Source organism: Oceanobacillus sp. GQ8, from assembly GCF_059758495.1.
The window spans coordinates 576,716-634,386 of record NZ_JCAXEV010000001.1 but is presented as its reverse complement, the minus strand read 5'-3'; the positions used below and the strand labels follow the sequence as shown (position 1 = coordinate 634,386).

The following is a 57,671-nucleotide window of genomic DNA, read 5'->3' as shown; positions in this document are numbered from 1 at the left end:
AAAATCGCTGTCCGTGTTGATCCTTCTGAGAACAACTTTGATGACGATGAAGACAATTGGGATTTTGAATTAACTGATGATGAACTGGAAGAAGTTGAACCAGATTTCCTTCATCATAAAGACTAATAAAAATTACGAGGGATAGTCTCTCTCGTAATTTTTTGTTTTTTAAGCTGTTTGTAATTAAGTTCTCTAGTTAGCCAAATATAATGTTTTATCCCGGTGCAACCTTCCGTAAGACTCCCACTTCAAAACATGAGGTGAAACAGTGATGTTTAAGTGGGAGTAAACGGACGCTAACACCCCGATTCGTTCAACTAACAATCAGTGGGGGAAGAACGAAAACCCCCACTGATTGAAGTTTCACTTTATATAGTTAGAAGCTTCTTGGAAATTCGTATGAGTAAGGGGATGTATGCTATACTATAGCTAGTATAAGATAGGTTTTGGAGGATGAAACATGGCAAAATATACACCCATGATGGAGCAATACTTACAAATAAAAGCAGCTTATAAAGATGCCTTTTTATTTTTTAGATTAGGTGATTTTTATGAGATGTTTTTTAATGATGCAATAGAAGCTGCAAGAGAGTTAGAGATAACCTTGACCAAAAGGGATCCTGGACAGAAAGAGCCCATCCCAATGTGTGGTATCCCATACCATGCAGCAGCTAATTATATAAAAATTCTTGTGGAAAAAGGTTATAAAGTTGCCATCTGTGAACAGGTGGAAGATCCGAAGACGGCTAAAGGTGTTGTGAAAAGGGAGGTTGTTCAACTTATAACTCCTGGCACAGTTATGGAGAGCACAATGCTTACCGAGGGAGAAAATAATTATATTGCGAGTCTTTCTCACTTTGTAGATGGCTCTTTTGTGATAGCTTACAATGACTTATCTACAGGAGAGAATCGACTTGCCCTTATCGAGGAAGGGTTTGAAGCGGTCATCCATGAATTTTACAACCAGCCGATCAGGGAAGTTGTAATTCCATCTACATTACCCGAAGGTCTACAAAGTCAATTGCGAACACGCCTGCAGGTCACATTATCCTATCAGGACGAAGTTAAATTTAGTGCGGAATATCGTGACCTTAGTGAGAATCTCAATGATGAACGGTTAATGACTGCGTTCAGCAGATTACTCAATTATGTTCAAGACACGCAAAAACGATCCCTCGATCATTTAAAACAAGCAGAGATTATTAATCGAAAAAATTATCTCTCATTGGATATGTATTCGAAACGAAATTTAGAATTAACCGAAACGATAATGAAAAAGGGAAAACAAGGAAGCTTGCTCTGGGTTTTAGATAAAACCGTAACGGCAATGGGATCCCGCATGTTGAAGAAATGGCTTGAACGCCCATTACTACACAAGGAGAAAATCGAGGAAAGGCTTGATGCAGTATCCGCATTTTATGAGCATTTTCTAGAAAGAGATACATTAAGGGAAACATTGAAATCTGTCTATGACCTTGAAAGACTAGCTGGTAGAATCGCTTTTGGTAATGTTAATGCCCGAGATTTACAACAGTTAAAGCTGTCTCTAGAAAAGATTCCAGGTATAAGAGAAACCTTAAATCAAATAGATCAAAAGGAGGTTGTAAACCTTGCAAACGATCTTCATTATCCTGAACATTTAGTAGCGTTATTGAATGAAAGCTTGGTAGACGAGCCACCCGTTTCAATAAAAGAAGGATCTATCATTAAAGATGGATACAATGAGCAGCTTGATACGTATCGTTATGCTTCAAGAAATGGAAAACAGTGGATTGCTGAGCTGGAACAGAGAGAGAAGCAAGAGACGAATATTAAATCACTTAAAATCGGCTATAATCGTGTCTTTGGTTATTATATTGAGGTGACACGGGCGAATCTTCATCTCCTACCGGAAAATAAATATGAACGGAAACAGACTCTAACCAATGCAGAGAGATTTATTACACCTGAATTAAAAGAAAAAGAACAACTTATATTAGAAGCAGAAGAGAAAAGCGTTGAACTTGAATATCAGCTCTTTTTAGAAATTCGGGAAAAAATCAAGGAACATATTCCAGAGATACAGTATTTGGCTGACATAGTCAGCAGGATAGATGTTCTTCAAACCTTTGCTACGGTTAGTGAAGTGAATAATTTTAAACGGCCAAGTTTTAGCACAGAGAAGCTTGCTATCAAAAATGGCCGTCATCCTGTCATTGAGCAGGTCATGCGTGACGGGAATTTCGTACCGAATGATGTGGAATTGGATGCTGAGAAAAATGTGCTCCTTATTACTGGTCCAAACATGTCAGGTAAAAGTACGTATATGCGGCAACTCGCCTTGACGGTTATCATGGGGCAAATTGGTTGCTTTGTTCCTTGTGATGAAGCTGAATTATTATTGTTTGACCAGATATTTACTAGAATTGGCGCTGCCGATGACCTAGTATCAGGACAAAGTACGTTTATGGTAGAGATGCTTGAAGCCAACCATGCCATCTCGCATGCAACAGATAAAAGTTTGATTTTACTAGATGAAATAGGTCGGGGAACGAGTACATACGATGGAATGGCGCTTGCCCAGGCGATTGTCGAGTATATCCATGATAATATTCATGCTAAAACATTATTCTCGACCCATTACCATGAGCTCACTTCTTTAGAAAACTCACTGGATCGCTTGAAGAACATTCATGTACGTGCAGAGGAGTATGAAGGAAATGTTGTCTTTCTCCACCAAATTAAAGAAGGTGCAGCAGACGAAAGCTATGGAATTCATGTAGCAAAGCTTGCTAACCTTCCAGGAACATTAATTGAACGTGCAAATCTTATATTGCAACAGCTAGAAGGGGAGCAAAAGGAAACGAAAGCGAATGAAGATATACCAGCGTCTGATCAGCTGTCCTTTTTCGTAGAAGAAAAGCGTGAAACTTCGAACTCTCGTAGTGAAAATAACCAGATAGATGCGAAGCTGTTAAAAAAATTACAAGAGCTAGACTTATTTGACATGACACCAATGGATGCCATGAATACCTTGTATCAATTACAGAAAGAAGCAAAAAGCACGAAGTAGAAAGGAATGTTAGTATGAGCATTGTGCAAATGCCCGATGTGTTAGCGAATAAGATTGCTGCTGGTGAAGTAGTAGAACGTCCTGCTTCGGTCGTAAAAGAGCTGGTGGAGAACAGCATCGATGCAAATAGCACATGGATAAAAATAGATATATTGGAGGCAGGGCTTCAGCAAATTAAAATTACCGATAATGGGGATGGAATGGCAGAGGATGATTGTGAGCGGGCCTTCCTCCGCCATGCAACAAGTAAGATAAAAGATGAGAACGATCTTTTTCATGTAAGGACATTAGGGTTTCGCGGCGAGGCGCTAGCCAGTATTGCCTCTGTTAGCAGACTTACCATTCAAACATCACAGGGTGAGGAGGCGGGCACGCTTCTCCAACTAGAAGGTGGTAAGGTTACACGTAAAGCGAAAAGTGATGCACGCAAAGGCTCGGAGATTCTTGTTGAAGATCTATTCTTTAATACACCTGCTAGATTAAAATATATGAAAACAATTCATACAGAACTTGGACATATAACAGACCTACTAAACCGATTATCGCTTTCCCATCCTGAGATTCGCTTTGAAGCAACTCATAATGGCAAAGGCCTGTTTAAATCTCCGGGCACAGGTGATCATTTACAGGTCATTTCAAATGTTTATGGTATGGGGATTGCCAAGCAAATGCTTTGGATAGAGCGGGAGACACTGGATTTTTCAATTAAAGGCTATATTGCCAAGCCCGAAGTCACTAGGGCTTCAAGAAGTTATATATCTACTATGATCAATGGTCGCTATATTAGAAGTATTCCACTGTCTCAATCAATTCTAAGAGCCTATCATACATTATTGCCAATTGGTAAATATCCTATCGTTGTACTGGATATTAAGATGGATCCAATCCTTGTCGATGTGAACGTTCATCCCACGAAGCTTGAAGTGCGTTTTAGTAAAGAAAAAGAATTGTTCCAGCTTATAGAAGAGACTATACGGGAAAGATTTAGACAACTAACTTTGATTCCTGAATTACAATCAAAGCCTATTGCAAGAGAAAAAACAGTTCAAAATACGATGGATTTTGAACAGAAAAAAGCAGAATCGGTATCAGACCAAACTTGGAACAACGTGGATACAGTTCGAGAAAACATTATTGATCAAGAGAAAGCAGTGGTTAAAACAGAACCTCTGACTAACGAGCCTTTCGAAGAAGCTGAAGAGCAAAAGAATCGAAACGTGTATACAGAGGAATTGCCAGAGAAAAAACTGTCCGAAGCCGAAATGGCCAGCATGGAACCTAAACAACAAGCACAACGAGTGCCGATGATGTATCCAATTGGACAACTCCACGGCACCTACATTATGGCACAAAATGAAAACGGGCTTTATATGGTGGACCAACATGCTGCCCAAGAGCGTATTAAATATGAGTTTTTTAAAGCAAAACTTGGTAGTACGAACAACGAGGCGCAAGAGCTCTTGTTGCCGTTAACCTTTGATTTTTCTAAACAGGAAGCGATATTTATTGAGCAATATAAAGCAGATTTAGAAAAAGTTGGCCTGTTTTTTGAGTCCTTTGGACAGCATACTTATGTGATTCGCTCACACCCTAATTGGTTTCCGAAAGGTTTTGAAGAAGAGGTTATCAGGGAAATGATGGAGCAAATAATGGCGGATGAACGTATCGATATCGAGTCGATTAGAGAAGAGGCCGCTATTATGATGTCTTGTAAGCGATCGATTAAAGCAAACCATTATTTAAATCAGGAAGATATGTTTCGCCTGCTTGAAGACTTAAGACAAACCACGGATCCATTTACCTGCCCTCATGGACGGCCAATTATTGTGCATTTTTCTTCTTATGAGCTTGAAAAAATGTTTAAAAGAGTTATGTAAAAATGAATAAACCGAATGTGCCTCGCCGATGATAGAAAAAAACGATCATCGAGGTGTATTTAATGGAAAATCAAAGACTTATTAATTTTCTCAATCAATTATTGTCAAATCATTTTGTCCTATATGTCAAATTACACCGATATCATTGGTATGTGCAAGGAAGACATTTCTTTACATTGCACGAGAAATTTGAAGAAATGTATACAGATGTTGCGGAAGATTCGGATGAAATTGCCGAGAGAATTTTAATGATAGAGGGAAAACCGCTCGCAACTATGAGTATGTATATTAAAGAAGCGACATTGGTGGAAGCCAGTGCAGATGACAAAGAAAGTGAATTAATAAGTCAGTTGTATGATGATCTTACACAACTTATTAAGGAGATACGCTCAAGTGGCCTTAAACTTGCAAAAGAATTGGATGATGGCCCCACAGAGGATTTACTTTTAACGATCCAAGCAAAGGCGGAGAAAAGATGCTGGATGCTTAGAGCGTACATGGCGTATGATTAAACATTTAGGATTTAGGGGATAATAATGGAACAAACCGTAATCGCAATAATAGGTCCAACAGCAGTTGGCAAAACGAAACTTAGCATTGAGGTAGCAAAACAATTTGACGGAGAAATTATTAGCGGAGATTCGATGCAAGTATACAAGGGAATGGATATTGGAACTGCCAAGGTGTCAAAAGAAGAAATGGAAGGTATTCCCCATCACATGATAGACATTAAGGAGCCGTGGGAATCTTTTTCTGTTGCTGAATTTCAAGCTAGTGTTAAAAAGCACATAGAGGAAATTAGTTCAAGACATAAATTACCGATTCTCGTAGGAGGAAGCGGTCTGTATGTACAGGCTGCTTTATATGATTACAATTTTGCCAATGGAAAGCGAGACATTACCATCTCAAAGAAGCTGGAAAAACAAATGGAAGAAGATGGAGCGAATGTCCTTTACAATAGGTTGAAAGAATTGGACCCAGTACAAGCTGCAAAGACGCATCCAAACAACGCTAGGCGCGTTATTCGAGCACTTGAAATCTATGAAACAACGGGAATGACTATGTCAGAGTGGCAAAAAACACAGCAGCTAACTTCTCCATATCAGCTACATTTAATTGGGCTGGAGATGGATAGAGAGCTCTTATACGACCGAATTAATCATCGGGTAGATCTCATGGTGCAACAGGGATTAGTAAAAGAGGTTCAAACTTTGTATCAAAGGGGATATACAGATAAGCCTTCAATGAAGGGGATTGGTTACAAAGAGTTTATTCCCTATTTTGAAAATCACCAGTCTCTTGGGGGGGCAATCGAAACGCTAAAGCAGAATTCTCGCAGGTTTGCAAAACGACAGTATACATGGTTTAGAAATAAGATGGATGTCAATTGGTATTCGATTAAACCCGAAGAGGCTAGGGAAAAATCTAGACTTATTTTACGCGATATTGCAGGATTTCTTCAAGAAAAGTAGAAATGAATATATAGATAGAAAAGAGGAGGAAGGAAAATGGCGCAAACAGTAAATATTCAGGACCAATACTTAAACCAATTGAGAAAGAACCATATTGCGGTGACTGTGTTTCTGACAAACGGTTTTCAATTACGTGGAGTAGTGAAAGCATTCGACAATTTCACCGTTCTTTTAGAAACCGACGGAAAACAGCAGCTGATATTTAAGCATGCAATTTCCACATTCGCTCCTGTCAAAAATGTAACGTTGGAAAAAGAATAAGTAAAATTTACGGGCGCTAATGGCGCCCGTTTTTCATGTTCACTTATCTTAAGTTATGATTTACTGGGCTAATGTCACAACTTTTATGCCTCCGCGTATAATGATACGACGGAGGGGTGAAGGCATGGAAACACAGTTAATGCGTAGTAAAAGCAACCAAATCAACATTATTCTTCAGGATAGAAAAGAGGAAATCAAGGCAATTCCAAATAAACAAAATAGAATGGCTGAGAGTAATTCTTTTAAACACATTGACAGTGAGTTTTCCTCATTTGTGGGGTTGCATGAACTAAAGCAGAAAATAAAAGAAGTCTATGCTACGGTAGTAATCAATGAAAAACGAAAGCAAGCAGGTTTATCGTGTTCTAAACAAGTACTTCATATGCTTTTTAAAGGTAATCCAGGAACAGGAAAAACAACCGTTGCTCGGAAGCTCGCCAAAATTTATTTTGATATGGGTCAATTATCAAAAGGGCATTTTATTGAAGCGGAAAGAGCCGATTTGGTTGGGGAATACATCGGGCAGACTGCTCAAAAAACGAGAGCGCTTATCCAAAAAGCAATGGGAGGGATCCTATTTATTGATGAAGCCTATTCGTTAGCGCGCGGTGGTGAAAAGGATTTTGGGAAAGAAGCAATCGATACGTTAGTTAAGCATATGGAGGACTATCAAAACGACTTTGTTCTTATTCTTGCGGGCTATCCTTCTGAGATGGAACGATTCCTATCTTTAAATCCAGGGCTTAAATCACGCTTTCCATTCATTCTGGATTTTCAAAACTATGAAGTCTCCCAATTGATGGAAATTGCGACTCAAATGGCAGCTGAACGTGAATATAGATTTACAAAGGAAGCAAGATATGAACTGAGGGAACGCCTTACAAGGAAGATGCAAGAGGAGGAGCGGAACTTCTCCAATGCACGTTATGTAAGAAATGTGATAGAGCATGCTATCCGTATGCATGCTGTAAGACTTCTAACAGAAGAACATTTTACAACGCACGATTTAATTCATCTAACGCGAGAAGATCTTTCAAGCAATAACTAGCTAGTCTCAATTTTGTACTCGATTGCCAATTTTGATAAGATAAAACTAGCGAGAACACTGAAAACAATACACTCATCGAAAGAAAGGATGCAGTTATGTCCGAAAAAATTCTTATAATTGCCGTAAATAAAAAGCAGCAAAATGAAGCAAAATTCCAGTCCTCTTTAGATGAGCTTATTTCCTTAAGTGAAACAGCGGGTGGGAAAGTAGAGTCTATAATGACTCAAAATAGAGATCGAATCGACCCTGCTCACTATATTGGTACAGGAAAAGTACAAGAAATTAAGGAAGCCATCACAGAATTTGGTATAGATTTAGTTATTTCCAATGATGAATTGTCAGCTGGCCAATTGCGGAACCTAGGGGCAGAATTTGGTGTGCGGATAATTGACAGAAGTCAGCTAATTCTTGATATTTTTGCCCAGCGGGCGAGGACCAAGGAAGGTAAGCTTCAAGTTGAATTAGCGCAACATGAATACACTTTGCCGAGACTTCGAGGTCAGGGGATTGAAATGTCCCGTCTGGGAGCGGGTATTGGTACAAGAGGGCCAGGTGAAACCAAACTTGAATCCGATCAACGTCACATAAGAAGAAGAATCTATGATATTAAAAGAAGGCTAGAAACGATTGTTCGTCAACGGGAGCAATACAGAAAACGGAGAAAATCAAATGAAGCTTTTCAAATTGCCATTGTCGGATATACTAACGCAGGGAAATCAACGTTGTTCAATCGTTTGACAAATAGTACATCGCTTGAGGAGAATCAATTGTTTGCTACATTGGATCCGTTGACAAGGCAAATTCAATTACCTTCTGGTTTTCAAGCGCTTATTACCGATACAGTAGGCTTTATGCAAGACTTACCAACAGCCTTGATTGCCGCCTTTCGTTCCACCTTAGAAGAAGTGAAAGAGGCGGACTTTTTATTACATGTCGTGGATGTTTCCCATCCTGATCAGGAACAGCAGCAAGATACGGTTATAAAGCTTTTAGATGAATTGGATGCTGGCTCCATTCCCATGCTTACTATCTACAATAAAGAAGACCGTCTGAATGGGGAAGAAGTTATCCCCATGCAGCATCCTTACTTCTTCATGAGTGCTTATCAACAAAAAGACATTGATAATATGCTCTCCAAAGTAGAAACGATTTTGCAAGAAATATGGAAACCATACAATGTCCAACTAGGTCCTGAGGAAGGAAAACAATTAAACAGACTAGAGCAAGAAACACTTATTGTACGAAAAGAGTTTGAGGAAACAACAAACCGGTATGTATTACAAGGCTATATCAAACAAGATCACCCTTTAAGGGGCTTTTTAGAGGAGTAAAGACATTACATGATTAGAGATATGATACAACAGACAGAAAAAGATTGTGCTATTCACCATAAGAGTATTGAAGAAGTTCGGGAGATAAATCAGAAACGAGTACTAGAAGCCTTTAAAAAACACCGGGTTAGCGACAGCCATTTTCATTCAACAAGTGGATACGGGTATGATGATATAGGGAGAGAAACACTCGAAGCCGTCTATGCAGAAGTATTTGGTGGCGAGGATGCACTTGTAAGACCGCAAATCGTATCAGGTACCCATGCTATTACAACAGCATTATTTGGACTCTTGAGGCCGAAAGATGAATTACTTTACATTACGGGCAAACCATACGACACGTTGGAAGAGGTTATTGGCATTCGAGGTGAAAATACAGGTTCATTAAAAGAGTTCCATATCCATTACAATCAAGTTGACTTAAGGGAAAATGGAAGGGTTAACTACCAGGGGATAAAAGAAGCTATTTCTAATCAGACAAAGGTTATAGGTATTCAACGGTCAAAAGGATATGATGATCGCCCCTCCTTTACGATTGATGAAATAAAAGAAATGATTTCTTTTGTTAAAGAGATAAATGAAAATATTATTGTATTTGTTGATAATTGCTACGGGGAATTTGTAGAGAGTAGAGAGCCATTGCATGTGGGGGCAGATATGATTGCTGGCTCTCTTATAAAGAACCCAGGCGGGGGGATTGTAAGGGCTGGTGGCTACCTTGCGGGAAGTAAAGAACTCATTGAACAGTGTGCTAACCGTTTAACAGCACCTGGTCTAGGAAAGGAAACGGGGGCAACTTTTCATACGCTTCAAGAAATGTTCCAAGGCTTCTTTCTAGCTCCGCATATTGTGGGAGAAGCGTTGAAAGGTGCGGTTTTCACTTCTCGCTTTTTAGAACTAGCTGGTTTTGAGACAAGCCCGCACTACCAAGAGAAAAGAACAGACCTTATTCAATCCGTCACCTTCAGGAAAGAGCAACCGATGGTACGCTTTTGCCAGGAAATACAGCGAAACTCTCCAGTGAATTCTTTTGTCACTCCATACCCTAGCGAAATGCCCGGATATGAAGATAAAGTGATTATGGCAGCAGGTACATTTATTCAAGGGGCAAGTATTGAATTGTCAGCGGACGGCCCATTAAGACAACCATTTACAGCCTTTGTTCAAGGAGGCTTAACATATGTACATGTTAAGCTAGCGCTAGTAGCAGCTGTGGAAACATTGACAAAAGAAGGTTTGATAAATAGAAGTTAGGGAATAAAAAAGAAGTAGAAGTTTAATTGTGTTAGAAAACCTAACATCAGGTTGACATATTACCTTACACCTCATATAATATAACTAATTCGTTACAAGGGGGTCATGAATTGAATGATCAAGATAGACGTTCCATGCCCTTATTTGCAATTGGTATTGTAATGAAGCTTACAGAACTAACTGCAAGACAAATAAGGTATTATGAAGAGCATGATCTAATTCATCCAGAAAGAACAGGTGGAAATCAACGGTTATTTTCATTTAATGATGTAGACAGATTACTTGAGATAAAAGACCTTTTAGATAAAGGCCTAAATATTGCAGGGATCAAGCTCATGCTTCAAGAAGAAGTGACCGAGAAAAAAGAAGTGTTGCCAAAGCCAACCTCAAATGAATTGTCAGACAAGGAGCTTCGGAAAATTTTACGAACAGAACTTACCGATGCGGGCAGACATGGTAAAACGAACCTGCGCCAAGGTGAATTATCCAGATTCTTTACCAATCATTAATAATGTATAGAAAATGTGGATACATAGCTTAGCTTATATAACCATATTTTTTATTCAAATATATAAATTATTAGGAGGAGAAAGAATGGGAAAGAAATTATCAAAAGATGAAATCATGAAACAGATTAAAGAAGAGAACGTGAGGTTTATCCGTCTTCAATTCACAGACATGTTAGGGACAATCAAGAACGTTGAAATCCCTCTAAGTCAATTAGATAAAGCATTAGATAATAAAATGATGTTTGACGGTTCTTCTATCGAAGGATTTGTTCGCATTGAAGAATCTGATATGTATCTATATCCTGACCTGGATACCTTCGTTGTATTCCCATGGACTTCAGAAAAAGGTAAAGTTGCCCGTTTTATCTGCGATATTTACAAGCCAGACGGCACGCCATTTGAAGGGGACCCACGCTATAATCTAAAGCGTAACCTTAAGAAAATGGAAGAGCTAGGGTTCGATGCTTTTAATATTGGGACAGAGCCAGAATTCTTCCTTTTCAAATTAGATGAAAAAGGAGATCCATCCCTTGAACTAAATGATAGAGGTGGCTATTTTGACTTGGCTCCTACTGATTTAGGAGAAAACTGTCGTCGTGATATCGTACTTGAACTTGAAGAAATGGGCTTTGAAATTGAAGCATCCCACCACGAAGTAGCACCAGGACAGCATGAGATCGATTTCAAATATTCTGATGCTGTAAAACATGCTGATGATATCCAAACTTTTAAACTAGTAGTTAAAACAATTGCTAGAAAGCATAATTTACATGCTACATTTATGCCGAAGCCATTATTCGGCGTTAACGGATCTGGGATGCATGTTAACATGTCTCTATTCAAAGACGGTAAAAATGCCTTTTTCGATGAAAAAGGAGATATGCAACTAAGCGAAACGGCTTATCAGTTTATTGCAGGCACAATCAGTCATGCGAAAAGCTTTACTGCTGTTACGAACCCTACAGTTAACTCATATAAAAGATTAGTTCCTGGCTATGAAGCTCCTAGTTATATAGCGTGGTCCGGTTCTAACAGAAGTTGTCTAATGCGTATTCCAAGTTCACGTGGAATTAGCACACGGGTAGAAGCGCGTAGTGTTGACCCATCTGCTAATCCATACTTGGCATTATCATCCCTACTAGCAGCAGGCCTAGACGGGATTGAGAAGAAAATGAAAACACCAACTGCCGTAGACCGCAATATTTATGTTCTTACAAAAGAAGAGCGTGAAGAAGCTGGAATCGAGGATCTACCTAGCACATTAGCTGGTGCACTTGAAGAACTTAAAAAAGATGAGGTTATCGTAAACTCACTTGGTGAACACTTATTCGAACATTTTGTTGAAGCAAAAGAAATCGAATGGGATATGTTCAAAACGCAAGTGCATCCATGGGAAAGAGAACAATATTTAAGCACGTACTAAGCTTTAAAGAAGCTTTGTACTCAACTATTTTAAATGTATATTAAAAATACCGTCCATCCATGGGCGGTATTTTTAAAAGTACCTTTTGAAAAAATTACACTTTAATACTTGATCGATTTAGAGATTAAAGGGAGATAGAGCAGGTGTCCCATAATGCAGGCGCTCTATCCTTTAGTTTAAAATGTCAAAATTTTTCAATGCTTCTAATGATTGCATTTGTCTAATTTTTTAGACTTATGGTAAAATAAATCTACATTTCTCGACTTAAATTGCGAGATGAAAATTCAGAATGTTATTAATCATGTCGTTAATCAATCTTTAAGGCCAACAAAGGAGGAACTAACATGAATAAATTTGTAGCAAACTATTTATCTACAAATCGGAATACTTTTGAACAGGTAAGTAGCTATATTTACCACCATCCAGAAACAAGATTTGAAGAATATGAGTCAGCTTCCTATTTTGCTAAGGCTTGTGAGGAAAAAGGCTTTCTTGTTGAACGTAATGTTGCGGGGATAGAAACAGCATTTATTGCTACATATGGCGAAGGCAAGCCCGTAATAGGATATCTAGGAGAGTTTGATGCACTTTCAGGCTTAAGTCAGAAGCCTAATGAAACGAGTTATCAACCTTTAGAGAAAGATATTGGACATGGATGTGGTCATAATTTGTTAGGTACAGGGGCGTTTGCTGCTGCATGTGCTGCAAAAAAATACTTAGAAAAAAATAACCTGCCAGGTACTGTGAAATTTTTTGGCTGTCCAGGAGAAGAAGGCGGTTCAGGGAAAACATTTATGGTAAGAGAAGGTGTGTTTGATGGTGTTGACGCTGCGCTTACATGGCACCCCTCTCCTGCAAATGCGATTATGAGTTTATCAAGCTTAGCAAACTATCAAGTTTCATTTAAATTCAAAGGCATTTCCTCTCACGCTGCAAACACGCCACACTTGGGTCGGAGTGCATTGGATGCTGTGGAACTAATGAATGTGGGTGTCAACTACTTACGAGAGCATATTGTGCCAGAGGCACGTATTCATTATGCTGTGACAAATACAGGGGGTATATCCCCAAATGTGGTTCAAGCAAATGCTGAGGTACTATACCTCGTAAGAGCTCCAAAGGTGGCACAAGTGGACAGCATTTTCCAAAGGGTAAAGAAGATTGCCGAAGGTGCCGCACTCATGACAGAAACGGAAGTAACAATTGATTTTGATAAGGCATGTTCTAATTATATTCCCAATCGTTCACTGGAGAAAATCTTGTATAAGAAATTTACCGAGGTTGGGGTACAAAAGCCTACAGATGAAGAAAATGCATTTGCAGAGAAAATATGGAATACCTTTACAGACGGTGAAAAAGAAAACTTCCTAGATCCAATGAAAGGTTTTGGTTATGTAGGAGATGGTAGCGAATTTGCTGGTAAGTATTATTCTGACTCCATTTCCCCTTATCATGAATCTAAGGAAATCCTTGCTGGGTCAACAGATGTTTCAGATGTAAGCTGGGTCGTCCCAACAGCTCAATTATCGGCATCAACCTCTGTACTGGGTACTGCTTTACACACATGGCAAATGACAACACAAGGATTAAGAAACTATGCACTAAACGGTATGTTCCGTGCCGCAGAAACAATGGCCTTAGCTGGTATTCAGCTGTTTGATAGCCCAGAAGACCTGCAAAACATAAAAGAAGAATTTGAGGCATTTAAGAAAGCCAATCCATACAGCAATCCTATTCCTGAGGGTGTATATCCTTCAAAGTTGCATGAGAAATAGGCTTTTCAAATAGATAGATCGTAATATTAGTATAGAATGCGAGGGATATTATGGAAAAGAGGCGTGGTTTATTTCAAAGATTTTTAGATTTGGTGGAAAAGGTAGGAAATAAGCTGCCGGATCCGTTTATATTATTTATTGGTTTATCACTATTAATGATCGTTGTTTCCTATATATTTAGTTTATTTAACGCTTCCGTTGTGCATCCAGGTACAGGGGAAGAACTAGAGATTCAAAATTTGCTATCAGGTGAAGGCTTGCAGTTTATCTTGACTTCCATGCTTGATAACTTTACAGGTTTTGCTCCACTGGGACTTGTTCTTGTTATGATGCTAGGAATTGGCCTAGCTGAAAAAGTTGGACTGATGGATTATGCCATCAGAAAAACAATCTTAAGCTCACCTCCAAGTTTAGTTACTTATACGGTAGTATTTGTAGGGATTCTTGGAAACCTTGCCTCTGACGCTGCAGTTGTATTGATACCACCACTTGCTGCGATGGTATTTTATAAAGTTGGACGCCATCCATTAGCTGGATTAGCTGCAGGCTTTGCTGGGGCCGGTGCAGGATTTACAGCAAATATCTTTATTGCAGGGACAGATGCATTACTAGCAGGCATTTCAACAGAGGCCGCAGCCATTGTGGACGAGTCGATGGTAGTAACCCCGGTCGATAACTGGTACTTTAATATTGTATCTGTTTTTGTTATGACGGTTATTGGTGGACTCATAACTACTAAATTTGTTGAACCAAGACTGGGCAAATATAAAGGCGAAGCAGTTGAAGATGAGGGGAATGAAGAGTTACAGAATGGTGGCAAAGGATTCCGAAATTCGATCATTGCTGGGCTTTCCTACATTGCACTTATCGTCATTGTTATTTCTTTACCAAACAGCCCATTAAGAGGTGAAGATGGTAGTATTGTACCCTCGCCATTCTTAGACGGGATTATTCCTATTGTGCTATTTTTCTTTATCATTGTAGCTGTTACCTTTGGTATAACAGTAGGGAAAATTAAGACTGGTAAGGATGTTAGTGACTATATGGCAGATTCTATGAAGGACATGTCAAGTTATATTGTTCTAGTATTTGCTATTGCACAGTTTATTGCATATTTTAATTGGTCGAATTTAGGAACATGGGTAGCCGTTAATGGCGCTGATTATCTAAAGGATATTAATTTTACAGGTATTTGGTTGATTATTGGCTATATCATATTTACTGCATTAATGAACTTCCTGATCACTTCAGGGTCTGCCAAGTGGGCAATTGAAGCCCCGGTGTTTATTCCTATGTTTATGCAACTCGGTTATCATCCGGCCTTTACGCAAGTTGCGTACAGGGTGGCAGATTCCTCAACAAATATTATTACACCATTGTTTCCGTATATGGTTATTATTTTGGCGTTTATGAAAAAATACGATAAAAAAGCTAGTATAGGTACTTATATTTCATTAATGCTACCGTATAGTATTGCGTTTTTAACTACTTGGATTATATTAATTCTGGTATTTTACTATTCAGGTCTACCATTTGGTCCAGGAATATACCCGTTCTTATAAAAGGAGGAGAGCAGTATGCAACAATTAGGAGATAAATTAATTAAGTGGCGCCGAGATTTCCACCAATATCCTGAAACAGGTTTTTTGGAAATGAGAACAGCGTCTATTGTAGCCTCTATTTTAGATGAGCTTGGTTTCCAATTGAAAATGGGAAAGGAAGTTATGTCAAAGGCAGACTGTATGGGAAAACCAACTGAGGAGGAAACAAAGAAACATTATCAATGGGCACAGAAAAATGGGGCAATTGGTGATTATCTTCATCTCTTTTCTGAAGGCTATACAGGAATAGTTGCCACACTAGATACAGGTAAGAAAGGTCCTGTCATTGCATATCGATTTGATATGGATGCATTGGATATTTTAGAGTCAAACAGTAACGAGCATTTCCCGCGCAATGAAGGATTCAGCTCAAAAGTTCACGGGAAAATGCATGCCTGCGGTCATGACTCCCACACCGCGATGGGTTTAGGCCTGGCCACTTTGCTTATTGAAAATAAGGACCAACTTAAGGGGAAAATAAAATTAATATTTCAACCAGCTGAGGAAGGTACACGTGGAGCAAAAGCTATGGCAGCTGCAAATGTAGTGGAAGATGTGGATTATTTCGTCGCTACCCATATTGGGGTCGGTGTTCCGCATAAGCAGTTCGTTGCCGCCAATAGTGGTTTTCTTGCGACCTCCAAGTTAGATATCACCTATAGTGGTACTGCAGCACATGCCGGAGGTAGTCCTGAACAAGGGAAGAATGCACTCTTAGCAGCAGCCGCTAGTGTGCTAAGCCTTCATGGTATATCACGCCATTCAGGAGGAGCTACCAGGATAAACGTTGGGCAGCTAGAAGCTGGTGCAGGTAGAAATATAATTGCCAACCATGCTAGCATGAAAGTGGAAACGCGAGGAGAGACTTCTGAAATAAATGATTATGTGAAAGAACAGGTGACATCTATCGTCAGTGGAGCGGCTACCATGTACCAAGTAGAACATAAGATTGAAACAGTAGGCGAGGCACTAAGCTGTAAATGTTCGTTGGACCTAGCAGGTATCCTCCACCAATGTGCCGAATTATCCCCAGATATTGAAAAAAGTCGACTGGAGGATAACACACCAGGAGGATCAGAGGATGCGACCTATTTTATGAACGAAGTGCAGAAAAACGGCGGAAAGGCAACCTACTGTGTATTCGGAACAGAACTGACTGCAGGGCATCATAATGAGAAATTTGATATTAAAGAAGACACGTTATTGCCTGCTGTTAAAATTCTTTTCCAATCAGCCAAAGTAATAATGGAACAATAAAACAGCTGCCCTCGAGGCAGCTGTTTTTTTATTGTGAGAAAAAGATATTTGGCATGATCGAAAGACGAGTGCATGATACTATGCGTTGCGCTATTTAATGAATATTACGATATAAGCCAATTACTTTACCTAGTATAGTTACATTATCATATAGAAGCGGATCCATCGTTGCATTCTCAGGCTGGAGGCGAATATGGTCTTTTTCTTTAAAGAACCTTTTCACTGTCGCTTCGTTTTCATCTGTCATCGCAACAACTATATCACTGTTTTGTGCGGTGTTCTGCTGTTTCACGATAACCATATCCCCATCAAGTATTCCTGCTTCAATCATACTTTCCCCTTCGATAACCAATACGAAAAGATTATCATCAGGTCCGGCACTTGTGGTTGGTAGAGGAATGAATTCCTCGATGTTTTCAACTGCTGTAATAGGTAGGCCTGCTGTTACTTTCCCGATTACAGGAGCATAGCGAGCTTCTTCTCTTGGGATATTGTTTCCTTCCGACAAATCAAGTATTTCAATTGCTCTTGGCTTAGTCGGATCTCGTCGAATGTATCCTTTGCTTTCAATTCTAGATAAATGTCCATGCACTGTAGAACTTGAGGCAAGTCCAACAGCTTCGGCAATTTCCCGGACGGAAGGCGGATATCCTTTTTTTGTTACTTCGTCTTTAATATAATCTAAAATCATTTGCTGACGTTTTGATAGTTTTGACATAAATGTTTCACCTCGCCCATAAGATTAATTATTAATAGTTTACCATTTGATTCCACATAAAGCAAACATTCGTTCGAGAAAAAGTCTTGACAGGATCATATGTTCTGCTATAATTAAAATTACAAATAAGCGAACAAAGGTTCCTATTTAGAGAAGGAGGGAATGAGACTATGTTTAGTAAACTTACAAAAACGGATTTGTTTTATATAGTTGCCTTTGCCTTGACGCTGGGATTCCTGTACTTTACTATGATTACGAGTTAAATGGTTTAAGAAGGAGTAAGCGTGTTGAATGCAATTATCTACTGTCGCGTGAGTACCGACAAACATACCCAAGAGACCTCTCTTGCTAGACAAAAAATAGAGCTAACGGGATTAGCAGAACGCTATAATTTTAATGTAATAGCTTGTATAGAAGAACAGAAGAGTGGCTATGAAATAGAGCGAAATGGAATATTTGAGATGCTCGATATATTTGCAGCTAAAGATGCTGACTGTCTACTCATCCAGGATGAAACTAGACTAGGGCGTGGGAATACCAAAATTGCGTTGTTCCATCAGCTTCAAAAGCTCCGTATAGATGTATATACAGCAATGCATGATGGGAAGCTTGAACTATCAGAATCAGACTCTATGGTTTTGCAAATTGTTGGGATAGTGGAAGAATACCAGCGGAAAATTCACAATGCAAAGATTAAAAGAGGAATGAGACGCGCAGTAGAACAAGGATATAATCCTGCTGATAATCTCAAAAACCAGCATCATGCGCCAGGGCGTGATAGAGTTGACTTTCCTATAGAAGAAGTGGTTAGACTTAGAGAGAAAAAACTGACATTTGAAGAGATTACGAGTACATTAAATGGAATGGGTTACCCTGTTTCAAAAGCGACGGTCCATCGGAGGTATAAGGAACTGCAAGATACTTGAATATAAGCCTTAATAGGCGTAAAATAAATAAGCAGGAGCTAATGGCTCTTGTTTTTTGTTGTATTCAGAAGTAAAATAGATTTTTTAAAAGATAAAGCTTAATAAGATCTTAAATAGCCCAAGACGTTGGCGCAATTACGACGAGGAAGTTTGTAAAAGCCAAAAGGGTATTTAGACTTGTGTAATAGATAATTGAAAAGGAGGTAGAGCCATGTTATCTCAGGATAAAATTGAGCGAATTAATTCACTGGCAAAAAAGGCTAAAGATACAGGTTTAACTGAGAAAGAGAAACAAGAACAAAAAGAGCTCCGTGAAGAATATCTAAACAATGTAAGAAGCTCTTTTAAAAACCAGTTTAAATCCATGACAGTAGTAGATCCTAAAGGAAACGATGTTACACCAAAAAAAGTGAAAGACTTGCAAGAGAGAAATAAGAAACATTAATTTTGTACCATACTACGACAAAAATCACCCTTTTTATAAGGAAGCCTATCCGTTTTAACTTGTTCCTGGATGGGTTTCGTTATAGAATGAGGAGGAAACAACCAGTAGTTATTTTTGAAAGGGGTTAAACAATATGTCAAACAACATAGAACAAAATTCAATTACTACAATTCGTACATTATCTATTGATGCAATTGAAAAAGCGAACTCTGGTCACCCCGGACTTCCAATGGGAGCAGCTCCAATGGCCTACACGCTATGGACTGACTTCATGAATCACAATCCTAAAAACTCAAAATGGTTCAACAGAGACCGTTTTGTTCTTTCAGCAGGCCATGGATCTATGCTTCTATATAGTTTGCTTCATTTATCTGGTTATAACGTGTCGATGAATGACTTGAAAGAATTTCGTCAATGGGATTCTAAAACACCAGGCCATCCAGAAGTACATCACACAGACGGTGTAGAAGCAACAACTGGTCCACTTGGTCAGGGGATTGCCATGTCAGTTGGGATGGCGATGGCTGAAGCACATCTATCTGCGAAATTTAACCAAGAAGATCTTCAGATCGTCGATCACAACACTTATGCACTTGTAAGTGATGGAGATTTAATGGAAGGTATTTCACATGAAGCGGCTTCACTTGCTGGCCATTTAGGTCTTGGTAAGCTAATTGCACTATATGATTCCAACGATATATCTTTAGATGGCGATCTAAATCAATCTTTCTCTGAAAACACGGAAGAACGCTTCAAAGCATATGGATGGCAAGTAATTCGCGTTGAAGACGGAAATGATGTAAATGAATTAAGAAAAGCGATTAAACAAGCACAGGAGAATACTGATCAACCAACACTTATTGAAGTGAAAACAATTATTGGCTACGGTTCTCCAAATAAATCAGCGTCAGCTTCTTCTCACGGTGCTCCTTTAGGTGCAGACGAAGTTAAACTAACTAAAGATTATTATAAATGGACCTATGAACAAGACTTCCATGTGCCAGAAGAAGTGTATGAAGATTTCCAAGAAAAAATTGGGAAACAAGGTGCTGAAGCAGAAGATAACTGGAACGCTTTATTGGCAACATACAATGAAAAGTACCCAGAATTGGCTAAGCAATTTGAATTAGCTATGAAAGGAGAACTACCAGTTGATTGGGAAAAATCTCTACCTGTATTTGAAGCAGGCAAAGATACCCTTGCAACACGTGCTTCTTCCGGAAAAGTATTGAATGCTATTGCTAAAGCTGTTCCTAATTTCTTTGGTGGAAGTGCGGATTTAGCAGGTTCAAATAAAACAACCATGAATGACGAAGAAGACTTCACGCGAAAAAATTATGCAGGACGTAATGTTTGGTTTGGTGTACGGGAGCATGCTATGGGAGCAGCATTAAATGGAATGGCTCTTCATGGTGGATTGAAGGTTTATGCGGGTACTTTCTTCGTGTTTAGTGATTACCTTCGTCCAGCAGTTCGTCTTTCTTCCATTATGAATGCGCCTGTGACATATGTATTCACACATGATTCTATCGCAGTAGGCGAAGATGGTCCGACGCACGAACCAGTTGAGCAATTAGCGGCTTTACGTGCAATGCCTGGCTTGTCATTAATTCGCCCAGCGGATGCTAATGAGACACAAGCAGCTTGGAGATTAGCGATTGAATCAACCAATCAACCTACCGCACTTGTGCTTACACGTCAAAACCTTCCTACTCTTGAAGGGACAAAAGAATATGCATATGAAGGTGTTAAGAAAGGGGCATACGTTGTAAGTGATGCTACCAAAGAAACACCAGATGCATTGCTTTTAGCGACAGGTTCTGAGGTACAGTTGGCGGTCTCTGCACAAGCAGCCCTTAAAGAAAAAGGCATTGACGTTCGCGTTGTAAGCATGCCATCCTGGGATCGTTTCAATGCACAAGATGCAGCATATAAAGAAAAAGTTATACCTTCTTCTGTCAAAAACAGAGTAGCAATTGAAATGGCAGCATCATTCGGTTGGGATCGTTATGTAGGTGACCACGGAAAAATTATTGCTATTGACCGCTTCGGTGCGTCAGCTAATGGTGACAGAGTTATAAAAGAATATGGTTTTACTGTAGAGAATGTCGTAGAACATGTAGAATCACTAACAAAATAGCTTGATTTTTTAGGATGAATAATTCACTTTAAATCGAGAAAAACGAAACTAAATAGCATACCAATTCGCATTAGGATTGGTATGCTATTTTTTTGTTTGAGATAGTTTACAGACTAAAACTACTATTAGTTCAAGTCGATCTCATATTACTCTAATTTTAAATATATAATTACTAACCTTAACCCTTTGAAGCTTTAATAAGCGAACTTTCTAGCGGTATTAGGGCTTTTGTATATTTATAAACTTTTCTCGACAAAACAAGTTAAAATATCTCCGATGAACCGACATTATTTTAAAGCTTCTTTCCGTATAATAGAAGGAAAAGGGGGAAGTTTAGTATGTATGAATATACTGTATTCCGGATGAAGGAAGAGTTTTCTTGGCATTACTTCCATAAAAGTGATATTCTTTATCGTTTTATAAAACATTATCAGAAAGAATGTCAGCAAAGACCGGAGCTACAAATGCAATATGACTATAGTACCTATCCTTTTCCTGGAACACAGTTCTGTAAGATTGTAGAAGAGAAGCTGGATAAGACGATGTTTTCATACGAAACAGCAGATTTTTTACGATTATATAAAAATTCGACTAATATTCCTTTACATATAAGTGAAAAACATTTAAAATTTCGTTGTAAAACAATACTGGAAGCTGAAGAGATATTGTTTCCAATATTACGGGAGATTGACTCTACCTTCTTTATCATTGGAGAAAATACAGCACAATATGGCTGGGTATCACCAGTTATTCGTATACGTGAATCAAAAAGTGGACAAGTATTGTATTCTTATCATTAATTTACTATACTGTTAAAGAGACAACACGAAGGAGGAAGGCGTGACATGAGCACGATTTGGGTAGTACTAATTGCTATAGCAGCGTTAATTGCTGGTGTTGCTCTTGGATTTTTTATTGCAAGAAAATATATGATGAGCTATTTAAAAAAGAATCCACCAATTAATGAGCAAATGCTTCGTACGTTAATGATGCAAATGGGCCAAAAACCATCTCAGAAGAAAATTAATCAGATGATGCGTTCTATGAACAATCAATCTGGTAAATAAGCAATTATTTTATAATTTTGCAACAAGCATCCGCGCGAATCACCCCCTTACCATACAACGTAAGGGGCTTTTTTATTACAACGGCTAATATTTTCGGTGTTTCGTCATAAATTTAATGCATGAAACAATACATTTTTAGCTACACTGTGATAAGTTAGCTATGAGGAGGTAGAATATGTCTGAAATAAATATTTTCATTGCATTTAGTGCTGGCTTTTTATCGTTTATATCTCCCTGTGTATTGCCGTTATTTCCAGTATTTGTATCCTATATAACAGGTATGAGTGTAAGCGAATTAAAAGAGGATAATAAAAAATTCAATGTGAAGAGCACAATGCATACCCTTTTCTTTTTACTAGGTTTTTCCTGTGTATTCATCACGATGGGGTTCACAAGCCTCTACATATCGGAGTTTTTGATGACATACAAAGACTTAATTAGACAAGTGGGTGCTATTCTAATTATCTTTTTTGGATTAGTAATTGCAGGAGTACTGAACTTTGAGTTCTTGATGAAGAATAAACAAATCATGTTTAAAAATCGCCCCGCTGGCTTCGTAGGGTCTTTTATCATCGGATTGGCATTTTCCCTTGGATGGACGCCATGCACTGGTCCTATACTAGGTGTCGTCCTGTCACTTGCGACTACTGAGCCACAATCGGGGATGTGGATGATGATCAGTTATGTTCTTGGTTTTTCTGTTCCTTTCTTTGTATTATCCTTCTTCGTTGGGAAATTAGGTTGGATAAAAAGACACAGTTCCATCATTGTGAAGATCGGTGGATACCTAATGGTTGTGATAGGAATAGCATTGTTTTTTGACTGGATTTATAAATTGACGTCCTATTTGGGAGGGTTGTTTGGTTTCACAGGATTTTGATGGATTTTATTAGCATAGTATATTAAACTTATGATATATAGGCATAAAGGAGCTTTTTACATGTACAAAACAAACGATTTAATATTACGTACTACCACATCATTGATCGCCTTTATCCTGCTAGGTTTTGCAGTCTATCTATTGCTTGCAGGACATAATTCACCTGGTGGTGGTTTTGTCGGTGGGCTTATGACGTCAGCGGCTATTTTGCTCATGTATATAGCCTATGGAATCGAGGCTGTAAAGAAAGTACTACCGATAAACTTCTTGGTATTAATTCCAATTGGTTTAGCTATCGCACTTGGTACAGGTATAGGTTCATTTATATTTGGTGTACCATTCTTATCCCAAACCTTTGATTACTTTACAATACCTTTATTTGGCGAGATTGAGTTGGCAACAGCCATGATTTTTGACTTAGGAGTCTATTTCACAGTAATCGGAGTAATGATGACAATCATTTTAACCATAGCAAACGATCAGTAACATTTAGGGGAGGAAGAATATGGCCAGAGTTATGGTAGTTGACGATGCAAACTTTATGAGGGTAACCTTGTCCGCTATACTGAAAAAAGAAAACCATGATATTGTAGGGGAAGCTGCAGATGGCGCAGAAGCGGTGAAGCTTTATAAAGAATTGAATCCTGACCTTGTTACAATGGATATTACGATGCCTGTCATGAATGGTATTGATGCAATTAAGGAAATCAAGTCATATGACCCGCATGCTACCATCATTGTATGTTCAGCTATGGGCCAACAAAAGGTTGTGGTGGAAGCAATCGAGTCTGGTGCAAAAGACTTTATTGTAAAGCCGTTTGATGATAGTCAGGTCTTGGAAACTGTTAACCGCTTAGTGAAATGAGAAACGGTAATAACTAAGGGTATAACCTGATAGAAAGTATGAGGTAATGTCATTATGCTTTGGTTGGTAGCCAGTACTATTGTTGCAGCCTGTATGGCTGTGACTATGATTTTTGTCCGCATAAGGGGAGCCAAGAAGCCGGCTTCTGTAAAAAAAATTATGTTGCCGCCCCTTTTTATGAGTACAGGTGCATTAATGTTTATATTCCCTGTTTTTCAAATTAGTTTAAGCCAATTCCTGGAGGCTCTTATCGTAGGCGTTATTTGCTCGTTTTTCTTAGTTAGAGCTTCCAGATTTGAAATTCGGCATGAAGCAATCTATTTGATTCCCTCAAAATCATTTGTTTTTATTCTCTTTGGTTTACTGCTTTTTCGAATTGTAATGAAACTGATCATTGGCAGCAGTATTTCAGCAGGGGAAACAAGTGGAATGTTTTTTATCTTGGCATTTGGGATGATATTTACGTGGAGATGCTGTATGTTGTATAAATTTCTTCAGCTTGAAAAGCAATTACATGTTAATGCATAAAAAGAAGTCCGAAATGTTTAGAGTTCGGACTTCTTTTTATTATTGTTTTCCATTCGTTTTTCCCAATCAGGCGTATAATCCTCTTTTGCCATGATAAACAAATGTTCATATTGAGTAACTTGGATGTTCTTCTCTTTTAATTTTTTTCTTAGAAACTTATGATCCCGCTTTGGTGTAGCTAGAATATATCCTTCAATTACCACTTCTTGATTGATAGCACTCATTTCTCTCTTGACCGCAATTTCTCCAATTTTACTTGCAATTTTATGCCTTGCAATATCTCTAAATAGTTCAGGCACAGGGGAAACCAATTCTTCAAGAAGTTCTTTCTCATTTATATTCCACATATGTTGGCTTTTTTCCATGTAATACTCTTCCCAGTCCATAATGGACTTACCATCTTCTTTAGGAAGCCGTTTTAAAAATTTACGGAACATGAAAAAACCACCTATTGCCATAAACATAATCATAAGAAAGCCCCATAAAATGATGATAATAGAATAATCTACAAATCCCGACATCGTTTCACCTTTTTCTTCAAATAATCGAATGAAATTACAAATTGTTACAAGTATTTTACATAAGTAATTTATTTTTTTACGCAGGTATAGTAATATTACTAATAATTGGGTATATATTCATAAAGATAACAGGTAAAACAATTATATCATATTATAATAGGAAAAATTACTGCAAACAAGCGACATATTATCGCATTATATATCATAATCTAGAATTATGAGACGCCAAATGGTTGTTACATTATGACAAAGAGGGGGAGTACTATGGCTTTTAAGAACAGAGATCAAAATAAATATCAAGTTGAACATACTGTAAAAAAAGCAGAACCCGCCAACACACAGGATACCTTTGAAGCATTATCGAAACTACCCCTATACATGGTAGATTGGGTAGAAAAAAACAACCATGATATTGTGACAGTCTGGGATGAGAGTGGTAAAGTTATTTACATCTCTAGCTCGATAGAGGATTTATTGGGCTACCAAACTTCTGATTTAAGAGGCACCTACTGGTACGAAAAAATATCGGCAGAAGATGTGAGTTATATTCGAGAACAGTTGGACAATGCTTCCGACTCCTTTCAGAAAATTAATGTAAATATATTAAATAATAATGGCAAATACATTTGGTCAGAATGCAAGGTCGCGAAGTTAACGGATAAATCAACTAACACAAAATACTATATTTCGACTTTAAAAGATATTACAGATAAAAAAGAAGCAGAAGAAATGATGATTCGTTCAGAAAAGATGTCAGTAGCTGGGCAGCTTGCTGCGGGGATCGCACATGAAATACGTAATCCGTTGACCTCTCTAAAAGGGTTTCTACAACTTTTACAAGCTGGCGTTAAGGGTAAAGAGGAATATTATCAAATCATGGTGGAAGAAATAGAAAAGATAGAAACGATAACATCTGAACTACTCTTTATTTCAAAGCCTTTGACGGATAATCGAAAAATGGAATCTATTAAAGATATGATTCACGATGTAACAGTTCTTTTAGGGCCACAAGCCAAATTAAAGGGCATAGACATTAGAATGGATGGCTCAGATAAAGCCCAAATTAACTGCGATCGTTCCCAAATTAAACAGGTCCTAATTAATTTGCTGAAAAACGCGATTGAAGCAATGGAATCACCAGGTTTTATTACGTTTTACGTGAAAGACAGTGAGGAAGTAATTAAAATTAGTATCAGCGACGAGGGCCCCGGCATTCCAGAAGAAATCATACATAAGTTAGGCGAGCCTTTTTTTACAACAAAGCAAACAGGTACGGGACTTGGAATCATGATTACAAGACAAATCCTTGCGTCACACCAGGCAAGATTAGAGATCAGTCAAAATGAGAAGGGTGGAAGTACATTCCACATGATTTTTCATAAATGACCTGGTTATTCGTTGCCCTTGGTTTTTTTAAACAAACTAATAAGTAAAACTTATCACTCTACATAAGATTTTAATATAGGCAAGAAAAAGGGAATGGTTTGTTTTCTCCTCCATTATCCTTTAAGATATACTTGTAAGGAAATCGCTTTTATATGAATGATAGAGTAATAGTATAAAAGCAGTCGAAATTTGTAGAGTTTATTAAATGATTAAGTGAAGTATGTTTGAAAGGGGAAGACAAAATGGGGAATCATAATGTTTATGGTGCGAAAAAACAGTTTGATTTAAACGGGAAAAAGTATAATTATTATCGTCTGAAAACACTTGAAGAAGCTGGCCATGGTAAAATTGGCCGTTTGCCATTTTCTGTTCGCGTATTACTAGAGTCATTATTACGCCAACATGATGGACGACAAATCAAAAATGAACACGTTGAAAGACTAACAAAATGGGGCACAAAAGAAGGTAAAGGTGTAGATGTTCCTTTTAAACCTTCCAGAGTTATACTTCAAGATTTCACAGGTGTTCCTGCTGTGGTTGATTTGGCATCATTACGGAAAGCCATGGTAGATATGGGTGGAGAGCCAAATAAAATTAACCCTGAAGTTCCAGTTGACCTTGTAATTGACCACTCCGTCCAGGTTGATCAATACGGAACAGCAAATGCACTAAAAGCAAACATGGATCTTGAATTTGAGCGTAATGCCGAGCGCTATGAATTTTTGAATTGGGCGCAAAAAGCATTTGAAAATTATCGTGCAGTACCACCTGCAACAGGTATCGTTCACCAGGTTAACCTTGAGTATATTGCCAATGTGGTACACGGCCTTAAGAATGAAAACGGAGAGTATGATGCATTCCCAGATACATTGGTAGGTACTGACTCCCATACAACGATGATTAACGGACTTGGTGTACTAGGATGGGGAGTTGGAGGCATCGAAGCTGAAGCAGGAATGCTTGGTCAACCATCCTTTTTCCCTGCTCCAGAAGTAATTGGCGTTAAATTCACAGGTAGTTTCCCTCAAGGAACAACCGCAACAGACTTAGCCTTGAAGGTAACACAAGTACTTCGTGAAAAGAAAGTGGTCGGCAAGTTTGTTGAATACTTTGGTCCTGGTCTACAAGACATGCCACTTGCAGACAGAGCAACCATTTCAAACATGGCTCCGGAATATGGCGCAACATGTGGATTCTTCCCTGTTGATGAAGAGTCATTAAACTATTTACGCCTAACTGGGCGGGACGAAGAGCAAATAAATCTTGTAGAAACGTATTGTAAGGAAAATGACCTTTGGTATTCTCCTGATCAGGCTGATCCAGAATATACCGAATTAGTCGAAATTAACCTTTCTGAACTGGAACCAAACCTTTCAGGTCCAAAACGTCCACAAGATTTAATAGCACTATCAAACATGAAAAAAGAATTTAATAAAGCTGTAACCGCCCCTGCAGGCAACCAAGGCTTCGGGATGGATAAAAAAGAATTTAATAAAGAGGTAACAGTTAATCATCCAAATGGTAATAGCTCAGTTATGAAAACGGGCGCATTAGCAATCGCTGCCATTACTTCTTGTACAAATACGTCAAACCCATACGTAATGCTTGGTGCTGGACTGCTTGCGAAGAATGCTGTTGAAAAGGGTATGAAGGTACCTGACTATGTAAAAACTTCTTTGGCACCCGGTTCTAAAGTTGTAACAAGATATTTGGAAGATGCTGGTTTAACGCCTTATCTTGATAAACTTGGCTTCAACCTTGTTGGTTATGGCTGTACAACTTGTATTGGGAACTCAGGTCCTTTGCGTGAAGAAATAGAACAATCCATCATGGACAATGATTTGCTTGTTTCTTCTGTCCTGTCAGGTAACCGAAACTTTGAGGGGAGGATTCATCCGTTAGTTAAAGCGAATTATTTGGCTTCACCGCCACTTGTAGTAGCTTATGCCCTTGCTGGTACAGTGGATGTTGACTTAACCAAAGAGCCGATTGGTGAAGATAAAGATGGCAAGCCAGTTTATATGGATGATATCTGGCCATCTATGGAAGATATTAAAGAACAGGTGGCAAATGTTGTCAAACCTGAGATTTTCCGCAAAGAATATGAAAACGTGTTCCAATCTAACGAACGCTGGAATGAAATTGATACAACGGATGAACCATTGTTTAAATGGAATGATGATTCAACGTACATTCAGAATCCACCGTTCTTTGAAGGACTTAGCAAAGAAGCCGGCAAAGTGAATCCGTTAGTAAACTTACGTGCCATTGGTCAATTTGGCGACTCTGTAACAACAGACCATATTTCACCTGCTGGGGCAATTGCTAAGGATATGCCTGCAGGCAAGCATTTACAGGCTAAAGGTGTTTCCCCACGGAACTTTAACTCATATGGTTCCCGTCGTGGTAACCATGAAATAATGATGCGTGGTACATTTGCAAACATTCGTATTCGTAACTTACTTGCTCCTGGGACAGAGGGTGGATATACAACCTACTGGCCTACTGAGGAAGTAATGCCGATCTATGATGCAGCAATGAAATACCAACAGGATGGCACTGGCCTTATTATTATGGGTGGAAAAGACTACGGTATGGGCTCATCACGTGACTGGGCAGCCAAAGGTACAAACCTTTTAGGTATTAAAACGGTTATTGCTGAAAGCTTTGAACGTATTCACCGTTCAAACTTAGTTATGATGGGTGTTCTACCACTACAGTTTGAAAAAGGTGAAAGTGCTGAAAAGCTTGGTCTAACTGGTAGAGAAACCTTTAATATTGAAGTAGATGAAAGTGTAAAACCGCATGATCTTGTAAATGTTACCGCAACAGATGAAAATGGTAAAATTACAACATTCAAGGCAGTTGCTCGTTTTGACAGTGAAGTGGAAATTGACTACTACCGTCATGGTGGCATACTACAAATGGTACTTCGCGACAAATTAAAGAAATAAAAGCCGCAATACCGTACAGTAAACAAGTCATATAAAAATACTGTTTACGAAATGAATAATTGTTAATGATTAAACCGCGCGACACAGTATTTCTGTGTCTGTGCGGTTTTTTGTGTAACAAGCTTTTCTTGGTGTATACGCTAAGTGAAAAGTAGGGGGAAGAACTCTAGTGGTGGTATTATAAGAAATGATACTTTACAAAAAGCTCTTTTCTAACTAACATAAGAAGAGAGCCAATTTGTCAGGAATGTGTATTAAAGGAGCTAAAAGATGATTAAAAATATAATAGCAACAGGTGCTTTGCTTGTATTGGTAGGTATTGTTGTATTTAACTTCTTTGATAATCAAAAAGAAGCAGAGACTGAAAAAGCTAATGAAATGAATACAAGCTCTGAGGGTGGAGCGATTGCACCAGTAGAAAGTGCTGGACTGGAACCAGGAGAAGCGGCACCAGATTTCAACCTACAAACGCTAAATGGTGAACCGATTCAACTAGCAGATTTTAAGGGGAAAAAGGTCATTCTAAATTTTTGGGCGACATGGTGCCCGCCATGCAAGAAAGAAATGCCAGAAATGCAAACTATCCAGGAAGAATATGGGGATGAAGTAGAGATTTTAGCTGTTAATATGACAGATTCAGAAGCAAAGGGCATAAGTTATGTCCAAAAGTTTCAAGAAGAGTTCAAGTATACTTACACGATGCCACTTGATGAAGATGGAGAATTAAGTACAGCTTATAAGGTATATAATGTCCCAACAACGTACTTTATTGGATCAAATGGTAAGATCGCATTGCCGCGGAAATCAGGGCCCATGACGTATGATTTCATGGTGGAAAGTATTTCACAAATGGAATAATAGTATGAAAATAAAGAGGAATGGTAATACTTCTATTTAAAAGGAGTGAATTACCATTTCTTTGAAAAAGAAAATATCATTTGAACAACTCGTACAGGATAATAAAAAGCAAATTATGCAGGACGCTTCATTATTAGAAAGAATAGAGCGGAATTTAGAAATGAAAATGAATCAAACCCTAAAAAAGAAAGAATCTTAAAAAGATGAGCTCCTCTGAAATATCAGAGGAGTATTTTTATGCCTAGATAACGTTAAAAAGAACTTCCTTATAAAAATGGACGTATAGCTTTCTAATAATAAGTTAGAATAAAAAAGAAATAAAGAAAGGAGCATGAAATTGACTGATAAACATTCACACAAACCAAAACCTGATGACCGTAGTGATAACGTAGAGAAATTGCAAAATATGGTGCAAGATACAATTCAAAACATTGAGAAGTCCCATGAAACCATGCGTTTTACTGATGGTGAGGAAAAGCAAGCTATTGAAACTAAAAATAAACGTCGTGAAGAAGCAATTGATGCAATGCGTAATGAAATCAAAGACGAATATAATGCACTAGACTAGACATTGTATTGCTTCCCACAAACTTTACACAATATTTAAAGTCGAACGAATTCGAATCCTTGGTGAAGGACTTGAACTTTCGTTCGATTTTTATTTTATTTAACGTTTTTCTTGTTCTTTTATAAGTGTTTTATTAGACGGAGACTTTGGTAGGTATGATAGGATATAAAGTGTAACAAGCTGTATTGGAGGAATCATTGTTGAATAAAGTGCAAACACCAATTGAAGTACGTTATCAGGAAACCGACCAAATGGGTGTCGTCTACCATGCCAATTATTTAGTATGGTTTGAAATAGGGAGAACGAAATTTATAGAATCACTAGGCTTACGATACGGAGCGATGGAGGAGCAGGGCGTTGTATCACCTGTCACAGATGCTACGATTAGCTTTAAAAAGCCCATTCGTTATGGCGAAGACACTGTAGTAGAAACATGGTTGGAAAGTTACGATGGATTACGAACAGTCTATGGATATCAGATTCTCAATTCAAAAAGACATGTAGCAGTTAGCGGTAAGACGGAGCATGTGATTGTGAAAAAAGACAGCTTTCGTCCACTTTCACTTAGAAAAGCTTTCCCTGAGTGGCATGAAGCATACAGTAACAAATTGAAAGAGGGATAACAGGCATGGCGTTTGGTTTAAAAAGAGATGAATTAATTTCTTGGAAGAAGAAAGTACTTGCTGGAGAAATTGCAATCTTAACACACTATTGGCTCGATAATCGATTTCCTGGGTGTACAACCGTTACAAAGGTTGGTTGTAATGATCTCGAGAAACTAACTAAATGGGGAAGACAATATGGTTTAGAAGCTGAATGGATTCACAGGGACCAAAAATTTCCCCATTTTGATTTGTTTGGAGATAGACAACGGGATATATTACTTTCCGAAAAGCAATGGAAGCAACTAGAACAATTTAATTTATTGACTAAATAAGAAAACAACAGCACGTGGGACTTCTCTGTGCTGTTGTTTTTTGATAGATTGTTTACTTATTAAGGGACGTGTATTTAAAGGCAGGTTCTGCAAGTTTATTATTCATCTGTACTTTTAAATCCTTGTCTTCAAAGTACCAGGCGTCCTTTGTCTCTACGTAGAAGGAAACCCCCTCCACAATAACAGAAGCATGCTTGTTCTCTGGTTCTTGAACAGCAACTCCGAGGGAAAAACCAGGAAGATTTCCACCTACCCCGCCGTACCTAACATAAAAGCGTATTGGGCTATTCTCTTCTAAATCTAATTCATCTTTATACCATTTAGCAGCTTCCTTGCTAACCTGCAAATTCAATTGTGACAACTCCTTTTGAAACTATTTCCTGATCTTTTGTTTTTTCTCCGGTACTAAATCAACACCGCCTTCATGAAAAGGGTGGCATTTGCTAATTCTTTTTACTGTTAAATATGCTCCTTTAATGGCACCGAATTTTTTAAACGCTTCAAGGCCATATTCCGAACAGCTTGGATAGAAACGACATGTTCTTGGAGTAAATGGACTTATTGCTTTCCGGTAAAATGTAATGAGCCCAATGAATAGATATTTCATCTATATTACCCGAGGTTCTCATTGCGCTTATCATAACTAACAGAAGCAATGGCGTCATGCATATGGATAGACTCTTCATTTCGACAAGCAACTCGAAATTTATCAACCATATCCATTTCATATAAGTCAGCTGCAACGAGACGAACCATATCTTCTACAAAGCGAGGATTTTCATAAGCCTGTTCCGTTACCATTTTTTCATCTGGTCGCTTAAGTACCGGGTGAATTCTTGCACTAGCATTACTTTCTGCCGCTTCTAAGAGCATTGTTTTCCAGTCCATCTCTGCTTGAACTGCTCCTTCGTTTAGTTCCACATCTATTGATACAACACCTCTTTGGTTATGTGCGCTGTATTCACTAATTTCTTTAGAACATGGACAAAGTGTAGTAATTAATGCCGATAAAGAAGCTGAGAGGGTATAACCCGTTTGATAGTCATAGATTACTTTCATGGTTATATCCGCGTGATTTAATCCTGCGAGATCACTTTGAGGGCCACGTCGTTCAAAGAACCAAGGGAATTGCAACTCAATTGTCGCATCTTGTTGATCGAGTCGGTCTGCTAATTCTTTTGTGAACGTTTTTAATATTTGCCAATCAGCTTGGAAGACACCTTGTCTGTAATAGGTACTTAGTTGTTCTGTAAAGCGACTCATATTTGTCCCTTTACTTGTGCTTTTCAAGCTAGTTGAAAAGGAAATATTGGCTATACTGGATTGTATTTTAGGTTCCAAGTCACCCGTAACCGACACAGGATGTTTTACATTTGAAATCCCTACAGCATCTAAATCAAAAAGAAAATCTTTTTTTGTATTTTGCAAGTCAGCCATCTGACTTTTTTCAATTGGTTTTGTTCTCGGAACTGGTAATACTGAACCGAATAATTTATGTCGTTCTGCCTTGGATGGCAGTTGTTTTAGTGGGAAGAATTTCGTATTCACGACGCAGTCCCCTTTCTATTCATGTATAAACAAGTATACGTGAGCACCATTTAATATTCAATTTATTGGTTTTGCTGAAATTACATCCACGTAATCTTCGGTTCGGTCTTTTCTCTAATCCGCTTAATATTAGTTTTGTGTCGGTAAGTTACAAATAGCGTAAGCAGGGCAGTTACAATAATAAGTCCGATATCTTGAAAAAGAAAGGAAGCGATAACTGCAACAAACCCCGTGATAATAGAGGATAATGAAACATACTTCGACAAATAAAGTGTAACTAAAAAGGTACTTATCGTAATGATAAATAATAATGGATTAATACCTAAAATTATTCCGCCAGAAGTAGCTACTGCTTTTCCGCCTCTAAACTTAGCAAATAGTGGATAGGTATGTCCAATTACTGCAAATAACCCGATTATCAATCGATAAACGTCCGCATCAAAAAGGAGGGGGATTAATGTAGCGATAGTTCCTTTTAGAATATCTGTAACGATTACGATACTTCCAGCCTTAAATCCAAGCACACGAAATGTATTGGTTGCACCAAGATTTCCGCTTCCATGTTCGCGTATGTCCAGGTTGTAACCCAGTTTCCCAACAATTAATGCTGTTGGAATAGAACCCAATAAATAAGCAACAATAGCGAATATAATATATTCCATCATGATTCCTACTTTCCGATTAGTATGTAGCAAAAAAATTCTATTTACATTCTAGCACGAAGTAAGTGGGGAAAGAACCATTTTTATTATTTTAGAGAGAAACATTCCAGTTGAAGTTTTTATTCAACAAAGATAGGGTAAGGTTTTAAGAAATTGAAAATGGTTTGTGTATATTGCTAAGGGGGAACAAGAGATGATTGAATTTGATAAGGTGAAAAAGGTCTACCCGGATGGAACGGAGGCTATACGTGAGTTCTCGTTGAAGGTGCAAGCCGGTGAAATTGTAACGTTAATCGGACCGAGTGGCTGCGGCAAAACTACAGCCATGAAAATGGTTAATCGATTAATCGAACCAACGGCAGGTGATATTTACATAAATGAACAGAAAGTAAATTCATACAACATACATGAACTTCGCTGGAATATTGGTTATGTTCTACAGGAAATTGCATTATTTCCGCACATGACGATAGGAGAAAATATATCCATTGTGCCCGAGATGAAAAAGTGGAAAGGAAAAAAAGTTAAAAAGAGAATTGATGAGTTATTGGAGATGGTGGGATTGGACCCTGCCACTTATCAAAAACGAATGCCTAGAGAGCTATCGGGTGGCCAACAACAACGAATCGGCGTTGTGCGCGCTTTGGCGGCTGACCCAGATATTATTCTAATGGATGAACCATTTAGCGCCCTTGACCCGATTAGCAGGGAGCAACTCCAGACAGACATAAAGACATTGCAAAAGGAAATAAAGAAGACCATTCTCTTTGTTACCCACGATATGGATGAAGCGATGGCGCTTGGTGATAGGGTGTGTTTAATGAAAGATGGCGAAATCGTACAATTGGACACACCACAGCAACTCATCTTAAACCCCAAAACAGAATTCGTGAAGAATTTTATTGGGGAAAGAAAATCACCTTGGCAAACAGCTGTAGACGTTATTTGCGATCAATTTTCAAGTCACGTTCTTACAAAAGAAGCATTTGAACAAGGGAATTTTGATCAAAACGCGACCTATATTGTTACAGATAGAAACAACATGTATGAAGGTGTGGTCAGTATGGGTGCTATCAAGCCGGAATTTTTGACTCTTGAGAATGATCTCCCGCTCTATAAGGCTGCGGCTTTAATACAACAACATGATAGCCAACACTTATTCCCAGTCATTAAACAAGGGAAGCTTATTGGATTGTTAAGCAATAAGAAAATTGTTGAATACCTAAGAAGTAAAACGACCCTCGAAAACGGGGTGATCCAGTAATGCAGGAGTTTATTAACGTTTTCCAGGATAGAAGAGGTCAATTGTTAGAGACGATATGGGAACATTTACAGATTTCCCTGTTGAGCTTAGTTATTGCAATTATAATAGCCGTTCCTCTAGGACTTATACTCACAAGATATCCTCGAGTTGCTGAGCCAATAATAGGGATATCTGCAATAATGCAGACCATACCCAGTCTGGCAGTATTAGCATTTCTAATACCGTTTTTGGGCATAGGGAAAGTACCTGCCATCATTGCGCTAACTGCTTATGGTTTGCTCCCGATATTGCGGAACAGCTATACGGGAATCATAGGGGTCGACCCTGCATTGAAAGAGGCGGCAATCGGTATGGGGATGAACTCGTTTAAGCGACTCTCTAAAGTAGAACTTCCAATTGCCATGCCGGTAATTATGGCCGGTATACGTACGTCTATGGTACTAATCGTTGGTACCACGACAATCGCAGCATTAATTGGAGCAGGTGGGCTTGGCGAACTGATTCTTTTAGGAATTGATCGAGGAGCAGATATCAATCTAATCCTCCTTGGGGCGATACCGGCAGCTTTACTGGCTATTATACTTGATTTAATTCTACGCGGATTCGAACGTATCTCAAAAAGAGCTGGTTTTAAATCTTTTGTTGCCATGTTACTTATAGCTGTGCTTGTGGTTACATCTCCGTTTATATTTAACAGCTCTCAAAGAGCAGATATCATAATTGGCGGAAAACTGGGATCTGAACCAGCCATACTAGCAAATATGTACAAGTTGTTGATTGAAGAAGACACGGATTTAAATGTTGAGTTAGAAACAGGGCTTGGGAAAACATCCTTTGTTTTCAGTGCCTTAGATAAAGGGAGTATTGATATCTACCCAGAATTTACTGGAACAGCAATTGTGACACTATTGGAAGAAGAAGCGGAAAGCAATGATGCGAAAGAGGTCTATGAACAGGCTAAAATCGGTATGGATAAGAGATACGATATGGCTTTACTACAGCCGATGGCTTTTAATAATACGTATGCCGTGGCAACTACAGAGGAACTTGCTGATCAATACAATTTAAAGACAATTGGAGACTTGCAGGCGGTAGAGGATGAAGTGACGGCAGGTTTCACGTTAGAATTTAATGACCGCTATGATGGATATGTTGGCATGCAGGATGTCTATAACCTTGATATTAGTAATATTCGTACCATGGAACCAGGAATAAGGCAGGACGCCTTGTCAAATGGGGAGGTTGATATCATAGACGCTTATGCGACAGATAGCTATATGGTAGAATTAAATCTTGTCACATTAGAAGACCCAGAAAATCTTTTTCCGCCATATCAAGGTGCTCCTTTATTGCGTAATGAAACAATGGAAGAGTATCCTGAACTTAAAGATATTCTTAATCAACTGGGTGGAAAGATCACAGATGAACAAATGCGCCAGATGAACTATAAAGTGGATTATGAAGATCGTTCTCCACAGGAGGTAGCTGAAGAATTTCTACAAGATGAAGGTTTGTTAGAAAATTAGGGAGGTATTCATCATGACATGGGAAAATCCGTCGAATGAACAATTAAAACAACTATTAACAAATGCAAAGACAATCGCAGTGGTCGGGCTTTCTGATAAACCTGAAAGAACGTCCTACCAAATTTCGAAAGCAATGCAAAAACAAGGCTATCGAATCATCCCCGTTAATCCAACAGTGGATGAGGTGTTAGGGGAGAAGTCGTATTCTTCCCTACAGGACATACCAGATGAGGTTGACATTATTAATGTATTTAGGAGACCAGAATATCTGCCAGCTATAGCAGAAGAAGCGGCACAAACAAACTGCAAGATTTTTTGGGCACAACAAGGAATAGTTAATCAGGAAGCCTACGATTTTCTTAAAGAAAAAGACTTTACAGTAATAATGGACCTTTGTATAAAAGTAGTTCATGCCGTACTGGTAAAAGGATAGATTGCATGGGATGGTATCAGAGAATACCATCCTTTTTGCTGTTTTTTTAACCGATTTAGCTGGACTAGTGAAGGTCTGACACTACGGTTCACCTATACAAGCTGATTTCTTTTATAGTATACTTAATTACATGTCTACAAATAGAGGGAGCCTTAGGTGGCCGGTAATCAATTTTATATGCGCATTTTTGAATATGTTTATAGTCTTTACAAAAGTAAAACGTTTGTTCTATTATAATACATACATGTGTGGAAAGAGCGGGTTTTAGAAAGGAGTTAAATATTTTGACTAAGCAACCATTACAATATAGTGATGATTCAATACAAGTGCTGGAAGGACTAGAAGCGGTCCGAAAAAGGCCTGGTATGTATATCGGTAGCACGGATACTAGAGGGTTACATCATTTAGTATTTGAGATTGTCGATAATGCAGTAGACGAGGCACTCGCCGGATATGGTAATAATATTAAAGTGACGATACATAAAGACAACAGTATATCTGTCACAGATAATGGACGAGGCATCCCAACTGGAATGCATAGCACAGGCCGACCAACAATAGAAGTAATTTTTACTGTATTACATGCGGGTGGTAAATTTGGCCAAGGTGGATATAAAACAAGTGGCGGACTTCACGGTGTAGGAGCGTCTGTAGTGAACGCACTTTCAGAATGGCTTGATGTAACGACTCACCGGGATGGCTTTACATACTACCAGCGCTTTGAAAATGGTGGAAAGCCTGTGGGGTCAGTTGAAAAGAAAGGTCCTACCAAGAAAAAAGGCTCTACCATTCACTTCAAACCAGACCCTAGCATATTTTCTGTTACAATATATGACTACGAAACGTTATCTGAACGGCTTCGTGAGGCAGCCTTTTTACTAAAAGGATTAACGATTCAATTAAATGATCATCGCCACGATACTACTGAAGAGTTTGAATATCCAGATGGCCTTGAGTCGTTTGTGAGTTATTTGAATGAAGAAAAGGATACACTACATCAAGTTGTTTCCTTTGAGGGAGTACAACAGAACATTGAAGTGGACTTTGCATTTCAATTTAATGATGGGTACGCAGAAAGTATGCTTTCGTTTGTTAACCATGTGCGTACAAGAGACGGCGGAACGCATGAATCTGGAGCACGTGCAGCAATTACAAGGACTTTTAATGAATATGCAAGAAGGAATGGACTTTTAAAAGAGAAAGAGAAAAATTTAGAAGGTACGGACATTAGAGAAGGTTTTACAGCAGTTGTATCCGTACGTGTTCCCGAAGAAATGCTTCAATTTGAAGGACAGACCAAAGGGAAATTAGGAACTTCTGAGGCTCGATCCGCGGTTGATGGTGTTGTATCAGAAAAACTAGCCTACTTTCTTCAAGAAAACCCTGATGTTTCAGGGCAACTTATTAGAAAGTCTATTAAGGCAAAGGAAGCTCGCGAAGCAGCGAGAAAAGCCAGGGATGAAGCACGTACTGGTAAGAAAAAGCGCAGAAAAGATACGCTATTAAGTGGAAAACTGACACCAGCCCAGTCGAAAAATCCAAAGCGAAATGAGTTATACCTGGTGGAGGGTGATTCAGCTGGTGGATCTGCAAAGCAGGGAAGAGATCGAAAGTTCCAGGCGGTCCTTCCATTACGGGGTAAAGTCATCAATACGGAGAAGGCAAAGCTACAAGATGTCTTTAAAAACGAAGAAATCTCTACGATCATCCATACTATTGGAGCAGGCGTGGGCGGCGACTTTGATTTGGAAGACGTGCAATATGATAAAATCGTTATCATGACAGATGCTGATACAGATGGCGCCCATATACAAGTATTACTGCTTACTTTTTTCTATCGTTATATGCGTCAGCTAGTTGAAGCAGGTAAAATTTATATAGCGCTACCACCATTGTTTAAAATCTCAAAAGGTAAAGGAAAAAAAGAAAAAGTTGTTTACGCCTGGGATGAAGCGGAAATGAAAAAGGCGGTAGCTGAGTTCAAAAATGGTTATATGATCCAGCGATATAAAGGGCTTGGGGAAATGAATGCCGATCAATTATGGGAAACAACAATGAACCCGGATACGCGTACGCTTATAAGGGTAACGCTCGAAGATCTTGCTAGAGCAGAGCGTCGAGTCACTACTCTGATGGGCGATAAAGTGGAACCAAGGAGAAAATGGATTGAGGGTCATGTAGAATTTGGTCTTCAAGAAGATTCCAACATTCTAGAAAATGAACGGATACATGAGGAAAGCTAATGTTTTAAAGAAATAGGGGGGACTTCATTTGTCACAACCGGAAACATTTCTGGACCTTCCATTAGAAGAAGTAATTGGCGACAGATTTGGAAGGTACAGTAAATATATTATTCAAGATAGGGCATTACCTGATGCCCGGGATGGGTTGAAACCAGTACAGCGAAGAATTTTGTATGCCATGCATGTAGAGAAAAACACGTTTGAGAAAAATTTTCGAAAATCTGCCAAAACGGTTGGTACAGTAATTGGTAACTATCATCCACATGGTGATTCTTCTGTGTATGAAGCAATGGTGCGACTCAGCCAGGATTGGAAGATTCGCAATGTGCTTGTTGAAATGCATGGAAATAACGGGAGTATCGATGGTGATCCACCAGCAGCAATGAGATATACGGAGGCAAGGCTTTCTAGCATTTCCTCCGAACTGTTACGAGATATTGATAAGGAAACTGTAGATTTCATACCAAACTTTGACGATACGATCCAAGAGCCTGTAGTCTTGCCTGCTAAATTTCCTAACCTTTTAGTTAATGGCTCTACAGGGATTTCTGCTGGTTATGCAACCGACATACCACCACATAATCTCTCTGAAGTGATTGATGCTGTCATTATGAAGATTGACAAACCCGAAGTGTCAGTTGATAAATTAATGCAGGTGATGCAAGGACCAGATTTTCCAACAGGTGGGATTATTCAGGGTGTTGAAGGGATAAAAAAAGCTTACGAAACTGGTAGAGGAAAGATCATTGTTCGTGGTAAGACGTCGATAGAAGAAGTCCGCGGAAACCGGCAACAAATTGTGATTGAGGAAATACCATATGAAGTGAATAAGGCAAATATGGTGAAGAAAATGGATGAGCTACGCATCGACCGAAAAGTCGAAGGAATAGCCGAAGTACGTGACGAAACGGATCGAACTGGCCTACGCGTAGTAGTAGAACTTAAAAAGGATGTTAACAGTGAAGGAATTTTAAACTTCCTCTTTAAAAATACAGATTTACAAGTTACCTATCATTTCAATATGGTAGCGATACAGGATAAAACACCGAAGCTTCTTTCGTTACCGCAAATGCTTGATGCCTATATAGATCATCAAAAAGAAGTTGTAACAAGACAGACCAATTACGATTTGAGGAAAGCAAAGGATAGAGCGCATATTGTGGAAGGTCTAATTAAGGCAATCTCAATTTTGGATGAGCTGATAGCGACAATTCGCGCCTCTAAGGACAAGCAAGATGCCAAAAAACGCATTATTGCAAGCTATGATTTCTCCGAGGCTCAAGCAGAAGCGATTGTAATGTTACAATTATATCGATTAACAAATACAGATATAACATCGCTTGAAAAAGAAGCAGCTGAATTGCGCAAAAATATAACAGATCTGGAATCCATCCTGCAAAGTGATAAAAAGCTTCTCCAGACCATTAAGAAAGATCTAAAGCAAATTAAAAAGACCTTTTTTACTTCGCGCAGAACGGTGATAGAAGATAAGATTGAAGAACTGAAGATAAATATAGAAGTAATGGTAGCAAGCGAAGAAGTACTTGTTTCTGTCTCAAAAGATGGCTATATAAAAAGAACAAGTCTACGTTCTTATGGTGCTTCAAATGGAGATGACTTAGCAATAAAAGAGGAAGACCACCTGGTAGGTCTAATTGAATTAAATACTACGGATAAAGTACTTCTATTTACTAATAAAGGGAAGTACCTGCCAATCCCGGTACATGAATTACCTGATATAAGGTGGAAAGATATTGGACAGCATATTTCCAATATCGCATCGATTGATAAGGATGAGCGTATTATCCAAGTCCTACCTATTCGGGAATTTTCCGATAAGCATTATCTACTCTTCTTTACTAAGAATGGGATGATTAAACGTAGTGAACTTGCCTTATATGACTCGCAGCGTTTTTCTAAAGCGCTGATTGCATTAAATTTAAAAAAAGGCGATGAAGTGGTTAATGTTTACCAGACAGACGGACATTCCGATATATTCCTGGCATCTAACAAAGGGTATGGACTCTGGTATCATGAATCAGAAGTAACGATTGTAGGGCAGCGTGCTGCAGGAGTTAAAGCAATTCAGCTTAAAGAAGAAGAATATGTCGTAAATGGCCAGATTTTTAATGACATGAGCGCACCATCATTAGCGATTATTACACAGCGTGGAGCATGCAAACGTATGAAACTACAGGAATTTGAGAAAACCAGTAGGGCAAAACGCGGATTGCTTATGCTCAGGGAGCTAAAAAGCAAACCGCATCGAATACAAGGCTTTTTTGTAGTGAATGATAGTGATACTATTTGCTACAATACTGCAAATGGAGAAACCCATAGTATTTACCCACTAGCACTTTCTGCAAGTGATCGTTATAGTAATGGCTCTTTTGTTATTGATGCCGACCATGATGGGGAAGTTGTAGAAGCATGGAAGCAAGCTGAATATATCAAACCATTTGAAGATATGAACGACTAATTATAGAAGAACGATGATTTATAGGTTCCAAGTCTTCTGTAAGACGATTAGGCAGTAAAGATTGAGATGACTCCCTTTACTACCGTAAATGTTTTAACATTAAATAATCTTGGCGCCGAACAAACTTGGTAAACTGGTAGCTGTTTACGCATATTTGTTCGGCGTTTGCTTTATTCAAGCTATCTTGTAAATTTTAATTTTTACACTTATGAAAACGCTTTCTATTATCAGAAAAGTATGCTAAAGTATATGTATTAAGAGAAAGGAGGGGTCATAACGGGGCTACGTCAAAGAATAATTCAATCATCCCTGCTCTTATTTGAACAAAATGGATTTCATGGTGTAACAGTCAAACAAATCGTGGAAAACGTTGGTACATCAAAGGGTGGTTTTTATCATCACTTTTCATCAAAGGATGAGTTGTTGTTTGTAATTCATGACACTTTTATATCGTATGTTTTGGAAAAAGCATCCATAGCAAACACCATACATACCTCACCAACCCTTAAGCTTCGTGCTATCATCAAAGATTTTGTAAAGGTGTTTGATCTTTACAAACCACATATTTCAGTGTTCTACCAAGAGAACATCTATTTAAAGCCACATTATGCTAAGCTTATTAATGAAAAACGTGACACATACAAAAAAATGATTATGCAAGCTATAAAAGATGGAAAGAAAGCGCGAGAATTTCGTCAAGATCTCTCCGTGGAAATTACAAGTATGGCCATATTAGGAATGGTTAATTGGACATACAAATGGTATAAACAGTCAGGGGAAAAGTCGATTAATGAAATCGGAGATATTTTCGTTGATCTAATCCTGCGAGCAGTATTAGAGAAAGAAAGTGAAAAAGTTTCTTTAGAAAAAGTGTTTTAAATATGTGGTTATTCGCATACTTTTTTAATAGCGTGAACAGACCAACCAGTCGGTCTGACTCAAGGGAGGTATATTATGAACTTTGAACTTACCAAGGAACAATTAATGATTAAAAAAATGGTTAAAGATTTTGCTGATGAGGTTATCCAGCCAAGAGCCATCGAAATTGACGAAGAGGCTGCCTTTCCCGTCGATATTTTTGAGGAAATGGGGAAACTCGGATTGCTCGGTATCCCTTTTCCTGAGGAGATAGGCGGTTCTGGTGGCGACACTCTTTCTTACGCTCTTGCCGTTGAAGAAATCGGGCGAGTTTGTGGTAGTACTGGGCTAAGCTATGCAGCGGCAGTCTCTTTGGGTGCAAGTCCTATCTATTATTTTGGAACAGAGGAACAGAAAGACACTTTTTTGAAACCGCTTGCAAGCGGGGAAGCACTTGGCTCCTTTGGTCTGACAGAGCCTAATGCAGGGTCAGATGCTGGTGGAACAAAAACAACTGCAGTTATGGATGGCGATGATTATATTATAAATGGAGAGAAATGCTTTATCACAAATGCAAGCTTTGCTAAGACACTTATCGTTACTGCTGTTACAGGCAAAAATGATAAAGGAAGAAATATCATCTCTGCCATTATTGTGCCTACTGATACGAAAGGCGTCTCCATTACAAGTGAATACAAGAAAATGGGAGTTAGAGGTTCAGATACTGCGGAAATCGTACTAACGGATGTGCGGGTTCCGAGAACTAACCTGCTTGGTGATCCGAATAAAGGATTTAATCAGTTCTTGTATACCCTTGATGGGGGCAGAATATCGATTGCTGCTCTTGGAGTAGGGATTGCACAAGGAGCGTTGGACAAAGCCCTAAGTTACGCAAAAGAGAGGAAACAATTTGGAAAGCCAATATCCAAGTTCCAGGCTATTCAATTTAAGCTGGCTGACATGGCGATGGAAATTGAATTAGCACGCAACATGGTTCATAAGGCTGCATGGTTAAAGGATAATGAGAAGCCGTTTAGTAAAGAAGCAGCGTATGCCAAGCTTTATGCAACGGAAACAGCTTTTCGCGCTGCAAATCAGGCTATCCAGATACATGGCGGTTATGGATATATGAGAGAGTATGAAGTGGAAAGATATTTGCGTGATGCAAAATTATTGGAAATTGGGGAAGGCACCTCTGAGGTTCAACGCCTTGTCATTGCTAGACAACTAGGTTGCTAGATTAAAAAGGTGAGAGGAGAAAATTCATGGGGCTGATGTCATTAACAATTGGGGAACTATTGGAGAAACAAGTGAATGAAAATCCCCATCATGAGGCAGTTGTCTATCCAGAATTAAATTTTAGAAAAACGTATAAAGCGTTCAATGAAATGGTAAATGAAACGGCGAAAGGACTTATGTCTCTAGGAATAGAAAAGGGAGAGCATGTAGCAATATGGGCTGATAATAAACCAGAGTGGCTTATTTCCCAATTTGCCACAGCGAAAATAGGCGCTGTGCTTGTAACAGTGAATACGAACTATCAAGCAATGGAGCTTGAATATTTGCTGAAACAATCTGACACAAAGACGTTGATACTAGCACCGTCCTTTAAGGGGACTTCCTATTTGGACATTTTGCAGAAGGTATGCCCAGAACTTGAGACAAGTGACAAAGGAAACGTTTATTCTGACAACCTTCCAAACTTGAAAAATATAATTGTTTTAGATAATAAGTCTCCAAAATATGCATATAACTGGCAGGAGATTGTCAATGCAGGGCACGCTGTAAGCGCACAAAAGTTAAAAGATCGGAGTGGTTCACTAGATCCATTTGACGTGATAAATATGCAATATACGTCAGGCACTACCGGTTTTCCAAAAGGAGTCATGCTCACACACCATAATATAGTTAACAATGGAAATCAGATAGCGGACTGTATGGAACTAACGCCAGCTGATAGGTTATGTATACCGGTGCCGTTTTTTCACTGTTTTGGTTGTGTACTCGGTATATTGGCTGCAGTGTCTAAAGGAGCAACAATGGTGCTACTCGAGCAGTTTGATCCAGTAGCAGTTTTAAAAGCTGTAGAATCCGAGAGATGTACGGCCTTGCATGGTGTACCAACCATGTTCATTGCAGAATTAAATCATCCTGAATTTGATGATTATAATGTAACCTCACTACGAACTGGTATTATGGCAGGCTCTACTTGCCCTATGGAAGTGATGACAAAGGTAATGGATAAAATGGGGGCAAAAGAAATTACCATTGCATATGGGCAAACAGAATCTTCTCCTGTAATTACTCAAACAAGAACAAGTGATCCGATTGAAAGAAAGGTCGGTACGGTAGGAAAGCCCCATCCTAATGTAGAAGTGAAAATTGTGATACTTGGGACTAGTGAAGAACAAGAAAAAGGACTGACTGGTGAACTACTTACAAGAGGCTATCATGTTATGAAAGGTTATTATAAAAATCCAGAGGCTACGGCTGAAGCGATAGACCAAGATGGATGGCTACATACAGGAGATTTAGCTATCCAGCATGAGAATGGATATTTGGAAATTACCGGTAGGATGAAAGATATGATCATCCGAGGAGGGGAAAATATTTATCCTCGTGAAATAGAGGAGTTCTTATACCAGCACCCAGCTGTTCTTGACGTGCAGGTCGTTGGGGTACCAGATGAGAAATATGGAGAAGAGGTATTAGCCTCTATTATCCTAAAAGAAAAAGAAAAAATAACAGCAGAAGATATTCGTATTTATTGCAGGGGAAACATAGCTAGACATAAAATCCCGCAATATGTTCAATTCGTTACCTCCTATCCAATGACAGCAAGTGGTAAAATTCAAAAATTTAAATTGAGAGAGGATGCAATGAAAAAACTTGAAGCAATAGGGGAGATACCATGATAAAAAAAATACTAATAGCAAACAGAGGGGAAATTGCTGCTAGAATAATTCGAACATGCAATAAGATGAACATTATGACAGTGGCAATATATTCAGAGGCTGACCAAAAAGCAGACTTTGTAGACATGGCAGATGAGAGTTATCTAATTGGCCCACCACGGGTAAACGAAAGCTACTTAAATGCAGATAAAATTATTTCTGTAGCCAAACAAGCGAATGTAGATGCCATTCACCCAGGCTATGGTTTTCTAAGTGAAAGTGATGTGTTTGCCGAGCAATGTGAGGAACAAGGCATTATTTTCATCGGTCCCCGTGCCTCTGTAATAAGAGAAATGGGGAGTAAAATTCTGGCTAGACAGTTAATGGAAAAAGCTGGTGTACCTACCATTCCAGGGACAAAGAATGCTCTTGGTACAGCAGAAGAAGCATTAATAGCTGCACACAATATTGGATATCCAGTCATGCTAAAGGCGTCCGCCGGTGGTGGCGGGATTGGAATGCAAGTCGTTAATTCCGACGAGGAACTAATTCTTGCCTTTGAAAGTAACACAAAGCGAGCCAAAACATTTTTTGGTAATGGTGACATGTTCATGGAAAAGAAAGTTGAAGATGCTCGACATATAGAAGTTCAACTTCTCGCTGATAATACAGGAAACGTTCTTCATTTGTTTGAACGGGATTGTTCTATTCAACGTCGCAATCAAAAGGTAGTTGAAGAAGCACCGTCTACCTTTATCACAGAGAAAACAAGGAACCAGATGACTGAAGCTGCAATAAATGCAGCTAGAGCACTAGGGTATACCAATGCAGGAACAATCGAGTTTTTAGTAGATAGCAAGGAAAATTTTTATTTTCTGGAGATGAACACTCGGGTCCAAGTTGAGCATCCTGTCTCGGAGGAAATAACAGGAATTGATATTGTAGAAAAGCAAATTTTAATTGCTGCTGGTGAACCCCTTGGCCTGTCACAAGAGGATTTTGTAATCAATGGGCATGCCATCGAGGTACGTATTTATGCAGAAGATCCAGAGACATTTCTACCTTCGCCTGGTCATGTGAGTCAAGTGATATTCCCACAGGGTGAGCATATACGGAACGAACCAGCTATCACGGGAACATGTGATGTTACGCCATTTTATGATCCGATGATAGCAAAGTTGGTAGTCCACGGAACGGACAGACAGGATGCAATATCCTTACTATCAGAGGCTTTGCAAGCATATAAAGTGGAAGGTATAAAAACGAATCTACCAATGCTTGAACGCATTGTAGAGGATGAAATTTTTAGAAAAGGAAATGTAACCACCGCCTATATTCAGGATCACTATTTACCTACTATCAAAGCAAAATAAGGAGGATATAAAGATGGAATTAAAAGCAAGTATGGCAGGAAGTGTATGGAAAGTAAATGTTGCACAAGGGGATACGGTGAATGAAGGCCAGGATGTAATTATTTTGGAATCAATGAAGATGGAAATCCCCATACCTGCAGAAAAATCAGGTACCTTAGAGAAATTAAACGTAGCTGAAGGGGATTTTGTGAATGAGGGAGATGTATTGGCGGTAATTGAATAAGCTGACTATAAGGAGGGTTGCATATGAACTTTCCACCAAAAGTGACGGTTAAAGAGGTCGGTCCTAGGGATGGATTGCAAAATGAGAGTGCTCTAGTTTCGCTAGATGCAAAAGTGAAATGGATTAACATGCTTAGTGAGACCGGGGTTTCCTATATCGAAGTATCTTCCTTTGTCAGACCTGAATGGATACCACAGTTAAAAGATGCATCAGAGGTTGCGAAAAGGATTAAACGGCACCCTGGTGTTACGTATGCTGCTCTTGTCCCTAATCAAAGGGGACTAGAGCGGGCGTTAGAGGTAGACATAGATGAAGTATGCGTTTTTATTTCCGCTAGTGAGACGCATAATCTAAAAAACGTAAATAAAACCATTGCAGATACAATCCCTATTATGGAGAAAGTTGCCGAGGAAGCAAGGAAGAGTAATAAGCGAATTAGGGGCTATATTTCCACTGTTTTCGGTTGTCCCTATGAAGGAGAGACTTCCATTGATCAAGTTCTTTTTATTTGTGACAAGTTATTGGAAATGGGAGTCGAAGAGTTATCGATTGGAGACACAATTGGGATTGCGGATCCCCTACAGGTAGAAAATGTGACTAAATCCTTACTTAGCCACTTTCCAAGTGATCGCCTAGCCATGCATTTCCATGATACGAGAGGGACGGCACTAGCTAATGTCCTAACAGCAATGAATTTAGGTGTTGCCAAATTTGACAGTGCAGTTGGAGGACTAGGCGGTTGTCCGTATGCAAAGGGGGCATCAGGTAATTTAGCAACGGAAGATCTTTTATATATGTTGCACCGAATGGGCATTCATACAGGCATCGATAAGGAAAAAGTTAGAGTGGCAGCCACATATATTGCAAAGCATGTACCAGAACTATCAAGCCATCAAATGAAACTACTAAATAGCTGAATGGGAGGGTGTTTATGCGTGGTACAACATATCGACTACTAAACGATAGTATTGCAATTATTACACTAAATCGGCCAAATGCAGCGAATGCATTATCGAAAGTACTTCTTGATGAATTGAATGAATATATATACGAAATCAATCAATCCACTACTATTCGCTGCCTCATTATAACAGGGGCTGGAAACAAGGCTTTCTGTGCAGGTGCGGACCTAAAGGAACGCAAAGAGATGACAGAAGACCAAGTAGTGCAAGCAGTTCACTATATAGGCAAAACCATCACTGCGTTGGAAAACGTTCGTATCCCTGTCATTGCGGCTATAAATGGTGCGGCATTTGGGGGTGGTCTAGAGCTAGCATTGGCCTGTGATATCAGAATAGCTAGTAATCAAACTAAAATAGGACTGACAGAAACCACGCTGGCCATTATCCCGGGAGCTGGTGGAACACAACGCTTACCACGTTTAATTGGAACTGGTCAGGCAAAACGTTTAATTTATACAGGCATACCGATTAGCACAGAGGAGGCATACACGCTTGGCTTAGTAGAGGAATTAACTAGCCCGGATGATGTTGTTGAAAGAGCAACAGAAATGGCAATCAAGATTGCATCTAACGGGCCTGTTGCCATACGTCAGGCAAAGCTTGCGATTGATTCAGGGCTGCAGACAGATCTTACTACAGGGTTAAAATTAGAACACCTGGCATATAAGGAAACAATCCCTACAAAAGACCGGGTAGAAGGCCTTGCAGCATTTAAAGAAAAAAGAAAACCTATCTATAAAGGGAACTAGTTTACGTAGGAGGGCAGATATGAATTATAGAGATACGTTAAAGCAAAAAGTCGATTCAATAAAAAGCGGTGGCAAGGAAAAATACCATAAACAAAACGAAGAAAAGGGAAAATTATTTGTCCGGGAGCGCCTCACATTACTCTTTGATGAAGATGTTAATATAGAGGACGCCTTTTTCGCCAATTGTATGGATGATACGCTACCTTCAGATGGTGTGGTCACAGGAATTGGAAAAATTAACGGAGAAGCGGTTTGTGTGATGGCAAATGACTCTACAGTAAAAGCTGGTTCCTGGGGAAAACGGACTGTTGAAAAGATTCTCCGTATTCAAGAGACCGCTATGAAGCTAGAAATACCGATGTTTTATTTGGTAGATTCAGCTGGTGCTAGAATCACGGACCAAGTAGAGATGTTTCCAGGAAGAAGAGGAGCAGGTCGTATTTTCCATAATCAAATTAAGCTTTCTGGCCGCGTGCCACAGGTTTGCTTATTATTTGGCCCATCAGCAGCAGGGGGAGCATACATCCCAGCATTTTGCGATATTGTTATCATGGTGGATGGCAATGCTTCAATGTATTTGGGTTCGCCTAGAATGGCAGAAAAGGTAATTGGAGAAAAGGTGAGCCTTGAAGAAATGGGTGGGGCCAACATGCATTGCAGTGTTTCAGGTGTAGGGGACGTATTAGTCCAGACAGAGCAAGAGGCCATTTCATTTTCTCAAAAATACTTAAGCTATTTTCCTACTAATTTCCGCCAGAATCCAAAAATAACAGAAGCTAGAGAAGCGAAATTCATAGAAAAAAGCGTTACTGATATCATTCCGGAAAACCAAAATGCACCTTTTAATATGTATGACTTAATTGATAAACTAATTGATGAGGAGAGCTTTTGTGAAATAAAGAAAAAATTTGCTCCTGAATTAATTACAGGTTTAGCTAGGATTAATGGGAAACCAGTTGGGATTATTGCCAACCAACCTAAGGTAAAGGGCGGTGTTCTTTTTCCTGACTCAGCAGATAAATCAGCAAAATTTGTGCAACTTTGTGATGCCTTCCATATCCCGCTGTTGTTTCTAGTAGATGTTCCTGGTTTTATGATTGGAACCAAAGTGGAGCGGGCAGGAATAATCCGACACGGAGCTAAAATGGTGGCAACAATGAGTGAAGCAACCGTTCCGAAAATTTCTGTTATTGTGAGAAAGGCTTATGGTGCAGGGTTATATGCGATGGCAGGTCCTGCATTTGAGCCGGATAGCTGTATCGCTTTACCAACAGCCCATATTGCTGTCATGGGTCCAGAGGCTGCAGTAAATGCGGTATACGCGAACAAAATCGCAGAACTCCCTGAATCTGAAAGACCTGCTTTTATTAAGGAAAAGCAAGATGAGTATAAAGATAATATTGACATTTACCGGATGGCTTCAGAAATGGTCGTCGATGCGGTAATAGACCCTGAACATCTAAGGGAAGAGCTGTCTAGTCGTTTCTCTCTTTATGAGACAAAAAATGTGACCTTTACAGAGAGGAAACATGGTGTTTATCCTGTATAGTTTAATGTTTTAACCAGAGGTGGAAAGCATAGCCTCTGGTTTTTTGTATAGTTAAATACGATTAAAATTTGTACTTTAAAATGAATTCTAAAAAAGGTTTACGATAATATTATTATGTTAACTTCTAAATAATGGTTCTTATTTGACATTTGCCAGGAAAATAGAATAATAAACCGTAATAGTACGTTGAAATGGAGGGTGCAATATGAAGATTGAAGAGTTTATGATTAGAGATGTAATAAGTGTTAACAAGGAAACAACCATTAAGCAACTTCTAGAAAAGCTAGTACAAAATAAAATTACGGGTGTCCCTGTGGTCGATGAGGAAGGTAAACTGCTCGGGATGGTTACCGACGGAGACGTTATTCGACATATACAGCCAAAAGGAAGAACGGTTTACGATATCTTTTCTTTAATCCTAGTTAGTGAACAAACAGATCTGACCGAACGTTTAAGCTATTCATTGAATAGACCAGTGAAAGAAATTATGCAAAAGAATGTATTTACAGTTACCCCAAAGAGTCCAATTGATGAAGCAATGGATGTCTTCTCTAAACACCATATTAAAAAGATACCTGTCGTAAACCCCGCGAGTCGAGTCATTGGTGTGATAAGCCGAGGCGATTTAATCCGCTATATTACTACACAATTGATCGATCAGGCTGTTGAGAAGTAAGTATTAGCAAGTGTAGAAAATAGTACTTAAAGGGCGTATAATGAGAAGGAGAAAGTTTACGGAGAGGGTCTTAGAATTGATCATGCTAAAAGAAGAGAAACAATTAATGTTACAAAAGATGGCTTCGATATATGACTATTTACTCGACAAACAGGATCACGTAAATGCCGCGAAATTAGTTGATCTTTATGAAAAGCAACAGAATGACCAGTTTATCATCAGCTTTGCTGGTCATTTTTCTGCTGGTAAGTCCTCTATGATAAACGCGCTTTTGGGGGAAGATCTGTTACCCAAAAGTCCTGTACCCACAAGTGCTAATATTGTGACCATTTCTCGAGGGGAAGGTCTCATTCGAGTATATTATCGTGAAGGTGAGACAATAGAGATAAAAGAGCCCTATGATCTTGAACTGATTAAAAAATATTCAAAAGACAGGGAACTAATAAAGCAACTTGATATTCGTTCTCATGATACAGTCCTCCCAAAAGGAACAGTAATTATGGACACACCAGGTATTGATGCAGCGGATGATGCAGATCGGCTGATGACAGAGTCAGCGATGCATTTGGTGGACGTTGTGTTCTACGTTATGGATTATAATCATGTTCAGTCAGAAGTGAATTTGCAATTCCTCGAATCTCTTCAGGAAAAAGGTATTCCTTACTTTGTCATCATTAATCAGGTTGATAAACATGATGATTCTGAACTTCCGTTTGCATTGTTTGAGGCGAGTATCAAACAAACGTTTGAACAGTGGGGAATTTCTCCCTTGCGCATATTTTATACCTCTTTAACTAACCGGTCAGCCCGTTATAATGAATTTGAAGCATTACAACAAACGATTAATAACATGATCGAAGAAGAGCCAAAAGCCCACAACACAACGTATAACGCACTTAAGACCATTGTAAAAGCACATGAAACCTATTTAGATAGTCTTTATAGTGAAAAAATGCCTGTTGTAGATGACAAGTATACGTATGAAGAATTGCTCCAAAAGAAGAGTGACCTCATCATACAAAAGGACGATTTAGTGGAAAAGCCTAAAGCTATAAAGGATCAATTGATGTCGGAAACACAACAAACAATAAAGAATGCATACTTGATGCCGGCAACGCTCAGAGAGAAAGCTGAACAGTTTCTTGCTTCACAACAGCCTAATTTTAAAGTCGGACTTTTTGGTTCTCAAAAGAAAACGAAAGAGGAGCAGGAAGCAAGACTCCTTACTTTTTTACAACAATTAAATGAGTCGGTAAATTCCTCGTTAGAATGGCGTTTAAAAGAAAAGTTATCGACTATTTTATCAGAATATCAAATTCATGACACAGAGCTAATACACAGAGTACAGGGAATGAACGTTGACTATACTAAAGAGGATCTTCGTCGTTTAATTAAAACTGGTGCCACTATGAACAGTGATTATGTTTTAAATTATACGAACGATGTGTCAGCAGATATTAAATCAAAATATAAAGGACAGGCGAAACAGGTAGCAGATATGGTGGAAGCTAAACTTATAGAGCAAAGTAGCAAGCAACTAACGGAGTGGGAAGCGACTATTTCTGAGCTTGAAAGAGACTCGTCTGAGATGATACGTCTACAAAAATTGGAGCAAGATCTTGCCGAGGAAAAGGCTGTCGTACAGAAACAATTGGAAGCAGATCAACCTTTCCTCAAATCAAGTGAATTGCTGGAGGAAGCCCTTCACCAGCGAAAAGAAAAAAGGAAGCAGGGTTCTGTAGAAGAATTGAGTCAAGAGGCGCAATTAGAATACCAACAAGAAACCAATAAACTTCCTGATAAGCACCGCTTTGCATCTCAAAAGGATATCCTTCCTCATTTAGATGACGCGATGAAAATTTTAGATGGGGTGCCAGGTACTAAGTCTCTTGTCGATGACCTGCTTCAGAAAAAACAGCGTCTAGAAAGACGATCGTATACTGTTGCATTATTTGGTGCTTTCAGTGCGGGTAAGTCTTCCTTTGCTAATGCTTTACTTGGCGATAATGTGCTTCCTGTTTCTCCGAATCCAACAACAGCTGCCGTGAACCGAATCAACCCAGTAAATGGTGCTACGGTACATGGTGAGGTTCATATAAGCGTGAAAAAACAAAAGGACTTGGAAAAAGACTTACTTGAAATATTAAAGGTACTTCAACCTACTGTTACAGCTCTTGAAGATTTGCTTAATTGGGTTAAAGACCATGACTACCAACAAAGTAACCAATTGAATCCTTTATATCAATCTTATCTCCAGGCAATGATAGATGGATATGATGAAATGAAGGAATACATCGGCGGGCAACTTGATCTCCAGTTAAAGGATTTAGGTCCTTATATAACAGATGAAAATAAGGCCTGTTACATTGATGCGATAGATCTTTACTATGATTGTGAGATTACAAGACAGGGTGTTACGCTTGTTGATACTCCAGGTGCCGACTCTGTCAATGCTCGACATACAAATACGGCTTTTACCTATATTAAACATGCGGATGCTATTTTATATGTAACATATTATAACCATGCCTTATCCCGAGCAGATAAAGACTTTCTCATGCAACTTGGTCGTGTTAAAGACACATTTGAGCTTGATAAAATGTTCTTTTTAGTAAATGCTGCTGATCTTGCGGAGAATGAACAAGAATTAAAACTGGTTACTGATTATGTCCAGGAGCAATTAATACAATTAGGTATTCGCTTCCCAAGGCTTTATCCTGTATCAAGTAAAGTATCATTGTTAGAAAAGAAGCAGGCAACGCCATTAAATAAAGGAATGGCTCGTTTTGAAGAAACATTTTATAGGTTTATTAAACATGACCTAAGCTCACTTACTGTAGCCTCTGCAGTTAGAGACATAGAGCGGGCTCTGTCAACATTGACGCATTTTTTGAACTCTAGCAAGCTGGATCAAAAGGAACGAGAACAGTACGAGCTAGCATTATCTAATAAAAAGCATGATATGATACAGGATATTCAAGGGTATGAAACAGATGTTCTGTCCAAGCAAATTAAGCAAAAAATTACCAAACAACTTTTTCATGTTTTAGAACGCTATACGATTCGATTTCATGATATGTTTAAAGAAACATTTAACCCAACTACGATTACACAGTCTGGAAAAGCTGCACAGCCAGAATTAAAAAGAGCCTTGCAACAGCTGCTTGAATATACAGCATTTGAGTTACTTCAAGAGGTACAGGCTGTCGCATTGAGGATTGAAGCATTGGTAAATAAACTGCTTCAGGAAATATACCACGATCTATACACCACATTGAATGCGCGAGATGCTCAATTTCAGGTGGCAGATTTGGAAATGGTAACGCTAGAGACGCCAGTATTTGAAAAAGGGCTCCAATCTGTGAGTGCGAAGGAATTTTCTACTGTGTTAGCATCTTATCGAGGCACGAAAGCTTTCTTTGCACATAATGAAAAAGAAAAAATGAAAGAAGCACTTTTCCAACAGATTCGTCCCTTGGCATCAACTTATTTAGACGAAATTAGACTGGTGTTGGAGCAGCAATATGATATACAATGGCAGGAAAACGTCTCAGAAATTCAGCAGCAGCTTCAATTAAGAGTCGAACAATATGTAGAAGATTCCCTTGCTGCGTTGACAATCCCGCTGAACACAGACATTCTAACCGAGAAACGTCAAAAGTTGGAAGATATACTAACTAATCAAAATACAAAGGATTGAGAAATGATGGATAGAAAACAAGTTTTACTCGTCGATGGAATGGCACTCTTATTTAGAGGATTCTTTGCTACTTCCTTCAGGGGTAACTTTATGATTACAAAGCAAGGCATCCCAACAAATGGGGTATACCAATTTATGCGCTATTTTCTGGATGCAGTAAAAACTTTCACTCCAACCCATGTAGTATGCTGCTGGGATATGGGGAGTAAAACATTCCGTACTGACATGTATGAAGGCTATAAAGCAAACCGCGATGCTCCACCAGTAGAATTGATCCCACAATTTGACCTAGTAAAAGAAGTTGTCGAGGCATTTGATATGCCAAACATCGGATTAGAAAACTTTGAAGCGGATGATTGCATTGGTACATTGGCCAGAACATATGCTCAAGAGAACGACGTGACGATCCTTACAGGCGATCAAGATATCTTGCAGCTTGTAGAGGAGCATATCCAAGTTGCCATCATGCGAAAAGGACAAGGAAATTATGAGGTCTTCACAAATGAAAACTTTTATGAGAAGAAAGGAATTACCCCAAGACAGGTCATAGATTTAAAAGGATTAATGGGAGATACCTCTGATAACTATCCTGGTGTAAAAGGGATTGGGGAGAAAACGGCACTCAAGCTTATAAAAGAGCACGGAACAATAGACGAACTGCTTGTTAATATAGACTCATTACCAAAAGGTGTACAAACTAAAATTAAAGCGAACTTAGATATGCTACATCTATCAAGGACCCTCGCTGAAATTAAATGCGATGTCCCTGTTACTTGTGAACTAGACGGGGCGTTATGGAGTTATGATAAAGAGAAGATACAGAAAAAATTTGACGAGCTGGAGTTTAAAAATCTCGCCAAATTAATTTAAGGATTATGGTTTTAAGATGACTTTTATACAGTCATCTTCTTTATTTTGAAATAGCTTATATCCTTCTGCAGCATCAACTAGGGGAAGCTTATGGGTAATAATATCCGTTGGATCAATTTCATTGGCTGTAATCTGTCGGTAAAGCTCCTGCATATAACTTCGTGCAGGGGCTTGTCCCATTTTTAGGGTAATATTTCTTGTGAAGAATGGCCCCAATGGAAACATATTGTAGAGCCCTCCATATACCCCTGTCAATTGCACCGTACCCCATTTTTTAACCGCTTTTGTAGCAATTTGAATTGGACCTAATGTTCCACCCTGAAGCTTTAACTTTTGCTCAGCAAATTCCAAAGCTGACTTCTTTCCATCCATCCCTACACAATCGATTACGACGTCAGCTCCACCTTTTGTTAGCTCTTTTAATGTTTCACCCATATCATCATACTTCGTAAAGTCAAAGATTTCCGTCTTGTTAGTCTGCTTAGAATGTTGGAGGCGATAATCAAAATAGTCAATCGCAATCACACGCTCTGCACCTTTTTGCCAAGCGAATTTCTGTGCCATTAATCCAATAGGTCCACAACCAAGGACAATAACTGTATCCCCCTGTTTGACACCGGCATGTTCCACACTCCAATATGCTGTAGGAAGAACATCGGATAAGAAAAGCAATTGCTCATCTTCTAACTCACAATCCTCTGGTATTAAAAAGGGTGTATAATTTCCATAAGGGACGCGTAAATATTCCGCTTGCCCACCAGGAAAGTCACCGAATTTTTCGGAGTAACCAAAATATCCTCCTGAATCATAGTGTGGGTTGGAGTTGTCACACTGACTCTCCTGATGATTCGTACAGTAGGGACATGAGCCACAGGCTACCGTAAAGGGGATAACGACCCGGTCACCTTTTTTTACTTTCGTTACATCAGGACCAACTTCCTCTACAATCCCCATAGGTTCATGACCAATAGTATAGCCAATAGGCAATGGGAAATTTCCTTGATATAAATGAAGATCAGACCCACAGATAGCAGTAGAAGTAACTCGAATAATTACATCTTCTGAATCCTGTATTGTGGGAAAAGGGACTTTCTTAACAGCAACGGCATACTTTCCTTGATATGTTACGGCTTTCATATTTATCATACTCCTAATTTGTATTGAGGTTTATCTTATTTTTATCTAAGGTAAAGAATCTATACCCTCATGTCTTTATCGTTTTATAGGAACCTTCATAAGGTATAGAAAACAGAAAGGGGAGATCATATGCACTTATTATTTATTTATGGCGATCTAAGGATAGGTGAAAAAGCGGAAGTACTAAAAAAAGATTCAACTAGCATAGATGAACAAGTGTGGATAAACGGTAAACTTTTTGACTGGAATGGAACGCCTTATTTAGTGGAGGATCCCGAAGCGTTAACATATGGGGAGCTAGTCGAGATTAACGATGAAAAGCTAACAGATCTAGATAATCAACTAAAGTGTTCTCGGTCTATCGTTTCTGTATTGTCATCAACAAATGAACAGTATGAAGCATTTATTTATAAAGAAAAAGCAGACACTGAAGATAAATTGGAAGAAGTACCATTTGGAGACTGGAAAGTATATCGTTACTTAAAAAATGAAACGCTTTACTACTTTGCATATGGCTCATGTATGGATGATAATCGATTTAAAATGGCAAATGTCGATCAATACTTTACATCTATTGCTGGAAAAGGAGTCGTTGAAAATTATGGATTTCGCTTTACGAGATCCAGTGAAGATGGCGGGAAAGCAGATATTATTGTATCCCAAATGGAAAAGGTGGAAGGTGTCGTCTATAAAGTACCTTTAGAAGCGATTGATTATTTATATAGGCGAGAAGGAGTGTATTCTAAAAGATACCGTCCAACGGTTATTACGCTAGCTTTAAATTACGGGGAAGAAGTAGAAGGCCTAACCTTCGTTAGCGTGGAAAAGGATAAGGAAACGAAGCCTACTGAAAGATATGCAAATGAAATATT

Annotated in this window: 54 protein-coding genes (2 of these 54 running past the window's edge); 47 read left to right on the top strand and 7 right to left on the bottom strand. The window is 38.8% G+C overall.

Annotation, left to right across the window (positions count from 1 at the left end; all coding sequences use genetic code 11):
- The 14 genes from AC6CHS_RS03385 to AC6CHS_RS03320 all read left to right on the top strand — a co-directional run.
- A protein-coding gene (locus AC6CHS_RS03385; protein WP_036572975.1) for an outer spore coat protein CotE crosses the window boundary here: on the top strand, positions 1-126 show its end. The gene continues 438 nt to the left of window position 1, outside the view; 126 of the gene's 564 nt are visible here — the last part of the coding sequence; the start codon falls outside the window, past its left edge; it ends in the stop codon at positions 124-126.
- Positions 127-460: 334 nt separating this feature from the next.
- A complete protein-coding gene (gene mutS / locus AC6CHS_RS03380) occupies positions 461-3,052 on the top strand; it encodes a DNA mismatch repair protein MutS (RefSeq protein ID WP_498234099.1) in 2,592 nt (863 codons plus the stop codon).
- 14 nt (positions 3,053-3,066) lie between these two features.
- On the top strand, positions 3,067-4,929 hold the full coding sequence (mutL, locus tag AC6CHS_RS03375; RefSeq protein ID WP_498234097.1) for a DNA mismatch repair endonuclease MutL: 1,863 nt from the start codon (positions 3,067-3,069) through the stop codon (positions 4,927-4,929).
- 62 nt (positions 4,930-4,991) lie between these two features.
- The gene (locus AC6CHS_RS03370) at positions 4,992-5,441 is read left to right on the top strand and encodes a Dps family protein (RefSeq protein WP_498234095.1); all 450 of its coding nucleotides are present in this window, start codon (positions 4,992-4,994) and stop codon (positions 5,439-5,441) included.
- A 24-nt stretch (positions 5,442-5,465) separates the two neighbouring features.
- On the top strand, positions 5,466-6,401 hold the full coding sequence (gene miaA / locus AC6CHS_RS03365; RefSeq protein WP_498234093.1) for a tRNA (adenosine(37)-N6)-dimethylallyltransferase MiaA: 936 nt from the start codon (positions 5,466-5,468) through the stop codon (positions 6,399-6,401).
- Positions 6,402-6,437: 36 nt separating this feature from the next.
- Complete coding sequence (gene hfq, locus AC6CHS_RS03360) at positions 6,438-6,662, top strand: RNA chaperone Hfq (protein WP_036572969.1); 225 nt, start codon at positions 6,438-6,440, stop codon at positions 6,660-6,662.
- A gap of 124 nt (positions 6,663-6,786) precedes the next feature.
- Positions 6,787-7,710 carry a stage V sporulation protein K gene (gene spoVK / locus AC6CHS_RS03355; protein WP_106896718.1) on the top strand — a complete coding sequence of 308 codons (924 nt, stop codon included), beginning with the start codon at positions 6,787-6,789 and terminating at the stop codon, positions 7,708-7,710.
- 95 nt (positions 7,711-7,805) lie between these two features.
- A complete protein-coding gene (gene hflX / locus AC6CHS_RS03350; protein WP_498234091.1) occupies positions 7,806-9,041 on the top strand; it encodes a GTPase HflX in 1,236 nt (411 codons plus the stop codon).
- 9 nt (positions 9,042-9,050) lie between these two features.
- Positions 9,051-10,295: a methionine gamma-lyase family protein gene (locus AC6CHS_RS03345; protein WP_498234089.1), complete on the top strand. Its 1,245-nt coding sequence runs from the start codon at positions 9,051-9,053 to the stop codon at positions 10,293-10,295.
- 134 nt (positions 10,296-10,429) lie between these two features.
- On the top strand, positions 10,430-10,804 hold the full coding sequence (locus tag AC6CHS_RS03340) for a MerR family transcriptional regulator (protein ID WP_498234558.1): 375 nt from the start codon (positions 10,430-10,432) through the stop codon (positions 10,802-10,804).
- 85 nt (positions 10,805-10,889) lie between these two features.
- Complete coding sequence (gene glnA / locus AC6CHS_RS03335) at positions 10,890-12,227, top strand: type I glutamate--ammonia ligase (protein ID WP_036572965.1); 1,338 nt, start codon at positions 10,890-10,892, stop codon at positions 12,225-12,227.
- Between the two features lie 344 nt (positions 12,228-12,571).
- Positions 12,572-14,002 (top strand): M20 family metallopeptidase, encoded by a 1,431-nt coding sequence (locus AC6CHS_RS03330; protein WP_498234087.1) that lies wholly within the window; start codon positions 12,572-12,574, stop codon positions 14,000-14,002.
- Positions 14,003-14,052: 50 nt separating this feature from the next.
- The gene (locus AC6CHS_RS03325) at positions 14,053-15,564 is read left to right on the top strand and encodes an AbgT family transporter (protein WP_498234085.1); all 1,512 of its coding nucleotides are present in this window, start codon (positions 14,053-14,055) and stop codon (positions 15,562-15,564) included.
- Between the two features lie 15 nt (positions 15,565-15,579).
- Positions 15,580-16,860 (top strand): amidohydrolase, encoded by a 1,281-nt coding sequence (locus AC6CHS_RS03320; RefSeq protein ID WP_498234083.1) that lies wholly within the window; start codon positions 15,580-15,582, stop codon positions 16,858-16,860.
- Between the two features lie 94 nt (positions 16,861-16,954).
- Here AC6CHS_RS03320 and lexA read toward each other — a convergent pair whose 3' ends face one another.
- Positions 16,955-17,578, bottom strand: coding sequence for a transcriptional repressor LexA (lexA, locus tag AC6CHS_RS03315; protein ID WP_036572960.1), 624 nt, complete (start codon positions 17,576-17,578; stop codon positions 16,955-16,957).
- Positions 17,579-17,865: 287 nt separating this feature from the next.
- On the opposite strand from lexA, the gene AC6CHS_RS03310 reads away from it, so the two are divergent.
- The 9 genes from AC6CHS_RS03310 to AC6CHS_RS03270 all read left to right on the top strand — a co-directional run bounded on the left by AC6CHS_RS03310 (position 17,866) and on the right by AC6CHS_RS03270 (position 24,429).
- The gene (locus AC6CHS_RS03310; protein ID WP_498234081.1) at positions 17,866-18,504 is read left to right on the top strand and encodes a YneB family resolvase-like protein; all 639 of its coding nucleotides are present in this window, start codon (positions 17,866-17,868) and stop codon (positions 18,502-18,504) included.
- A gap of 211 nt (positions 18,505-18,715) precedes the next feature.
- Entirely contained in the window at positions 18,716-18,949 is a 234-nt protein-coding gene (locus AC6CHS_RS03305; protein WP_036572956.1) for a DUF896 domain-containing protein, read from the top strand.
- Positions 18,950-19,082: 133 nt separating this feature from the next.
- Positions 19,083-21,089, top strand: coding sequence for a transketolase (tkt, locus tag AC6CHS_RS03300; RefSeq protein ID WP_498234079.1), 2,007 nt, complete (start codon positions 19,083-19,085; stop codon positions 21,087-21,089).
- Between the two features lie 338 nt (positions 21,090-21,427).
- Positions 21,428-21,889 (top strand): sporulation inhibitor of replication protein SirA, encoded by a 462-nt coding sequence (sirA, locus tag AC6CHS_RS03295; protein WP_498234077.1) that lies wholly within the window; start codon positions 21,428-21,430, stop codon positions 21,887-21,889.
- A 45-nt stretch (positions 21,890-21,934) separates the two neighbouring features.
- Positions 21,935-22,156, top strand: a complete 222-nt coding sequence (locus AC6CHS_RS03290; protein WP_036572951.1) for a YneF family protein — start codon at positions 21,935-21,937, stop codon at positions 22,154-22,156.
- A 175-nt stretch (positions 22,157-22,331) separates the two neighbouring features.
- On the top strand, positions 22,332-23,036 hold the full coding sequence (locus tag AC6CHS_RS03285) for a cytochrome c biogenesis CcdA family protein (protein ID WP_498234075.1): 705 nt from the start codon (positions 22,332-22,334) through the stop codon (positions 23,034-23,036).
- A gap of 60 nt (positions 23,037-23,096) precedes the next feature.
- Positions 23,097-23,522: a Na(+)/H(+) antiporter subunit B gene (locus AC6CHS_RS03280; RefSeq protein WP_036572947.1), complete on the top strand. Its 426-nt coding sequence runs from the start codon at positions 23,097-23,099 to the stop codon at positions 23,520-23,522.
- A gap of 19 nt (positions 23,523-23,541) precedes the next feature.
- Positions 23,542-23,901: a response regulator gene (locus tag AC6CHS_RS03275; protein WP_498234072.1), complete on the top strand. Its 360-nt coding sequence runs from the start codon at positions 23,542-23,544 to the stop codon at positions 23,899-23,901.
- Positions 23,902-23,955: 54 nt separating this feature from the next.
- Positions 23,956-24,429, top strand: coding sequence for a CcdC family protein (locus AC6CHS_RS03270; protein ID WP_498234071.1), 474 nt, complete (start codon positions 23,956-23,958; stop codon positions 24,427-24,429).
- Between the two features lie 17 nt (positions 24,430-24,446).
- On the opposite strand, the gene AC6CHS_RS03265 is transcribed toward AC6CHS_RS03270, so the two are convergent.
- Positions 24,447-24,950: a DUF2621 family protein gene (locus tag AC6CHS_RS03265; protein WP_498234069.1), complete on the bottom strand. Its 504-nt coding sequence runs from the start codon at positions 24,948-24,950 to the stop codon at positions 24,447-24,449.
- A 264-nt stretch (positions 24,951-25,214) separates the two neighbouring features.
- Here AC6CHS_RS03265 and AC6CHS_RS03260 point away from each other — a divergent pair, with 264 nt between their 5' ends.
- The 7 genes from AC6CHS_RS03260 (at position 25,215) to AC6CHS_RS03230 (ending at position 31,653) form a co-directional block, all read left to right on the top strand.
- Complete coding sequence (locus AC6CHS_RS03260) at positions 25,215-26,336, top strand: ATP-binding protein (RefSeq protein ID WP_498234067.1); 1,122 nt, start codon at positions 25,215-25,217, stop codon at positions 26,334-26,336.
- 242 nt (positions 26,337-26,578) lie between these two features.
- Positions 26,579-29,290 carry an aconitate hydratase AcnA gene (acnA, locus tag AC6CHS_RS03255; RefSeq protein ID WP_498234065.1) on the top strand — a complete coding sequence of 904 codons (2,712 nt, stop codon included), beginning with the start codon at positions 26,579-26,581 and terminating at the stop codon, positions 29,288-29,290.
- Between the two features lie 270 nt (positions 29,291-29,560).
- A complete protein-coding gene (locus tag AC6CHS_RS03250; RefSeq protein WP_498234063.1) occupies positions 29,561-30,148 on the top strand; it encodes a TlpA family protein disulfide reductase in 588 nt (195 codons plus the stop codon).
- 61 nt (positions 30,149-30,209) lie between these two features.
- Positions 30,210-30,347 carry an FbpB family small basic protein gene (locus AC6CHS_RS03245; RefSeq protein WP_379550197.1) on the top strand — a complete coding sequence of 46 codons (138 nt, stop codon included), beginning with the start codon at positions 30,210-30,212 and terminating at the stop codon, positions 30,345-30,347.
- A gap of 138 nt (positions 30,348-30,485) precedes the next feature.
- Entirely contained in the window at positions 30,486-30,716 is a 231-nt protein-coding gene (gene tlp / locus AC6CHS_RS03240) for a small acid-soluble spore protein Tlp (RefSeq protein WP_379550194.1), read from the top strand.
- Positions 30,717-30,916: 200 nt separating this feature from the next.
- Positions 30,917-31,339 (top strand): acyl-CoA thioesterase, encoded by a 423-nt coding sequence (locus AC6CHS_RS03235; RefSeq protein WP_238019083.1) that lies wholly within the window; start codon positions 30,917-30,919, stop codon positions 31,337-31,339.
- A gap of 5 nt (positions 31,340-31,344) precedes the next feature.
- Positions 31,345-31,653 carry a hypothetical protein gene (locus tag AC6CHS_RS03230; protein WP_498234061.1) on the top strand — a complete coding sequence of 103 codons (309 nt, stop codon included), beginning with the start codon at positions 31,345-31,347 and terminating at the stop codon, positions 31,651-31,653.
- Between the two features lie 52 nt (positions 31,654-31,705).
- Here AC6CHS_RS03230 and AC6CHS_RS03225 read toward each other — a convergent pair whose 3' ends face one another.
- The 4 genes from AC6CHS_RS03225 to plsY form a co-directional block, all read right to left on the bottom strand.
- Positions 31,706-32,005 carry a HesB/YadR/YfhF family protein gene (locus tag AC6CHS_RS03225; protein ID WP_498234059.1) on the bottom strand — a complete coding sequence of 100 codons (300 nt, stop codon included), beginning with the start codon at positions 32,003-32,005 and terminating at the stop codon, positions 31,706-31,708.
- A gap of 21 nt (positions 32,006-32,026) precedes the next feature.
- Positions 32,027-32,260, bottom strand: coding sequence for a membrane protein insertion efficiency factor YidD (yidD, locus tag AC6CHS_RS03220; protein ID WP_498234057.1), 234 nt, complete (start codon positions 32,258-32,260; stop codon positions 32,027-32,029).
- A 5-nt stretch (positions 32,261-32,265) separates the two neighbouring features.
- Positions 32,266-33,201: a GTP cyclohydrolase FolE2 gene (gene folE2, locus AC6CHS_RS03215; RefSeq protein ID WP_498234055.1), complete on the bottom strand. Its 936-nt coding sequence runs from the start codon at positions 33,199-33,201 to the stop codon at positions 32,266-32,268.
- Between the two features lie 80 nt (positions 33,202-33,281).
- A complete protein-coding gene (plsY, locus tag AC6CHS_RS03210) occupies positions 33,282-33,863 on the bottom strand; it encodes a glycerol-3-phosphate 1-O-acyltransferase PlsY (RefSeq protein ID WP_498234053.1) in 582 nt (193 codons plus the stop codon).
- A gap of 193 nt (positions 33,864-34,056) precedes the next feature.
- Between plsY and AC6CHS_RS03205 the strand changes: the two genes are divergently transcribed.
- The 16 genes from AC6CHS_RS03205 to AC6CHS_RS03130 all read left to right on the top strand — a co-directional run bounded on the left by AC6CHS_RS03205 (position 34,057) and on the right by AC6CHS_RS03130 (position 55,662).
- Positions 34,057-35,127, top strand: a complete 1,071-nt coding sequence (locus AC6CHS_RS03205; RefSeq protein ID WP_498234051.1) for an ABC transporter ATP-binding protein — start codon at positions 34,057-34,059, stop codon at positions 35,125-35,127.
- Positions 35,127-36,653, top strand: a complete 1,527-nt coding sequence (locus tag AC6CHS_RS03200) for an ABC transporter permease/substrate-binding protein (protein ID WP_498234049.1) — start codon at positions 35,127-35,129, stop codon at positions 36,651-36,653. Before AC6CHS_RS03205 ends, AC6CHS_RS03200 begins: the two co-directional genes overlap by 1 nt.
- A 13-nt stretch (positions 36,654-36,666) precedes the next feature.
- Positions 36,667-37,086, top strand: coding sequence for a CoA-binding protein (locus AC6CHS_RS03195; RefSeq protein ID WP_498234047.1), 420 nt, complete (start codon positions 36,667-36,669; stop codon positions 37,084-37,086).
- Positions 37,087-37,370: 284 nt separating this feature from the next.
- Positions 37,371-39,329 carry a DNA topoisomerase IV subunit B gene (parE, locus tag AC6CHS_RS03190; protein WP_498234045.1) on the top strand — a complete coding sequence of 653 codons (1,959 nt, stop codon included), beginning with the start codon at positions 37,371-37,373 and terminating at the stop codon, positions 39,327-39,329.
- Between the two features lie 28 nt (positions 39,330-39,357).
- Entirely contained in the window at positions 39,358-41,808 is a 2,451-nt protein-coding gene (gene parC / locus AC6CHS_RS03185; RefSeq protein ID WP_498234043.1) for a DNA topoisomerase IV subunit A, read from the top strand.
- Between the two features lie 273 nt (positions 41,809-42,081).
- The gene (locus AC6CHS_RS03180) at positions 42,082-42,687 is read left to right on the top strand and encodes a TetR/AcrR family transcriptional regulator (protein ID WP_498234556.1); all 606 of its coding nucleotides are present in this window, start codon (positions 42,082-42,084) and stop codon (positions 42,685-42,687) included.
- A gap of 75 nt (positions 42,688-42,762) precedes the next feature.
- Positions 42,763-43,905 carry an acyl-CoA dehydrogenase family protein gene (locus AC6CHS_RS03175; protein WP_498234042.1) on the top strand — a complete coding sequence of 381 codons (1,143 nt, stop codon included), beginning with the start codon at positions 42,763-42,765 and terminating at the stop codon, positions 43,903-43,905.
- A gap of 26 nt (positions 43,906-43,931) precedes the next feature.
- Positions 43,932-45,581 (top strand): AMP-binding protein, encoded by a 1,650-nt coding sequence (locus tag AC6CHS_RS03170; protein WP_498234041.1) that lies wholly within the window; start codon positions 43,932-43,934, stop codon positions 45,579-45,581.
- A complete protein-coding gene (locus AC6CHS_RS03165; RefSeq protein ID WP_498234040.1) occupies positions 45,578-46,933 on the top strand; it encodes an acetyl-CoA carboxylase biotin carboxylase subunit in 1,356 nt (451 codons plus the stop codon). Before AC6CHS_RS03170 ends, AC6CHS_RS03165 begins: the two co-directional genes overlap by 4 nt.
- A 13-nt stretch (positions 46,934-46,946) precedes the next feature.
- Entirely contained in the window at positions 46,947-47,156 is a 210-nt protein-coding gene (locus AC6CHS_RS03160) for an acetyl-CoA carboxylase biotin carboxyl carrier protein subunit (RefSeq protein WP_498234039.1), read from the top strand.
- Positions 47,157-47,179: 23 nt separating this feature from the next.
- Complete coding sequence (locus AC6CHS_RS03155; RefSeq protein WP_498234037.1) at positions 47,180-48,073, top strand: hydroxymethylglutaryl-CoA lyase; 894 nt, start codon at positions 47,180-47,182, stop codon at positions 48,071-48,073.
- Positions 48,074-48,087: 14 nt separating this feature from the next.
- Positions 48,088-48,867 carry an enoyl-CoA hydratase gene (locus tag AC6CHS_RS03150; RefSeq protein WP_498234035.1) on the top strand — a complete coding sequence of 260 codons (780 nt, stop codon included), beginning with the start codon at positions 48,088-48,090 and terminating at the stop codon, positions 48,865-48,867.
- 19 nt (positions 48,868-48,886) lie between these two features.
- Positions 48,887-50,416, top strand: coding sequence for an acyl-CoA carboxylase subunit beta (locus AC6CHS_RS03145; RefSeq protein WP_498234033.1), 1,530 nt, complete (start codon positions 48,887-48,889; stop codon positions 50,414-50,416).
- 205 nt (positions 50,417-50,621) lie between these two features.
- Entirely contained in the window at positions 50,622-51,092 is a 471-nt protein-coding gene (locus AC6CHS_RS03140) for a CBS domain-containing protein (protein WP_106896754.1), read from the top strand.
- 82 nt (positions 51,093-51,174) lie between these two features.
- Positions 51,175-54,792: a dynamin family protein gene (locus AC6CHS_RS03135; protein WP_498234031.1), complete on the top strand. Its 3,618-nt coding sequence runs from the start codon at positions 51,175-51,177 to the stop codon at positions 54,790-54,792.
- A 6-nt stretch (positions 54,793-54,798) separates the two neighbouring features.
- On the top strand, positions 54,799-55,662 hold the full coding sequence (locus AC6CHS_RS03130; protein ID WP_498234029.1) for a 5'-3' exonuclease: 864 nt from the start codon (positions 54,799-54,801) through the stop codon (positions 55,660-55,662).
- Positions 55,663-55,665: 3 nt separating this feature from the next.
- On the opposite strand, the gene AC6CHS_RS03125 is transcribed toward AC6CHS_RS03130, so the two are convergent.
- Positions 55,666-56,799 carry a zinc-dependent alcohol dehydrogenase gene (locus tag AC6CHS_RS03125; RefSeq protein ID WP_498234027.1) on the bottom strand — a complete coding sequence of 378 codons (1,134 nt, stop codon included), beginning with the start codon at positions 56,797-56,799 and terminating at the stop codon, positions 55,666-55,668.
- Between the two features lie 129 nt (positions 56,800-56,928).
- Here AC6CHS_RS03125 and AC6CHS_RS03120 point away from each other — a divergent pair, with 129 nt between their 5' ends.
- Positions 56,929-57,671, top strand: partial view of a gamma-glutamylcyclotransferase family protein gene (locus AC6CHS_RS03120; protein ID WP_498234026.1) — the 5' portion only. The gene runs 76 nt beyond the window's last position; only the first 743 of its 819 coding nucleotides appear in the window; the start codon lies at positions 56,929-56,931; its stop codon lies off the right edge, out of view.

Excerpts from the sequence above, each read along its gene's own strand:
- AC6CHS_RS03320 (WP_498234083.1), top strand. The coding sequence starts at position 15,580 with ATGCAACAATTAGGAGATAAATTAATTAAGTGGCGCCGAGATTTCCAC.
- AC6CHS_RS03305 (WP_036572956.1), top strand. The coding sequence starts at position 18,716 with ATGTTATCTCAGGATAAAATTGAGCGAATTAATTCACTGGCAAAAAAG.
- hfq (WP_036572969.1), top strand. The coding sequence starts at position 6,438 with ATGGCGCAAACAGTAAATATTCAGGACCAATACTTAAACCAATTGAGA.
- AC6CHS_RS03250 (WP_498234063.1), top strand. The coding sequence starts at position 29,561 with ATGATTAAAAATATAATAGCAACAGGTGCTTTGCTTGTATTGGTAGGT.
- AC6CHS_RS03285 (WP_498234075.1), top strand. The coding sequence starts at position 22,332 with ATGTCTGAAATAAATATTTTCATTGCATTTAGTGCTGGCTTTTTATCG.
- AC6CHS_RS03340 (WP_498234558.1), top strand. The coding sequence starts at position 10,430 with ATGCCCTTATTTGCAATTGGTATTGTAATGAAGCTTACAGAACTAACT.
- AC6CHS_RS03290 (WP_036572951.1), top strand. The coding sequence starts at position 21,935 with ATGAGCACGATTTGGGTAGTACTAATTGCTATAGCAGCGTTAATTGCT.
- AC6CHS_RS03260 (WP_498234067.1), top strand. The coding sequence starts at position 25,215 with ATGGCTTTTAAGAACAGAGATCAAAATAAATATCAAGTTGAACATACT.
- AC6CHS_RS03150 (WP_498234035.1), top strand. The coding sequence starts at position 48,088 with ATGCGTGGTACAACATATCGACTACTAAACGATAGTATTGCAATTATT.
- AC6CHS_RS03275 (WP_498234072.1), top strand. The coding sequence starts at position 23,542 with ATGGCCAGAGTTATGGTAGTTGACGATGCAAACTTTATGAGGGTAACC.
- AC6CHS_RS03270 (WP_498234071.1), top strand. The coding sequence starts at position 23,956 with ATGCTTTGGTTGGTAGCCAGTACTATTGTTGCAGCCTGTATGGCTGTG.
- hflX (WP_498234091.1), top strand. The coding sequence starts at position 7,806 with ATGTCCGAAAAAATTCTTATAATTGCCGTAAATAAAAAGCAGCAAAAT.
- AC6CHS_RS03265 (WP_498234069.1), bottom strand. The coding sequence starts at position 24,950 with ATGTCGGGATTTGTAGATTATTCTATTATCATCATTTTATGGGGCTTT.
- AC6CHS_RS03280 (WP_036572947.1), top strand. The coding sequence starts at position 23,097 with ATGTACAAAACAAACGATTTAATATTACGTACTACCACATCATTGATC.
- AC6CHS_RS03200 (WP_498234049.1), top strand. The coding sequence starts at position 35,127 with ATGCAGGAGTTTATTAACGTTTTCCAGGATAGAAGAGGTCAATTGTTA.
- AC6CHS_RS03370 (WP_498234095.1), top strand. The coding sequence starts at position 4,992 with ATGGAAAATCAAAGACTTATTAATTTTCTCAATCAATTATTGTCAAAT.
- AC6CHS_RS03160 (WP_498234039.1), top strand. The coding sequence starts at position 46,947 with ATGGAATTAAAAGCAAGTATGGCAGGAAGTGTATGGAAAGTAAATGTT.
- AC6CHS_RS03165 (WP_498234040.1), top strand. The coding sequence starts at position 45,578 with ATGATAAAAAAAATACTAATAGCAAACAGAGGGGAAATTGCTGCTAGA.
- yidD (WP_498234057.1), bottom strand. The coding sequence starts at position 32,260 with ATGAAATATCTATTCATTGGGCTCATTACATTTTACCGGAAAGCAATA.
- AC6CHS_RS03140 (WP_106896754.1), top strand. The coding sequence starts at position 50,622 with ATGAAGATTGAAGAGTTTATGATTAGAGATGTAATAAGTGTTAACAAG.
- miaA (WP_498234093.1), top strand. The coding sequence starts at position 5,466 with ATGGAACAAACCGTAATCGCAATAATAGGTCCAACAGCAGTTGGCAAA.
- AC6CHS_RS03155 (WP_498234037.1), top strand. The coding sequence starts at position 47,180 with ATGAACTTTCCACCAAAAGTGACGGTTAAAGAGGTCGGTCCTAGGGAT.
- AC6CHS_RS03205 (WP_498234051.1), top strand. The coding sequence starts at position 34,057 with ATGATTGAATTTGATAAGGTGAAAAAGGTCTACCCGGATGGAACGGAG.
- mutL (WP_498234097.1), top strand. The coding sequence starts at position 3,067 with ATGAGCATTGTGCAAATGCCCGATGTGTTAGCGAATAAGATTGCTGCT.
- AC6CHS_RS03175 (WP_498234042.1), top strand. The coding sequence starts at position 42,763 with ATGAACTTTGAACTTACCAAGGAACAATTAATGATTAAAAAAATGGTT.
- AC6CHS_RS03130 (WP_498234029.1), top strand. The coding sequence starts at position 54,799 with ATGGATAGAAAACAAGTTTTACTCGTCGATGGAATGGCACTCTTATTT.
- acnA (WP_498234065.1), top strand. The coding sequence starts at position 26,579 with ATGGGGAATCATAATGTTTATGGTGCGAAAAAACAGTTTGATTTAAAC.
- AC6CHS_RS03325 (WP_498234085.1), top strand. The coding sequence starts at position 14,053 with ATGGAAAAGAGGCGTGGTTTATTTCAAAGATTTTTAGATTTGGTGGAA.
- tkt (WP_498234079.1), top strand. The coding sequence starts at position 19,083 with ATGTCAAACAACATAGAACAAAATTCAATTACTACAATTCGTACATTA.
- lexA (WP_036572960.1), bottom strand. The coding sequence starts at position 17,578 with ATGTCAAAACTATCAAAACGTCAGCAAATGATTTTAGATTATATTAAA.
- glnA (WP_036572965.1), top strand. The coding sequence starts at position 10,890 with ATGGGAAAGAAATTATCAAAAGATGAAATCATGAAACAGATTAAAGAA.
- AC6CHS_RS03170 (WP_498234041.1), top strand. The coding sequence starts at position 43,932 with ATGGGGCTGATGTCATTAACAATTGGGGAACTATTGGAGAAACAAGTG.
- AC6CHS_RS03145 (WP_498234033.1), top strand. The coding sequence starts at position 48,887 with ATGAATTATAGAGATACGTTAAAGCAAAAAGTCGATTCAATAAAAAGC.
- mutS (WP_498234099.1), top strand. The coding sequence starts at position 461 with ATGGCAAAATATACACCCATGATGGAGCAATACTTACAAATAAAAGCA.
- AC6CHS_RS03135 (WP_498234031.1), top strand. The coding sequence starts at position 51,175 with ATGCTAAAAGAAGAGAAACAATTAATGTTACAAAAGATGGCTTCGATA.
- AC6CHS_RS03195 (WP_498234047.1), top strand. The coding sequence starts at position 36,667 with ATGACATGGGAAAATCCGTCGAATGAACAATTAAAACAACTATTAACA.
- AC6CHS_RS03330 (WP_498234087.1), top strand. The coding sequence starts at position 12,572 with ATGAATAAATTTGTAGCAAACTATTTATCTACAAATCGGAATACTTTT.
- sirA (WP_498234077.1), top strand. The coding sequence starts at position 21,428 with ATGTATGAATATACTGTATTCCGGATGAAGGAAGAGTTTTCTTGGCAT.
- AC6CHS_RS03125 (WP_498234027.1), bottom strand. The coding sequence starts at position 56,799 with ATGAAAGCCGTAACATATCAAGGAAAGTATGCCGTTGCTGTTAAGAAA.
- AC6CHS_RS03345 (WP_498234089.1), top strand. The coding sequence starts at position 9,051 with ATGATTAGAGATATGATACAACAGACAGAAAAAGATTGTGCTATTCAC.
- plsY (WP_498234053.1), bottom strand. The coding sequence starts at position 33,863 with ATGGAATATATTATATTCGCTATTGTTGCTTATTTATTGGGTTCTATT.
- AC6CHS_RS03230 (WP_498234061.1), top strand. The coding sequence starts at position 31,345 with ATGGCGTTTGGTTTAAAAAGAGATGAATTAATTTCTTGGAAGAAGAAA.
- spoVK (WP_106896718.1), top strand. The coding sequence starts at position 6,787 with ATGGAAACACAGTTAATGCGTAGTAAAAGCAACCAAATCAACATTATT.